We start from the raw sequence: 57,671 nt of genomic DNA, 5'->3' as shown, positions 1-57,671 counted from the left end.
TCATTGAAGATGCCCCCATTATAAAACAAGAGGTACGACATAAAATGTCATACCTCTCGTTTAAATCATTTTTTACCGGATGCCTTCGTTTTTATTGCAAATGAACAGGCTTATCTCTTCGCTTTGCGTATCGATAAATTTGACCGCCAAGGCGATTTTATTGTCCGGGTGAATGCGCGACCAGTAGAAGTCCGCCGTCTCCTCCAACGAATCGAATAACGGCGTCTCGAACGGCTCGCCTTCAAAGGGCTTCAAGATCCCGTTCTTCTCCGACGCGTAGGTATGGATGCAGTGGCCGATGCCCTTTTTGAAACGGCTGTAATGATAGAAGTGGCGCAAGCAAACGGAGGGATCATTCTCCGTTGTCTTCAATATGGATAAGCAGCAGCTACCCGATCTCGTATCCATGATGGCGGAAATGCGCGGCGTATAATGGGGCGCGTCCGGCTCGAACTCCCGCAGCATCAACGATTGCTCGAAGCTCCGGCCCGATTGTAATCCTTCATAAATCGTGTCCGTCTGATCGCCGTTCGTAACGATATGCACATGCTCGAAGTGCCGGATCGGATCATAAATAATAAGCGACGGGTCTTCCAGCTTCGCAGGGTCGAACGCCTTGTTCCGCACCATCCGGCCCTCGCGCACAAAAACACGGTTGCGGCTGTTGACGCTTCTCCCCATGATCCAATACACCTGAACATAATGCGATCTGGATGGAGTCATTCCGACGATAATCGTCCTCCCCGGATACGGGTTTTCAAATAAACGCTGCGGATAGGTTTCCATATGGTCATTCGCTCCTTTGTGAAAAAAATAAAGAGGCAAGGAGAACGCTTCTCCTTACCTCTGCCCAGGCGTACGGCTATAGCCCCTCATATGCTCCCTCATGGTTCCCCATGCTCCGCCAGTCACATACAGGCTTTCAATTCCTCCTCATCATATCCATTCTCCTCCAAATAATCAACCGCTTTTACAAATCAAGCTCCACCAGCGATTGCGCAAGCACCGGGTAATCGGTCACAATGCCGTCGATCTGAAACTTCAGCACTTCCTTCAAATTCCGCTCGCTGTTTACCGTCCATACCCAGACCTCCCGTCCGTCCGCATGCGCCCGCTCGACAAACGTCTTCGTAAGCATCACCTTTTCAATCGTATAAAAGTCCACATCCAGCTTTGAAAGGTCGCCCAGCGCAAAATAAAGAATTTGGCCGATTCTAATGTCCGGCTCCATCGCCCGAATCAGCTTCAGCGTGTCGCCGTCAAACGACTGAATGTAGACGTCCTGCTCCATCTCGAATTGCTGAACAAGCGTGACGACTTCCCGCACAAGCTCTTCGCCCGGCCCGTACGGCTTCAAATCAAGAAGCAGCTTAATGCGCCCCTTCGCTTCGGCGAGCGCCTCGCTTAACATCGGAATCCGAATATCCGCCAGATCGGCGTCCTGCCCGATCGAAAGCCTGCTCAGCTCGTCATAGGTAAGGTCGGACACGCTTTCCGGAATGCCCGCCATTCGTCTTAGGCTATAGTCATGATGCAGCACCGCGACTCCGTCCTTTGTCAGCTGAACATCCAGCTCGACGGACTGAACGCCTTTTTCGATAGCGGATGTGACAGACAGAAGCGAATTTTCCGGCACAGCCTCGGAATCGCCCCGATGGGCTGAGATCAGCACGCTCCACTTGGCATACACCAGGCTTTCATTCGATTTGAAGCCCACAAATAGCGCAAGACTCAAATAAATCGCGGCTGCAGCTCCGTACAGAAGCCGGGTTCTTCTTTGGTTTTTCATATATTCGGCCGCTTGGTTTTCCAGCCTTCCAAGCCAGCTTGGACGAATGTTCAGCCGGTCCGTCATCTTCACCCCTTTGTTATGGCCGAAATAATAGAAGAGGCGGGTCAAGAAGATGATATTCACCGGCATAATGAGCAGTGCGAACATGTACGTCAAAATGGTAGACAGCGTCAAAGAGTAATGGTTGGTAAACGCGAGGAGCACGTTAATATCGAGCCAAGACGGCAGGGCGGACAGCAGCGACAGCGTTCCGAAGCCCGTTCCGATGACGAGCGCATTCACCGCGAACAGCATGAAGAACAGCTGCAGCCGTCTCCCCCTCGTGAGGATGAGACTGCTCCTGATCGCCTCTGTAATGGTTTTGCCCTCCAGCGTAATAAAATGAAGAACGAAGATCCACCTCAGCACCGTATACAGCAGAAGAATTAGCAGCAGAACGTAGACGATCGTCATGGCTGCCGAAGCGTTTAATACTCTGCTCTGCAAAAAGATCGGCACATTAAATAACGCATAGAACGACTCGGAGAGCGGCGATTCGATAAACGGAATAAGCACCAGCAGAAAAAAGATCAGCTGCACAATACCGAATCCGAACAGCCGGGGCGTCTGGCGCAGCGTCGTCAGCACCGCATCCGAGATGGCGACCGATTTGCCGACGAGACGCTGCTGCACCATGATGACAAGGACGCACAGCTCGATAAAAAGCGCGAACGATGCGACCAAGCCGATCATGAGTAAGCCAAGCACCCCTTCGTAGGTGGAGCCGATTTGATAAACCTCGCCGTTCAGCAGCCTGCCCGAGCCGACAACGGTCAAAACACGGTTAAAAATGAACGTAATAACCGGAATGATGACAAAGCTGGTGACCAGCATGTACAAATATTCAAAAAACAGCAGCTTTTTATAGGAAGCCCGGAAATCGCGTATGCTTCTGCCCAGCAATTTAAGCATAATGATTCATCCTATTCTTACGTCATGATGATATATCCCATTATACCCTTTGGACAGGCAGATTGTTGCGTAATTGTATATTTTGCCGCTGCTTAACCAATAAAAAAGAAGCCGCAACCGCAGCTTCCCTCTGCTCCTATTGTTCGATAATCTCCGTATTCAGGTGCCGGCGGCGCATATGCACGCCATCGATAAACGCTCCTTCCGTCTGCGCGAGCCGTACGGCTGGGCCTTGGCGCGTCTCGACGCGAACCTGGTGCAGCGTTAGCCCCCTGACATGCTTAAAGTACATGCCTTCGCCGGCCATAACGAGGCGCTCCTTCACCATATCGGGCTCCCCGCCCGCCTCTTCCGGATCCTCCGTCATCTCGACGGTAATATGGCTTAGCTCCACGTCTTCGATCGGCATCTCGGGCAAGCCGTACAGGAAGCCCGCCGAAGCGAGCGCGTTGCGCGCAGTCAAGTTGCTGATCGAGATTCGCCGAATAACCGGCGTCCCATCGGATATCGGAACGGGCTCATGGCTGGTCAGCAGCGGATTGCTCTCGTCGATGCCGTGCCGGTAGAACGCGTTGATCACAATCGGACATAGCACATCGCGCATTTGTATGCCGTTAATATTTACGTCCTCCACCCCGCCGCCGCGGGCCCTGTTCGTCTTCATCCGGATGCCGCGGTCCGTGCCGATGAACAAGCAGTTCGATACGACAATGTGCCGGATCCCCCCGGCCGTCTCGCTGCCCATTACGATGCCTCCGTGTCCGTGCTTCATGACACAATTGGTGACCGTCACATATTCGGTCGGACGCCCGACGCGCCTGCCGTCCTCGTCAATGCCGGATTTCAAACATAAACAATCGTCGCCGACATCAAAGCGGCAGTTGGATACAAGCACGGCCGAGCAGGAGTCGATGTCAAGACCGTCGCCGTTCGGCGCATCAGACGGATTTATGAAAGCGACGCCTGTAATGCGCACGCCTTCGCAATAAACGAGATGCGTATTCCAGAACGGCGAATGCCGCAGCGTAACGCCTTCGATCGCAATGTCTCGGCAGTCGATCAGCTGCAAGAGAGGCGGCCGAAGGAATTGCGTGTCCCATTCGACAATATTGCTGCGTATCCTCTCCCGGAGCCCGCGGTTGAGCTCAAGCAGCTCCAGCCGGACGGAGGATTCCGGAACGGCGCCCTCGTAGCGGAGCTTACGGTACGCCTGCCACCAGGCGTCCCCTTGACCGTCAATGACACCGCCGCCTTTAATGGCTACCCGTTCAAGACCGCTTCCGAACAGCAGCGGCGAATAGCCATAGCATTCGTAGCCGGACCAGCGCGTCTTCTCCGCCGGATAGGCGTCGAATTCATTCTTGAATAAAATCGTCGCGCCTGTCTCGATTTCCAGCGTCATATGGCTGACGAGCTTGATCCTGCCCGTCAAGTACGTGCCGGCCGGCACATATACAGTGCCGCCCCCGCCTTCCGCGCAGGCCGCAATTGCATGAGAAAATGCTGAAGTGTTATCGAAAGCTCCGTCGCCGATTGCGCCGAATGCCGTTATATCATATTTAGCCATCCGCAGCCGCCTCCCCTTCTATCCTTTAATGGACCCGAGCAGCGCGCCTTTGGCAAAGTGTTTCTGCAGGAAGGGATAGACGGCCAATATCGGTATTGTCGCGACGACGATAACGGCCATCTTCACCGCTTGATCCGGAGGAGGCACCTCGCTGTCGAGGGACGCGTCGGCGTCCAGTCCGCTGGCCAAAATTACGATTTGGCGAAGCAGCACCTGTATCGGCCATTTGGCCGCGTCGTTCAAATATAAAATCGCGTTCAAATACGTGTTCCAGTACGTAACCGCATAGAACAGCGATATCGTGGCGATCGCCGGAAGCGACAGCGGCAGCACGATGCGGAATAAAATCCCGAAATCGTTGCAGCCGTCGATCTTCGCCGATTCTTCGAGTCCTTCGGGAATGTTCTGGAAAAAGTTTTTCAGAATGATGAGATTAAAAGCGTTGACCGCGATCGGCACGACCAGCGCGGCGTAAGAATCGATCAGCCCGACCTCCCGCACGACGAGAAAGGTCGGAATGAGACCGCCGTTGAACAGCATGGTGAACACGACCATGAACATGAGCACTCTGCGGCCGTCCAAATCCCGCCGCGCCAGCGCGTACCCAAGCAGCGCGGTAACGAGCATGCTGAATGCGGTGCCTACCAAGGTGACGACAACCGAAACGCTCATTGCGCGGAAAATCGTATTTGTTGAGAAGATGTATTGGTAAGCATCCAAACTATAAACGGTCGGAATAAGCACGAATTTTTTCGCGGCGATCTCGGCCGAGGTCGTGAACGAGCCTGCGACCACATGGACGAACGGGATAAATGCGATCAAAGCGATGATCGTCAGCAGCGCGTAATTTACGATATCGAACAGCCTGCTGGATAACGTCTTATCTTGAACCATAACGGGTAACTCCTCTCGCAGCGATTAATACACGCCGTCTTCCCCCATCCGTTTGGCCAGCCAGTTGGCTGCCATAACGAGGATGAGACCGATAAACGATTTGAAAAAGCCGATGGCGGTGCTGTAGCTGAACTGGCCTTGCTGCAGACCGGCCGTATAGACGTACGTGTCGATAATTTCTCCGACGCCGCGGTTCATCGAATTAAGCAGCAGATAGACATGCTCGAAGCCAAGCTCAAGCACATCGCCGATTTTCAAAATCAGCAGCACGATAATGACGCTTCGGATCGCGGGAAGCGTAATATGCCAAATCTGGCGGAACCTGCCCGCGCCGTCAATGCGAGCCGCTTCGTACAGCCCGGGATCAATCGCCGCAATGGCCGCCAAATAAATAATCGTCCCCCACCCGGCCTCGCGCCAAATGACCTGCAGGATATACATGGGCCGGAACCATTCAGAGCTCAGCAGGAAGTTAATCTTTTCCCCGCCGAAGTAAGCAATTAATTCATTGATAATACCGCCGTCCATCGTCAGCATCACATAGCTGATCGATACGATAATAACCCAGGACATAAAATGCGGAATGTATACTAAAGTCTGCACCGTCCGTTTAAAAACCGCGATCCGAACCTCGTTCAGCATTAAAGCAAGAATGATCGGTATCGGAAAGAAAAACAGCAAATTCATGCCGAACAGCACAAGCGTGTTCGTCAATATCATCAGAAAGTCAGGCTCGGTGAACAAACGCTTGAAGTGCTCGAGCCCTACCCACTCGCTGCCGCGAATGCCTTGATACGGCTTGAAATCCTGAAGCGAGATGACAAGCCCGTACATCGGCACATATTTGAACAATATGAAAAATAAAATACCCGGAAGCGCCATCAGATAGAGCAGCTTGTTTTTCCAAATGCGCTTTTTCAGCTCGCTGTGCCTGCGGGGCTTCGGCGGGATGAGCTCCAATACCTCCGCTCTTGCTTCTTGCATCTTCTCCACCCTCTCTATCTCCGGTTAGCCTTCGTCAGATGAACGCTTAGAGGAGGAAGAGACTGCCCGGGCGTGCAGCAGTCTCCTCCAAACCGGCTTATTGGTTTGCCTTGTACGCCGCTGTATATTCGTCGATGATTTTCTGACCGCCGCGCGACTTCCAATCCTCGATCGCCTTCTCGAATCCGGCTTTGTCGATGTCGCCGTAGATGTATTGGTACGTGGCGTCCGTAATGATCTTCTGCAGCTCCTGGCCTTTCTCCGTATAGGTGGCGGAATCAAGCGGCGCCGTCGGGTCATGAATCGCGACCGGTTCGTTCTCGATAATAAATTTCTCCGCGTCAATGCGCGCTTGAAGCTCGTGGTAGCCTGTATACTGGCCGTTTGTTTCCGGCTCCCCGATTACGCTGTCCTTGAAGCCCTTCACTTCGCGCTCGATCTTGTCTTTGTCGTCCATTTCTTTGGCTTTGCCGTCTACAACCGTGTAATGCGTGCCCTCGATTCCCCAATACATGAGGTTGGCTACTTCAGGCGTCATCATCTTGTCGAAGAACGCCAGCACCTTCTTCAGCTCGTCCTCCGTCTTGATGGCGCTTTTCGGGAACAATACGACGTTGTTATAGCCAGGAATCGCCCAAATGCCGAACTCGCCGCCCGGCTTCGTAATTTTGTTATGCGTCGCAACTTCAGCGGTCGGCACATTTTTCACCAGATTGTTATACAGACTGTTTACGTCTTGCATGGAGCCGATATACAGACCCGCTTCGCCGCTCTGGAACATATTCACTTGATCCGTTTTGCTCGTGGCGGCAAAATCTTTGTTCATGTAGCCCGCATCGCGAAGCCGCTTCATATAATCCATCGTCTCGATATATTCAGGGAACATAAATTCCGGCAAGAGCTGTCCGTCCTTCTCGCCCCAGTTGTTCGGCGTGCCGAAGGCCGAAGACAACGTCTTAAACGCGCCGTAGATCAGGTCGTTCCGGTCCGTCAAACCAACCGTGTTGTCTTGACCGTCCTTGTCCGGGTCGTCCTCCGTGAACGCCTTGGCCATCGCGAACAGATCCTCCGTTGTCTGAGGAGCCGAGAGACCGAGGTTATCCGCCCAGTCCTTGCGGTAGATCAAGCCTTGGCGGGCAAGCGGCCGGCCGATATATAACGAATAAATCTTGCCGTCAACCTTCGTGTTATTCAGAATCGACTCCTTCAATTTGCCCAGGTTTTCGAATTCGGAGAGGTACGGTCCGATCTCCCAGAATTGGCCGTCGCGAATCGCTTCTTTGAACTTAATGAACGTCGCCTGGTTTTTCAAATACGTAACCTGCGGCAGCGAGCCCGTCGCGAAGGAAGCGTTCAATTTCTCTTCGTACGTGTCGGCAGGGAAAAATTGATACGTCAGCTTCGTGTTCGTCAGCTTCTCAAGCTCCGTCTTAATCGTGTCCGGCGGCGTCTCCGCGATATTCAGCGGCAGCATGATCGTAATTTCCGTAGGCTCTTCGTTAGCCGGAGGCGCCTCTGACGGCTTCTCGCTTGCCGAGCCGCTGTCTGCGGACGGCGAAGGCTGGTTGTTGTTGCTGCCGGATTGATCGGAGCAAGCCGAGAGCACAAGCACGAATGCCAGCATCGCGCTCAGCACCAAAAGCATTGATTTCTTTCTCATCTTTGCATACCCCTCCATGAACAATTTGGTTTTGATTACGCTTTCAGCATAAAAGCAGGAACCGCGGTGCCGCTACAATCCTTGGAACAGTTCCGGCCGTTCCTGCTTGTCGCCTGAGATCATGATTATGAGGTGAGCTAAAGACACAAAAAACCGCGACGGCTCAGCGTCGCGGTTCGTTCGGCGGGGACAGGCTTTATTCCCCGAAATAGGCTTTCGTATATTCCTGAATCATCGCATCTCCGCCTTCTTCTCTCCAACGGCGTATTTCTTCCCGGAATTGTTCCTTGCCAATATGGCCCAGCATATAGTTGTAGGTCGCATCGGAAACGATCTTATACAAGGCTGCCCCCCGCTCGTCATACGTTGCCGATTCCAGATGGGCGACAGGATCTTTTACGATAAATTTTTCATTATCCTGGCTCAGCTGTTCCGCGAACTCCATAAGCGGTTCGCCTTCCGATACGCGCATGAGGTTCGGATTGCTTAAGTCCGCAATCATCAGGGCGTGGAGCGCGTTAACCTCGGTTACCCGCTTCTGGGACGATTCCTCGGGCAGCACAACCTTCCCGTCCTTGACGAGGTAGTGGCGTCCTTCAAATCCGTAACGCAGCATATTCGCCACGTCCTTCTCCATGGTGGAATCGAAAAATTGCAGAATGCGCCGCAGCTCCTCTTCCGTCGGAATCGCCTTTTTCGAGAACAAGTACAGCCCGTTATAATTGGGGATCGACCATACATGGTATCCGGTAGGGCCTTTGATTCGATTCACGACTGTAAATTCGGCCTCCGGGTTGATCTTCTGCGCTTCATCCGCCAGCCGCTGCACATCCGTCATGCTGCCGATGTAGACGCCGGCTTTGCCGCGGATGAGCAGGTCGCGCTGCATCTGCTTGCTGGTGACGGCGAAGTCCTGATTCATCAGCCCCTCTGCGTACAGCCTCTTCATAAAGTCCATTGTGTCAAAATAAGGCTGCGTCTCGAATTCCGGAATAAGCCGTTCTCCTTCAACGCCCCAATTATTCGGCGCGCCGAAATACGAGCTGAGCGTTTTGAACGCGCCATAGATCAGGTCGTTCCGATCTGTCAGCCCAATCGTGTCATGTTGGCCGTTCCGGTCCGGATCGTCTTGGGTGAAGCGCCGAATGACTTCGTACAGCTCCTCGATCGTGCCCGGCTCCTTCATCTGCAGCGCATCCAGCCAATCCTTGCGCAGAATGACGCCTTGACGGGAGGACGGCCTTTCCGTATACAATCCGTATATTTTCCCCTCGACCGCGGCTTGCTGCAAAATATCCGTATTCAGATGCTTCAAATTCGGATAGTCCTTCAAGTAAGGACCGATTTCCCAAAACGCGCCGGAGCGGATCGACGTTTTCAGAAAGACGTAATCCGTATTTTTCACAAACGTCACTTTTTTCATGGAATTCGTCGTCAGCGAGGTGTTCATTTTGTCGGTATAGATTTCGTTAGGCACCCAAACAATCTCCAGCTCGACGCCTGTCCTCCGCTCGATCTCCTGCACGACATCTTCATGAGGGGGGTGCGGGAAGTGGAGCGGAGCCATGATCGAAACGACCGGCTTCCTTGCTTCCGCCGACGCCGCGGGAGTCCCCGGGCCTTTGCTGCAAGCGGTAAGCAGCACAGCCAACAGCAAAACCCATATGATTGAAACATATCTAAATTTCGGATGACTGACATGATCGCGTTGTGATATCATAGGCTTCCCCCCACACGTGGTATTCCAGCGAATTCTGAGACCATGATTATCCGCTGAGAAGATGATTATTTCCGAATCATCGAATCTCTACTATGATGGAACTATCTATGGCTGCGAGGTGAGTATCCGAATGCGATCTGGTTCCTTTTTATACAAGCTTACGATATTTGGTTTCTTGCTAAGCACGCTTCCCGTTATCTTCATCGGCGTATTCGCGTATATCACTTCGTCGAACGAAATCGAGAATCGTGTCCACAACGGCAAGATGCAGCTGCTCATGCAGACGAGCGCCAACGTTGAGCAAATCCTTACGACCGTCAATCATACGCTCAACCAAGTGGTGAACTCCACGGTCATGCGTAAGGCGATGGAGCAGCCGTTAACTGTAAACGATTTCATGACGTATAACGACCTTAGCATGGAATTACGCAACATGCAATCGTTCGATACGAGGGTTGAAGATGTGATCCTCATCAATATGGAACATAACTGGATGATCAAAAACTCAGGCTTATACCGTTTCGATGATTACGAATACCGTGATCAGCTGACGGAGTTTCTGAAGCTTCCGGAGGACACCGTCTGGATGCTGGGCCAGACGAAGTGGTACTACAGCGAGGAGAGCGCCGGTAACATCGGCTGTCCGCATACGATATCGCTGGTGAAGAAGCTGCCTACCACCGGCCTCGACAAATACGCGCTCGCGATCGCCAACATCCCGACCTGCACGCTGAGCGAATTTCTGCAATATGAGCAGGAAGCCTTTGCGGATATGATGATTCTTGATGACCAGAACCGTATTCTGCTTCATCCGAATGAAGAGCTGATCGGCAGGCCGGTCGAAGAAGCCGGATTAACCGACGTAAGCCTGCTCTCCCGGGAATCCAGCCCGTTCACGGCCGTCATAGGCGGCAAAGATTATTCGATCAGCGTTCACGGCTCGGCCTTCAACGGCTGGAAATATGTGTCCGCCGTGTCCGTCGACAGCATCATGCAGGAGTCGCGCAAAATCGGCATGTATACGATTTACGTCTGCGCGCTTATGCTTGTCTTGTCCCTCCTGATAGCCTGGATCGGTTCGCGGCGCATGTATACCCCGATCCAGAAGCTGCTCCGGCAGATGAAGGAAAGCTTACCGGAAATCCCGGGCTTCAAGCCGGTTAATGAATTCCAGATGATCAGCGAACAGGTCCAGCATCTGTTCCAATCGAATTCCAAGCTGGAGAGCGAAGTCAGCCGGCACCTCCAGCAGGTGCAAGCCTTTTCCTTGATTCAAGCTTACCAGGGACAGATCAAGCCCGCCGAGCTTACGGACCGGCTGCTTCAATATGAATACAGACCGCTTCTGCAGTCCTGGCGCTCGATGGCCGTCATTACGCTGCAGATTGATACGCTCGACCCGGAAAGATTCGAACGAAACGATATCGATCTTCTGCTGTTCGCCGTTCAAAATGTGATCGAGGAGCTTATCGAGCCCAAGTCGCGCCTCGCTCCGGTTACGGTCGATCAGACGCTCGTGACGCTGCTCGGCAGCGCCGATGAGGACACCAGGCAGTTCACGGATCATGTCTACGAGCTGACGGAGCATCTGCAGAGCAACATCCAGCAGTACTTGCATCTGCAGGTCAGCATCGGCATATCGCTGCCGTTCCACTCGCTCGAGCATTTGCCGCTTGCCTACCGCGAAGGGCTGGAGGCGCTCAAGCAGCGCATTAAGCTTGGCGAAGGCATCATTATCCAATATGAGAAGCTGAACTCCGGCAAGCATTATTTGCTGCTGAATTATCCGAACCAGACGGAGGCCGACCTGCTCGACGCCATTAAGCTGTCGGATGCGGATAAATCCCGCGAGCAGCTGAAGCAGCTGCTTCAAGCGATCTTTTCGATGGAGCTTTCGCCTCAAGACTATCAGATTCCGCTTGCCCGCCTCCTGAACAACCTCATTATTGCAGTGCAGGAATCCGGCATCGGGATGAGCCGAATCCATGAGACGAATGAATCCCTATACGAGGAATTATTCGAGCTGCAAATCGCGCATGAAATCGAGGAATGGTTCTGGAGAAAGCTCGTTGAGCCGCTAGTCCGGATATTCCGCGACCGTCAGAACGAGCAGTACCATAATATCTCGGAGAAGATCATCGACCTGATTCAGCGCAAGTACGACACCGATCTTACGCTTGAGGAATGCGCCGCCATGCTGCACTACAATGCCAATTACTTGAGCAGCGTGTTCCGCAAGGAAACGAATTTGTCCTTCAGCGAATATTTGACGACTTACCGGTTCATGATGGCGAAGCGATGGCTCGCCGAAACCGACATGTCGATCAAGGATATCGCGTCGCGGCTGCAGTATAACAATCCGCAGAACTTCATCCGTTCCTTCCGCAAGCTGGAGGGCATGACTCCCGGACAATTCCGGAGCAAACATATCGGCGCTTAAGCGAATACGCGCATTTCCTGCATTTCTGCTGGAAGCAAAAGGCTGTCGCCCCTGTAGAGCGTTCTACGGAGATGACAGCCTCTATTGTGTCTCAATATAAGTTACGCGAAATCGAAGTAGGCTTTGGCGTTGTTATATGAAATGTTTTGTACGATGCCTCCCAGCAGCTCCGTATCTTCAGGCACTTCCCCGTTCTCGACCCACTCGGCGATCAGGTTGCATAAAATTCTGCGGAAATATTCATGGCGCGTATAGGAAAGGAAGCTCCGCGAATCCGTCAGCATACCGACGAAACGGCTAAGCAGGCCGACATCGGCCAACGTCTTCATCTGAGCGATCATGCCTTCCCTGGTGTCGTTAAACCACCAAGCCGAACCAAACTGCATCTTGCCGGCAACACCTCCTCCCTGGAAGCAGCCCATCATCGTTCCAATAACGGCGTTATGCGTCGGATTGAGCGAATAAAGAATCGTCTTCGGCAGCGCGTCCTCCGCGTCCATCGCGTCAAGCAGACGGGAGAGCGGCATCGCGATCAAAGTGTCGTTCATCGCGTCAAAGCCGGTGTCAGGGCCAAGCTTGCCGAACATGCGCGTATTGTTATTGCGCGCGGCGTTCATATGGTACTGCATTACCCAGCCGCGAGCCGCATACAGCTTTCCTAGGAAGACCAGCGTGCAGGTCTTATACTTCGTTTCCTCTTCCGCGCTGACGGCTTCGCCGCGGAGCGCTTTCGCGAAGATGGCTGCAGCTTCATCCTTCGTCGCAGAGGCGAATGGCACGTAATCCAGCGCATGGTCGGATACCCGACCGCCAACCGAATGGAAGAAATCGACTCTTGCTTCAAGCGCCGCCAGCAAGCCTTCATAGTCCTTGATCGGGGCGTCTGTTACGCGGCCTAGCGTTTGGATCCATTCTACGAATCCTTTCCGGTTAATCTCAAGCCCCTTGTCCGGGCGGAACGACGGCAGCACCTTCACCGGAAAGCTTTTGTCTTCCCGCAGCTTAATATGATACTCAAGCGAATCGACAGGATCGTCCGTCGTGCAGACGACCTCGACGTTCGACTTCACGATGAAGTCCCTTGCGCCAAAGCCAGATCCGGTCAGCTTAGCGTTCGCCTTCTCCCAAATAATCGGAGCGTTCGCTTCGCTGATGATTTCATCGATGCCGAAGTAACGGCGGAGCTCCAAATGCGACCACTGATGAACCGGATTGCCGATCGATACCTGCACGGTTTTGGCGAAGGCGAGGAACTTATCGTAATCGCCGGCGTCCCCCGTTACATGCGATTCTTCCACGCCGTTCGCGCGCATGAGCCGCCATTTGTAATGGTCGCCGTAGAGCCATACCTCCGTCAAATTTTTATAAGTCTTATTCTCGTAAATCTCCTTCGGACTTAGATGACAATGGTAATCGATGATAGGCATTTCCTTCGCATAATCGTGATACAACGTTTTCGCAGTCTTGCTGGATAATAAGAAGTTTTCGTCCATAAATGCCGCCATAGGATTGTACCGCCCTCCATCAAGGTTTTAGGTAAAGGAATTTGGAGCTTCAACTCATGAATAACAACGTTGTTATTTTAGTCATATCTCTATAATATGTTGAAATCCGTTTATCATCAATGCTATTTTTACAATATGCCATTATGATTTGGAAAACGTTATTATTCATGCAAATAGGTTAGGAGCAGCAACGATGACTGTTACAATCAAGGATATCGCCCGCCTCGCGGATGTCAGCTATTCAACCGTATCGAAAGCGCTGAACGACAGTCCGCTCGTCAAGCCGGAGACGAAAAAGCGCATTATCGAGCTAGCCGCCCAGCTTGGCTATCAGCCCAATCTCGCGGCAAAAAGCTTGGTCTCGCGGCGCAGCATGACGGTCGGCGTCATTCTGCCGTCGCTCGAACGCGTTGCCTTATCCGCGCTAGTCGGCCGTATTAACGATAAACTTGCCGAGCGGAGCTACGATGTCCTTCTCTCCACCCTTCCTCCCGCATCCGCCGTCCGCTTATTTCATCGGCTGCAGATGGACGGCATTGTCGTCTTCGAGGATATCGCTCCAGAGGCTAAGCATAATGAACCCGTTCCATCGGATATTCCCGTCCTCTCCATCGGCGTCTCCCAAGTGAACGGCGCCAAATATGCGATGGTAGACGCGAAGCGGAAGGAAGCGATTAAGGATGCGGTTCATTATTTGACAAGGCTGGGGCATCGCCGGATCGCTTATGTCGGAGACCACCGCGACTCGGACGACAAGCAGCAAGAGAAAGTCGCCGGCTTCCTGGAGGGCGCCTTCGAATGCGGGCTTTCCTCTGCTTCGGCCCTTGTCCTCGATTCAGGTGGAAATACCTGGAAGCATGGCTTCGATGCCGGACGCCGTCTGCTTTTAAACGAGCTGCCAACTGCCGTTATTACAGGCACCTTCGACTTAACCGCCGGTTTGCTGCGGGCTGTCCAGGACGGCGGACTCCATGTGCCGGACGATCTTTCGCTCGTCAGCTATGACAATGTCCCCCAGCTGGCGGAGCTGGATGTTCCCGTTACAGCGGTTGGGCCGCCCGTCGATCTGTACGCCGAACATATCGCCGATACTTTGCTTGCTATTATGAGCAGCGACGAAGCCGCGCGTCGTACGGTTTTGTTGGAGTCGAGAATTGAAGAACGGGACTCGTGCCGGAAAATATAACAATTCCAAATGAGAGATGAGAGAATGAAATCTCACTCGTGCCCGAATGAACTTCTCCTCTCGAAAATATAATGCTTGTAACGCTTTGTATCCCTTTTATTTATTGCCATTAAATATCCTAACAGCGTATGATGGAAAGAAAGATTATAACGGAAAGAGGGATCGCAATGTGGGAACGTAAGGAACTGAAGCAGCGGGCTAAAGATGTACTGCGCGTCACGTATTGGAAAGCGTTTCTAGTCAGTCTCATCTTCGCGTTTGTCGGCGGCGGCGGCGGTGGTTCTCCAAGCTTTAACTTTAACAGCGGAAGCTCCGGCTCGTCAGGCGGAAATCTCGATTGGACGGAATTTGCGCCTTTTCTTATCGCTTTTGGCGTCATCTTCCTTTTCGTTCTTCTATTCGCTCTTGCATTTCGTATCTTCCTTGGATTTCCGCTCGAGGTCGGTTCCATTCAATTTTTCACGCAAGCTTCAAACCGGCATGAAGGTAATTTGAATCATCTTGGGTTTGCATTCAACAGGAACAGATATTGGGCCATTGTGAAGGCGATGTTATGGAAGGGCTTTCTAAACTTCTTATGGTATCTGCTCCTCATTATTCCCGGCATCGTAAAGTCCTACGCTTACTTCATGGTGCCTTACATCTTAACGGATAACCCTAACATTGGAACAAAGCGGGCCGTTGACTTAAGCAATCAGATGACACGCGGTCATAAATTCCGTATGTTCGTTCTGGATTTAAGCTTTATCGGCTGGGTGCTTCTGGGTGTTCTGGCATGCGGGATCGGCGTCTTGTTCGTGCTCCCTTACATCAACGCCACGAAAGCGGAGCTGTACCTGGAGCTGCGGCATCAAGCCATTGTGAACGGGCTTACGACAGAAGAGGAGCTTCGGCTGACGCCTCCGCCTCCAGGCTATTATTAAAGCTAACTTCAAACCGCAAAAAATCGGCAGAGCCGGCATTCCGCATATGGGATTGTCGGCTTTTTTCCGCGGTTAAGTAATAATGCACACAATCTTCGTAGGAACGCCTATTCAGCGGAATGCGCCGCTAAATTATGCTTAAAGCAGGAGTTCATCCAATTAACCGAATGTGCGGAGCCGTGTGCCTTGTGACCAATATTTTAAAAATATTGGTTTTTCTTTTGGATGAAGCTCTGCGAAATAACGTAGGAGGTGACAAAGCGTAAACGCAGCTGTTGTTATGGGTAAAAATGAAAGCGCATTAATTTTCACAAAACAATAAGGAGGGTTTTTATGTTTGCGATGAACAAGCTGATCAGGCAAAATCCGTTCCTCGTCTGGATTTTTGCGGCTGCGATACTGCTGTCGCAGATTACGCTGTACCCTTCCCCCGCTTCAGCTGCGGGAGGGCCGAACTTAGCGCTTGGCAAGACCGTTACGGCCAGCGGCTATGCGGATGTATACGTCGCTGGCCGCGTGAATGACGGTAATCAAAGCACCTATTGGGAAAGCGTCAACAACGCGTTCCCGCAATGGATTCAAGTCGACCTCGGCTCTTCGGTCAGCATCGATCAGATTGTGCTGAAGCTGCCTGCCGGCTGGGAGGCGCGCACCCAAACTTTAGCCGTGCAGGGCAGCGCTAACGGATCGGCCTTCACAACGATTGTCGGCTCGGCGGGCTACACGTTCAATCCTTCAGCCGGCAATAACGCGGTCACGATTCATTTTGCGGCTACCAGCACTCGTTTTGTCAGACTCGCGTTTTCGGCTAACACCGGCTGGCCCGCAGGACAAATTTCCGAATTCGAAATATACGGCTCTTCGGTAGCCCCGACTCCGACCCCAACCGCTACTCCGACCCCGCCTCCTTCAGGTACTTACCAAGCGGAAAATGCGGCGCTTTCGGGAGGCGCCAAAGTGAACACGGACCATGCCGGCTTCTCGGGCTCAGGCTTCGTTGACGGCTATTGGACGCAAGGCGCCGCGACAACCTTTACGGTAAACGCGAACACCGCCGGCAATTATGACGTTGCGCTGAAATACGCGAATGCCATGGGCAGCTCACGAACGGTAAGCATCTACGTCAATGGCGCCAAAATTCGCCAGACCACGCTGAGCAGCTTAGCCAACTGGGACACTTGGAGCACGAAAACAGAGACGCTGACGCTAAATGCCGGCAATAACACGATTGCCTACAAATACGACCCCGGCGACTCCGGCAACGTCAACCTTGACCAGATTACCGTCACCTACACGAACTCGCCGACTCCTACTCCAACACCTACACCTACACCTACCGCTACTCCAACAGCGACGCCGACAGCTACTCCAACAGCGACACCGACAGCTTCGCCAACTTCGACGCCTCCTCCGGGCGGCAATATCGCCCTAGGCAAACCGATTACAGCCTCCTCCTTCGTCCACACGTTTGCAGCCGCTAACGGCAATGACGGCAGCGCGGCTACATACTGGGAAGGCGGCGGCAATCCGAGCCAGCTTACAGTCGACCTCGGCGCCAACCATCACCTCACCTCCATTGTGCTGAAGCTGAATCCATCCAATGAATGGAGCGCGCGCACGCAGACGATTCAAGTGCTCGGCAATACGCAGGATTCCGCGGCATTCAACAGCCTAGTCGCTTCGCAGTCTTATACCTTTAACCCGGCTTCAGGCAATACCGTAACAATCCCCGTAACGGCTACGGCGAAGCAAGTGCGGCTGAACATTACCGCCAACTCCGGCGCTCCCGCCGGCCAAGTCGCGGAGTTCGAAATTTACGGCACGCCGGCGCCGAATCCGGACTTAACGGTTACCTCCATGTCCTGGACTCCGGTTTCTCCGGTCGAGACCAATGCCATTACGCTGACCGCCACTGTCAAAAATAACGGAAATGCCTCTTCCCCGGCCACGGCAGTGAACTTCTATCTAAGCAATGAGCTCGCCGGAACCGCTTCCGTCAACGCGCTTGCAGCCGGCGCATCAGCAACGGTTACTTTGAATGCCGGTCCGAAGAACGCCGGTACCTATTCGGTAAGCGCCAAGGTCGACGAGAGCAACGCGATTATTGAGCAGAACGACGGCAACAACAGCTACACTCATCCTTCGTCACTGACGATATCGCCTGTATCCAGCTCCGATCTTGCGGCAACCGCGTCTTGGAACCCAAGCAATCCTAGCAGCGGCAATACCGTCTCGTTTGCCGTTCATTTGAGAAATCAAGGCAACATCGCCTCCGCAAGCGGCTCCCATGCGTTAACCGTTACGATTAAAAATGCGGCCGGCACAGCGATTCATACGATGAGCGGCAGCTTTAACGGCGCCTTGGCGGCTGGCGCGTCCACCACTGTCAACATAGGCACGTGGACGGCTGTGAACGGCAGCTATACCGTAACAACTACCGTTGCGGCGGACGCGAACGAGGTCAGCATCAAGCAAGCCAACAATACGAGCACCGCGAATCTATATTCCGGACGCGGCGCGAATATGCCGTTTACGATCCTGGAAGCTGAGCTGGCTTCCAACGCGACGAACGGCACAAGATTGGCTCCGAACTTCAAGCCTGGAGATTACGCTGGCGAAGCTTCCGGACGTTCCGCCGTCCATCTTGACGCGGCGGGCGAATACGTCGAATTTACGCTGACCGCGCCGGCTAACGCGTTTGTGCTCCGCAATGCGGTCGCGGAGAATACGACAGGTACGATCAGCATCTACGCAAACGGCGTCGATAAAGGCAACTTTACGGTTTCCTCCAAATTCTCTTATTTGTATGCGACGCCAAGCACGCTTGGAAGGCTGGGCTACGACAATCAGCCTGGCGCAGGCCTTACCGCATATTGGCTTTATGAGGATGCGCAGCTCATGCTCGACCAGGTCTATCCGGCCGGCACGAAGATCCGCATTCAGAAAGACTCTGGGGATGTGCCGTGGATCTATGTCGACATGCTGGAGACGGAGAATGTCGCGCCGCCCGCTTCCAACCCGGATTCAAGCAAATACGTTCAAGTTACCGCTTCCAAGTCGATCGAGCAGGCCTTGAATGAATTCCGGCAGGACTCCAGCAAAAAAGGGATCTTCATCCCTGCCGGCGAATGGACGATCAACAGCAAAATCTTCCTGTACGGACGCGCGACCGAGATTATCGGCGCCGGACCATGGCATACGAAATTGGTCGCTCCGCAGAACCAATCGAATACGGATGTCGGCTTCAATATCGGCTCTACTGCTAACGGCTCCACGATCAAAGACTTGTCGGCTTGGGGCAACTACATCTACCGCGTAGACGGTCCGGGCAAATTCATTGACGGCAACGGCATGCAGAACGTAACGGTTCAGAACGTCTGGGCGGAGCATTTCGTCTGCCTCTATTGGGGCGTCAACTCATCCTACAATACGTTCAAGGATAACCGGATCAAAAACACATTCGCCGACGGCATTAACATGACGAACGGCTCCTCCTATAACATCATCGACAACAACTACTCCAGAGGAGCCGGCGACGACGCCTTTGCCCTATTCAGCGCAATTGATTCAGGCGGTTCCTACAACGTAGGCAACAAGTATACGAACCTGACGGCGACGAACGTCAGACGCGCCGCCGCATTCGCCGTCTACGGCGGATCGGGCAACCTGTATCAAAATCTTTATGGCGCCGACACGCTGACTTACCCTGGACTGACGATCAGCAGCCTCAGCTTCGGCTACAACACGCTGGGCTTCGGCGATCAGGACACCGTCATCGACGGCGTTACGCTGGACCGGACGGGCGGCGATTTCTGGACCAGCGTCGGCGCGGACGATAAGATCAACGATTACCAGAACTTCGGCGCAATCTGGTTCTATGCCGGCGATCGGACGTTCAAAAATATTGTCGTGAAAAACGTAGACATTAACAATCCGGTCTACTTCGGTCTCATGTTCCAGACCAAATCGCCGGAGAACCTCCCAATGCAAAATGTTCGGATCGAAAACGTCAACATCAACAACCCGTCCCGTTACGGTATCAAGCTTGTCGTCAGCGCGGAGCAAGGCCAAGGGCCGGCCGTCGGCGAAGCCCGCTTCACGAACGTGAAGGTGAACAACCCCGGCATCCAAGCGATTTATGGCGAAGACAGAAGCCCGAACTTCGACGTAATCCGAGTATCCGGCAATAACTGGTGATCCAGCATCATTTTTAAGCATGAAAGCCGCCTGTTCGGGAAACCGGGCGGGCTGCTTTTTTGCGCCTTGCTCCTTCCGCGTTACCCAAGCGGCCTGGAAGAGTAGTATACTAGGAGTAAAATATTGGGCGAGGAGCGGAAACCGAGATGGAACCGAAATGGTTAGCATGGGCAAAACAGATCCAAGCGATCGCGCAGACAGGCTTGACCTACGCAAAGGACGTTTACGATATTGAACGGTATGAACTGTTAAGGCAGCTTAGCATCGACATTCTTTCGGAGTATACGGATATCGGCAAAGAAACAATTAAGCTGACTTTTGCCGGCGACACGGGCTATGCCACTCCGAAGGTCGATATTCGGGCCGTCGTCTTTCAAGACGATAAAATTCTTTTGGTCCGCGAAAAAATTGACGGGGCATGGGCGCTGCCAGGCGGCTGGGCGGATATCGGACTGTCCCCTTCCGAAATCGCGGTTAAAGAAGCAAAGGAAGAATCCGGCCTCGATGTGGAGCCCGTCCGGTTATTAGCCGTGCTGGACAAAAAATTCCACCATCATCCGCCTGAGCCGTACCACATCTATAAACTGTTTATCCAATGCAGAATCGTCGGCGGCCGAGCGGCAGGCGGAATGGAAACAAGCGAGGCAGGCTTCTTTGACAGAGACAATCTGCCCGAGCTCTCCGCGCAACGCAACACGACGGAGCAGCTGCGCATGATGTTCGAATTCCTCGATGATCCGGCCAAAGAGGTGCTCCTGGACTAATAAAACGCATAAAAATGGAGCCGTGCGGCATGGGCACGGCTCTTTATGTGATTAAGCATTAGAGCAGGGTTAGCCCGCGGCTCCAATATGCTCTACTTATTTTGCTGACTCTTCTTTCCTCCTCCCAGCTTCCAGCCGCCCATAGATATGGGTTGAAATTTGATAGATGACGGCGCATATGTACCCATAGCCCAGGAAAATAGGGGTATCGGGTGTCCCGTCAAAGATAGAGGCGGCTGCAATTAACGAGCCTAATAATGAGATCGCGAGGATTACGATTGATTCGAATAGGACATATACGCCCCTTCGTTTCACTTTCTTCTGTATAAGCTCGTTAATCGAAGCACAGGCGATTCCGCATACCAATACGGGAATAACCGTGAATAACCATGAATAAAGGATAAAGACCCATGAAAAATTGGCGATTACCGCTGTAAGTATAAATGGGCTTATAAAAATGGAAGTCAGACAAGAATAGAGAAAAACGATTGGTTTCATCTATAGTCCCCCTATCCTTATGAATAAGCGCCTATACCCAGAATCCTAATAATAGGAGATCGTTTTCCGAATAAGCCGCGATAAAATAAGCGCAGATGAGAATGGTGATGATCAGCGGTGAAATGACGATTATTGTTTTCGTTCGAACGGTCTTTGCAAAGTAGTAGTACAAGCCTAAATATACAAGCAGAATGACGAAGCCAAAATAAAAATAAAAAGGATTCGGGAAATTGTAATCCCGCAGCACCGCTCTTTCCTGCTCTTTGTAGAAGTCCGCAGAAATTTCTCCTTCAGCAAAAACATCTATTATGTTTTCTTCGTTAATTCCAAATCGTTCCATAAAATCATAATGTTCTCTTGTAAATCCAAGCAGTTCTCCAATCGATAAGGAAGCTTTCATTTGAGCCGCAATCATGACTGTACTAAATACAACAGGAATGATAAATAAACCATGGAACAGCAAAAAAAGAGCCTTTCGATTTAAAAATAGCCGCATCGAGTCACTTCCCCCTCATTTGCTTTAAGGCGATTACATTCGATTATCCAGTATTAAGCACATAATAGATATCGACCATCTCGTCGATCGTTTTTACTTCTCCGTTATCCCTATCATTCCATTTCCCCTCTATATAGACTTTCCGCAACCATCGTCTTACGACAAAACACGCTCTTTTTCCGCCTCCCCGATTCTAACATTATGACCCAGGAAATAATTGTCGAACAAACGGCGGGAAATGGTTGCATATACGGGAAGGGACCTACTAGACGCGAATGAAAAGGGGCTGTTTTAACGGGGCAATTTATATTGAAACGGCTCTAAAAGCGGCTGCCATTGCGCTGCATGGGGTCGGCGATATCATTGCGGCGGGCTGCGAGGGCAAAGCGGAGGATACGAAGCTCCAACCGGAAAATGAAAAAAGGAGACAGCCCCCTCACCTTGCAGGCTCGGGAACCGCCCCCTCCTTATTTCGGCGCGGCATCGGGAAGTTCAGCAGCAGAATGCCCGCGATAAAAATAACCGTTCCGGCAATTAAATAGCGCGTCATCGGCTCGTCGAAAAATAAATACGACCATAATAAAGTAAAGAGAACCATACTATTGCCGACAATCGCGACGATGGCGAACGGGACACGCTTAATCGCTTCCGCAAACCAGAAGAAGCTAAGACCTGTAATCACGCCTAACAGGACCAGGGCCAAGACAGCCCAGACGGTTACGGGACCAACTAGGCCAAGGCCATCCGTTTGCATGGGAATTGGAGTGATAACGACTAACGTGCTTACGAAAAATACCGATAAATTCATATTGCCGTTGTCCATCACTTTAAGCAGCATCCGCTGGCTTAATACATGAATCGCGGCGCCGATCCCGGCGAGCGTAAACAACAGCGACGTCAGTCCGCTGCCCTCCATAAGTTCGCTTACCGGCTTTCCGTTCCAGCCGACGACGAGGACCCCCGCGATGCACAGCAGCGCGGCAAGCCAGCCTCGCGGCGTTATCTTCTCCTTGAACATCAGCCATGCCGCCAACAACAACACGACGGTCTGAACCGGCTGCACCAGAATGTTGCCGTAGGAGTAGCCAAGCTTAATCGCGATATTCTCAAACGTATAATTGAGCGCCTTCCCGACCGCGCCAATCCATATCCACTTCAGCCCTATACGAAGCTGAATTTTGCCATCCCTGATAAATAAAATGATGCCAAGAAAAATGACACCGAAAAAAAACCGCGCAAATGTAATGACCGAGCTGTCCACCATGGTTGATGACGTCTTAACAAGCACGCCGACAAAGCTCCACGCGAGCGTCGCGAGCAGCAGAAGAAGATAACCCAAGTCCACTCCACTTCTTTCGTCATGTGATTGATGCAAAAAAAGAAATTGCCCTTCTCGAACAACTCGTACGATAAGGGCAAGCCTCAACTAATACTCCATTATTTGCCTAACTGCTCGCGCCACTTATACTTTGGCTCCCAGCCGAGCAGCTTCATCGCTTTTTCACTGTTCAGCAGCGCTTCATAGCCTTCAAGCGGTGCGCGGAAATCCGTCACTTCCGGATAACGCGCGGCCATCAGTTCGCGGCTTGGAATAGCCATGCTTGTTTCGTTCGATCCCAGGTTCAGCGCGACGGAACCGAGACCATCCGTTTCGATCGCAAGACGGCAAGCTTCCGCAGCGTCGCGGGTATCGATATAGCTCCATAAAATTCTCTCCCGCTCTTCAGGATTATGGATCCATGACGGGAAGCGCTCATACCATTCCGGCGGAATGACGTTGCCAAGCCGCAGCGACACAACCTGGATGCCGGATCTTCGATGGAACATATCCGCCGTCAGCTCGTTGACGACTTTCGACAAGCCATAGCTGTCTTGCGGCAGCTGCGGATGCTCTTCATCCATTGGCACGTATTGCGGACCGAACGGATGCACCGCGAAGCAGATGCCGTACGAGGATTCGCTTGAAGCGATTACGGCCTTCTTGATCCCGAGTCCCGCTGCCGCTTCCAACACGTTATAAGTCGCCATCACATTGTTGCGGAACGTCACCTCAGGCGGTACCATTCCCGCTCTTGGAATCGCCGCCATATGTACAACCGCGTCTGCCCCTGCCAGCGCGCCGTAGGTCTGGCCCAAATCTTGAAGATCGACAATAAGCGTCGGACAGAGCTCCTCTTCAGGATGACGAGTGTCCACGTTCAGAACCTCATAGCCATGCTCGACAAAATGCTTCACAACCCAGCGCCCCAGCATGCCGCTGCCGCCTGTTACGACTACTTTTTTCTTTTTATCCGTCAACGTGATCACTCCTTTTTCGCAAATACAACATTTAGATTATCAGACTTTGTTTAATGGGTAAACAATCAAATATTTGGTTTTACTCCAACTATTTTAATGGTATGGTCACAAATCCTTTCCGTTAGTCGTCTTGTTAGCAACAAAGCTGAAAGGATGATACGCATGAATCAAGACCGTAATAAGGAATGGGACGTTATCGTGGTTGGAGCCGGCATCGCGGGGTTAACCGCCTCCATTTATATGGCGCGGGAGGGACTGTCCGTATTGCTGCTCGACAAAGGGGGGAAAGCCGGCGGCCGCGCGGATTCGACTGAAATGGCGAATGCCCGCGTTAATCTTGGGCCTCATGCTCTCTATAAGAGCGCGCTTCCCATTCTGCGGGAGGTCGGCGTTTCGCTGACCGGCGCATCGCCTAAGCCGAATGGCACGTTTGTGTTTAAAGGGACCAACGGCCAGAACAAAGCCCTTCCGTTCGCTCAACTGTTTTTAGGCTCTTTTTTGAAATGGAACGAAAAAATGCAGCTTTTCCGCTTCTACTCCCGCCTGCGCAAGACGGATTCTTCCGCTTTGCGTTCGGTTAGCCTGCAAGCTTATCTAGATTCGCAAATTGCGAGTCCGCGCGTGCAGAGTCTCGTCCTAGCGCTCGTGCGCGTGTCTACCTACTGCCATGCGCCCCGCCTGCTTAGCGCAGGGGCCGCCATCGAGCAGCTGCAGCATGGTCAAGTTCTATACGTGGACGGCGGCTGGCAAAGCATCGTCAGCCAGCTAACCGAACAAGCGCTGCAGGCCGGCGTCTCGATCCGCGCGAGCTCGCCTGCCGCCGAAATAGCCGGCGCCTGGCCGCAAATGACCGTTTCGTTAAAAGACGGAACACAGCTTGCCGCCCGCAGCGTCTTGTCGACAGCAGGGCCGACGGAAACGCTCTCGCTCCTTCATCCCGCTCTGCCTTCTGCGGATGCCGCCCGCTATGAGCAGCTAATCCCCGTCCGGGCCGCCTGCTTGGATCTCGTTGTGAAAGGAATGCCGGATCCGAAAACCCGGTTTGCGCTTGGCGCCGATTTCCCTTGGTATTACTCCAACCACTCCGCCGTCGCTTCGTTCTCCGATGATCCGGAGCTTTCGGTCGTACACGCGATGAAATACTTACCGGTTGGAATGGAATCCGACCCGCAGCAGGATAAACGCGAGCTGGAAGGGTTCCTGGACCTTATTCAGCCCGGCTGGCGCAGCCATGTCGTCCAGCAGCGGTTCCTTCCGCGCCTGCTGGTCTCCCACGCCGCCGTAACCGCCGAAAGCGGCGGTTTTAAAGGCAGACCCGGGACTGCAGTCGAAGGCCGGCCCGGTCTTTACGCGGCAGGCGACTGGGCGGGGGACTCCGGGATGCTGGCAAACGCATCTTTAACAAGCGCGAAAGACGCCGCTCATTGTATAATAGCTCGTATACAAAAGGGAAAAGAAGGGATTCATCGTGGAGCTTGATTCCGTGTACCAAACGTACAGGCCGCTTCTTCTATCCATCGCGTATCGGATGCTGGGATCCGTTACGCATGCCGAAGACTTGGTGCAGGACGCTTTTTTAACCGTCCAGCAGCAGGAGCGTTCGAAGGAGAACCCGTCCGTTCGCAATCTGAAGGCTTATTTATGCAAAATCGTAACGAACCGCTGCCTCGATTATTTGAAATCCGCCCGCAAGAAGAGAGAGGTCTATGTCGGACCATGGCTTCCCGAGCCGCTGGTGCAGGACTATTCGGCTGCCGTAATTTCCGGCTCCAACGCGGGGCAGGATCCCATTCAGACGATTGAGCTGGAAGACACGATTTCGTACGCCTTCCTCGTCATGCTCGAGAGGCTGACGCCGATAGAGCGCGCGGTATTTATTTTGCGGGAGGCCTTCGATTACGATTACCGCGAGATTGCGGATTTTGTGAACCGGACGGAGATCGGCTGCCGCAAAATCTACAGCCGTCTAAAACGAAAAATTCAGGACGATGAGAAGGCTGCGGAACCGGCCGCTAACGAGCATGCCGACCAGCTGGTGATGCGTTTTCTCCATGCCGCCTCCACTGGCGACATGGAAGGACTATTTGCGATGCTGTCGGAAGATATCGTCTTGTACAGCGACGGAGGCGGCAAGGTGTTCGCCGCCATTAAGCCGATCGAAACAAGCAAGCGAGTCCTTGCGTTTATACAAGGACTCGCTTCGAAGGACGACGGCGCCGGCAGCGTACGGCTCGTGAAGGTGAACGGGCAGCTTGGTTTTGTGCTCAGCACGCCCTCGGAGCCGTTTCCGACTGTCGTCAGCCTTGCGTTTAAGGACGGCCTCGTTCACAAGATGTACCTCGTTCGGAATCCGGATAAGCTGACGCACCTGCGGCTGGGATAGCTCTTCACCTTCATTCTTTTCGGGCCATCATACTTCTTATCGTCTCGGCTGCGCCAATCGCGTATGGCGTTACGGGAACTGTGCCCATCAAGGCCATTTGATCCTTATGCTGCGTTTGCGTCGAAAGCTCATAACGGTCCAATAGACCGCTTATGCGCGTATCATAGCGATGGAGCAAACGCAGCTTCCAGCCGCCGATCGGTTCTAGAATAGGTTTTACGCCGATTGCTTCTCCAGCAGCCTGAAGAAGCTGCCTAAGCGATACCTCAGAGCCGCTTCGAATATTCCAGGTCTGGCCGTATGCGGATTCCCATGAGGCTAACTCCACGATACGGCCGGCGGCGTCGGGAAGATAAAGGTATTCGCGCGGAGCATCCAGACTTCCGAGAGTCGTCACTTTTTTTCCATGCGCAAGCTTCTTCAGCATATAATAAATAATCGTGTTTTTAACGGAGGCCCCGTAGAGCTCCGGGCTTTGAATCCTCAGCACGGAAGGCGGAGAGCCGGATGTGTCCGCCCAAGGATCCGCCTCTTCCGGCGGCTGGTAGATTCCATCGATCCTGACCACCTTCGCGCCGCTCCTTCTTGCCGCCTCCATTACAGTCTCCGTCAGCCGCCGCGCCTTTTCCGGCTCGTCATCATACCTCAAATGAGTCCCATAAAAAATCACATCCGCTCCTTCCGCGGCGTCAAACAGCTCTTGCGCGGTTCTCTTCCCCGGCTTAAAAACGGCTGTTACCTCCGTGCCTTGAGCCTCCAATCGCTTCATCAGTTCGCTCCCCAGAGCGCTCCCTGCCCTTACAACCATCGCTTTACGCATGATTAATTCCTCCATTTCGATAGGTGTATTTTATAGATCAGGCAAATTGCCGGACTTCGTGCCCACTCGGTATGGCGTCGTGACGCCTTCGTAATTCAGCATCATGCTCATCCCCATCGAAGCATGCTGCAGATTGTGGCAATGCGCCATCCATAAGCCCGGGTTATCCGCAATCAGATACAGTTCATAGCTCTCGTCATCTTGCGTTAGAATCGTGTCCAAGTAGACGGGGCTTCCCTTTAACGGCTCGCCGTTTTTGCTCAGCACCCGGAACCTATGGCCGTGAATATGGAACGGATGGTCTCCTCCGCCTTCATTCGTGACCGTTATTCGGATCTCCTCGCCTTCCTTCACAAGGATAGGCGGAATTTCGTGAAAGGATTGGCCGTTAATGGTATTAACGAATAAATTCTGGCCGAGCTTCAACTCAAAAGACTGGTCGAAGGAAATTTCCGCGATCGGATCATTTGCCAGCGGTGCTCCGTAGTCCGTCAGCGAAAACTGCCGTTCGCTTGCGACCCTGATCGGCTCGGCTCCTTGGCCCAACGAAATGTTAAAATGGTCATTCTGCTCGCTTCTGACCACTGCCTTCCCTTGTTCAGGCAGCTCGATCAGCAGATCAAATCGCTGGCCCGCCCCGATTTTAAAGCCCGTAGACTCGAGAATGCCCGGTTGATGAATCGCATGGCCGTCCAATGCGATAATCCGGTACGGCGCACCTTCGACGACCATCTTCTGCGTATCGTCGGTCGTATTCGTCAGTCTCAGTCTCACGGTATCCCCCGGATTGCCTGGAATGGCAAGCCCGCCCGTCTTGCCGTTAAGAATCCAGGTAGAACCTAGCTTCTGCATAAGAACGGCGACGTCTTGAGCCGCCGTATATTCGGCTTCCTTCGGCTCGACAATAAAGGAGCCGAGCAGTCCTTTCTCCGCTTGGATCGAGCTCATCTGATGGGAGTGGTACCAGTAGGATCCCGGCGAGGATGCGATGAACGTATACGTAAATTCCTCGCCCGGCTTCACCGCATCCTGCGTGACTCCCGCTACCCCGTCCTGCGAACAGGGAACAACTACGCCATGCCAATGAATCGTAACGCCCGCATCAATATCTTTATTGCGCAGCTTCACAACGACCCGTTCCCCCTCCGTGACGCGGATTTCCGGTCCGGGCGAAAGCCCGTTGAACGTCCAGGCCTTCACCTCTTCCCCATTGTCCAGCTTAATGGGCGTTTGGGCTGCCGTCATTTCGAACTCTCGAACCGGCGCATCGTCATCTTCCGCAGTCAAAGTCTCGCAGGATACACTCTGGGCCGATGATTGCGAATGCGCGGCATGCGCGGCGGAGCCCGCATGATGCATATGCTCCGCCATATTGATTTCCTCCGGCTTTTGAAGCCGGATTTGCCAGAAATAGACCGCAACCGTGGCACCGATTAAAATACAAAGCACAAGCAAGCTGCTCATTCCGATTTTGAGCTTTCGCCTCTGTTTCGTTTGCTGACCAGTCATTGAGGATTCACCCTTTCCTTCTTTGTTATTGGTTGATCAATCACTTTGTTCGAAACGGAAGGCCGTACAACCGCGATAACAATCAAAGCTCCCGCGACCGCAAATATTGCCGCCCCCAGGAATACCCAGCTGAAGCCGCCGGTCAGCGCCTGTAAGCTTTCTTTGCCGTCCGACAATAAACCGTCCGTTCGTGTTGCAGCCAGCGTCGCCAAAATCGCAATACCAACAGCGCCCCCCACTTGCTGGCTCGTATTCACGAGTCCGCTCGCCAAGCCGGCATCGCGGTCGTCCACGCCATGCACCGCCAATTCCGTCCCTGCGACAAAGGCTCCGCCTAAACCAACCCCAATGACGATTGTAGGTCCAAGCAAATCGGCGACGAAAGCAGCATCGCTCGGTGCCATCGACAACCAAATCAAACCGATCGCGAACAATCCAAGAGAAACCGCTAATGTCCAGCGTGTGCCGATCGATTTGATGAATCCCGGCACGATCCCCGCGATCACAACCAAAGCGCCGGCTAACGGCAGCTGCGTAAGGCCCGCTGTCATTGCGTTATAGTGCAGCACCTGCTGCATGTAGACCGAAAGCGCAAAGAACAGCCCTGTTACTGCGCCGCCGATCAGCAGCAGCGCCAGATTCCCGCCTAATACCGATTTGTTGCGGAAGATGCTGAACGGAACAAGAGGATCCTTCGACCGTTTCTCAATCATGACGAAAGCGGCGAGAAGAACGATAGCGGCAACCGTAAGCGACAAGACGACCGGACTGGTCCATCCCCCATGCTCCGCTTCGGAAAGAGCGGCAACCAGCGCAACGATTCCGCCTGTAACCGTAATCGCTCCTGGCAAGTCAATTGGTTTGCTTTCGCCTGGGGAATCTTTGCCCACTAAGGCCGGAATAGCTGCAATGACGAGCAAACCTACGGGAACATTCACAAAGAATACAGCCGGCCATCCGAAGGATGAAGTAAGAACGCCTCCAAGCAGAACGCCTGCGGCACTGCCGATTCCGGCTACGGCGCCCCAAATGCCAAGCGCCTTAGCGCGGTCCTGCGGCTCGGTGAACAGCTTCGTGACCAGCGCAAGCGCGGCCGGAGCCAGCAGAGCGGCCGATACGCCTTGGATGGCGCGCGCCGCCAACAGCCATGTCCCGGAGGCCGCAAGCCCTGCGGCAGCCGAAGTGATGACGAAACCAGCGACTCCCGCGATAAAAATGTTCCGATGACCGTACCGGTCCGCCAGCCTTCCGCCAAGCAAAAGCAGTCCTCCGAACGGCAGAACATAAGCCGTAATGACCCAGCTGAGCGCCGTCGTATTCATCTGAAGCTCTGTTCCCAACGTCGGAAGCGCAATATTAACGATTGAAGCGTCGAGCACCACCAGAAATTGCGCCAGGGCCAGCACGACGAGAGCCCACCATCTCAGCGCGCTTTTTGATTCGCCGGCCCGCGCGTTATGCGAAATTGTTTTCATTTTTTAACCTCTCCTTTAAAATTGTCTGTTATTGATTGACCAATTACTAATCAGGAAAAAAATTTTGTTATCTCTTTTTCATTAATTCCGGCATATCCATCGCCATTGCGACGTTACACAATAAACCTCTAGCCAAAAAATTCGACGTTCTCTCCGCCGCGTCCGCGATCCCTGCTTGCTCGAACGCCTTCTCCACAAGCTGCTTCACTTCGCCTAACCCTTTGCGCATCGCGTCCCGGATCGGCGCCTCTTGAATGGTCTGCGCTTGCATCTGCAGTAAAATTTCGCTTCGATGCGAGTGGGTAATCTCTTCATAGGCTCTAATTAAGCCGATCTCCAGCTCTGCCGGCTCAGCCCTTTCTATTACCTGCTGGAAAGCTTTCAAGATCCGCTGCCAGGATACCTCAAGAGCTTCGACAAGAAGGGATTCCTTCGTAAAGAAACGATACACATACGGCTGCGAGATAGCCGCTCGCTCTGCGACCTGGGCGGTGGTTGCGCGATAATAACCAATTTCTGCGAATACTTCGATGGCCGCGGACACGATTTCCACGCGGCGGTTAACGGAGGCTGTACCGCTTTTAGCCATGCTTCTAGCCACTCTCCTTTCTTTTTCATTATTATTGATTGACCAATCACTAACTTGATTTCACTATACACAATCTCCATTCGTTTTGCAACAACATTTTTTCCTTTTGCGAACCAAAATTATTGCAGCGTCAGAATGAGAGGCCCATCCTTTGTAATCGCGAGCGTGTGTTCATATTGCGCGGACCGCTTGCCGTCTAACGTTCTGGCCGTCCAGCCGTTATCGTCCATCTTGCTGCGCCATGTCCCTACATTGACCATAGGTTCGATCGTGATAACCATTCCCTCCTTCAGCCGGAGACCTTTCCCCGGAGTGCCGTAATGCAGAACCTGCGGTTCTTCATGAAGGGTAGGGCCGATGCCGTGACCGGTAAATTCCCGGACGACGGAAAAACCTTCCGCTTCCACATAGGTTTGAATGGCGTGCCCGATATCTCCCAATCGATTGCCGATAACCGCCTGCTCAATCCCTTTGTACAGGCTGTTCAATGTCACTTCCATCAGACGCTTCGATTCGTCCGAAATTTCGCCCACCGCATAGGTCCATGCGGAATCCGCCAATCCGCCGTTCAAGTTCACGACCATATCAATCGTAACAATGTCCCCGTTTTTCAGCGGCGTGCTGCGTGGAAAACCATGGCATATTTCATCGTTAATGGACGCGCATGTCGCATACTCGTAACCGTTGAATCCGATTTGTTCAGGTATCGCTCCATGCTTTCTCAAATAGTTATCGACAAATTGATTGATCTCCATCGTTGTGACGCCTGCCGCAATTCGTTTCGCGATTTCCCGGTGGCAGGATGCGAGCAGCTTGCCCGCTTCGTGCATCGCGCGTATTTCCTTCTCCGATTTTAGCGTAATCATGGTTCCATACTCTCCTTCCATTCAAAAGCAGCTCTAGAGCGAAAGGCTCTAAAGCTGCTCTTGTCTCCTGCTTCTATTCTGTTTGTTGTTGTTTCCGGCTTTCCTCTTCTTCTTGCTTCCACAGTTTGCCCGGCCAAAACGCATAGCGCCCTAACACCGCTGTAATTGCGGGAACAAGCAGCGGACGGACGACAAAGGTGTCCAGAAGAACCCCGATTGCCGTGACAATGCCGAATTGCACGAGCACTTGGATCGGCAGCGTCGCAAGCACCGCAAAGGTTCCGGCTAGAATAAGGCCGGCCGACGTGATGACGCTGCTTGTTTCGCTGACGCCGTTTGCGATCGCTTGGCGATGCGGCTGGGTGCGCCTGTTTTTCCATATGCTCGATATCATAAATATGTTGTAATCCTCTCCGAGTGCCACTAAGAAAACAAAAGCGTATAACGGGATGAGCCCCGAGATCGCCGGCATGTCCAGTCCATAGTGAATAAGGAGCCAGCCTGCTCCCAGAGCGGAGAAATAGGAAAGCAATACGGTAATTATAAGATAGATCATAGCCGTAATCGAGCGCAAATAAATCAAGAGCAGAACAGCGATCATAACAATGACTACAGGGATGATCAGCTTCATATCGCGGTCTGTCGTCATTTCGGTATCGTACAGCTTCGAAGTCTCCCCGCCAATCCAATAGTTGCCGGGATTGATTCCCGCATCGGTTAATGCCTCCGACACCTTCTGTTTCAGAACCGGCATCCATTCGATCGATTCCGCGTCGTAAGGATTGTTCGCAAGCACCAGATCATAAGATAAAATGCCCGCATCCTCCTGGCCCTGCCTTGGCTCAGCGACATGGTCCACGAGCGGCAGGCCGCTCAGCTTCTCCTGCAAATCCAGCTCTTTCCCTTCCGTATCGACAATAACCTGAACCGGAGCCAGCTCGCCAGGCGTGAAATGCTCGGACATGATCGTGAACCCTTCTCTCGACGGCATATCCTCCGGGAAGGATTCGAGCAGATTTTGCGTGTATTGAATTCTCGGCGAGAACAAGGCGAGCCCGCCTAGCAGAACGACGCTCAAAATGATGACCGTCCAAGGCTTGCCTACTACGAAGCGGCCAAGCTGCCGGTTGAATTTGCTGTGCGCTTGCCGTCTCCGCAGCTTCCTCCCTTTTTTCGCCTCCAAAGCGGCAAGCATGCCTTCCGTCCTCGGGATAAAAGGGAAAAAGGACACTCTGCCGAATATCGCGAGCAACGCCGGCAGCAACGTTAATGCGGCAATACCCATAATGAGAATCACCAGACTGAAAGGGACCGCAAACCGGTGGAAGGAGCCGTATCGGGCCAGCAGAAGCGCGCTCAAGCTCAATACAACCGTTATCGCGCTAACCAGTATGGCGCCGCCGGAATGCCGGACCGCCGACTGCAGCGCCTTATATTTATCCGCTTCCTCCAGCAAGTATTCCCTATATTTTGAAACTAAAAATAAACAATAATCCGTGCCCGCTCCGAACAACAGCACCGTCATGATGGAGACGGCCTGCGAATCCACTACGATGATGCCCTTCTCCGCCAATAGTCCGAGAATAGGTCCGGTCACGCCATAGGCAAATCCTACTCCGATCAGCGGCACAATAGCCAATATCGGCGAACGGTATAATAAAATTAACAAAATCAAGACCAGGAGAACCGTCGAAATAAGCAGCGTCACATCCGCTTTCGTAAACAGCGCCGCCGCATCCGTCGCGATGCCCGCGGGCCCCGTGAACCGGACATGCAGGCCGGCTTCGCCCGTATCTCTGTCGAACAGCTCCGCCGAGCCCCGCTCGATTAGGCGGCGCTTGAGCTCCTCCAGATTTTCCGTCAGCTCGTCTGTAGTGGCTGTTTTATCCATAAACACTGGCGTTACAATCGATGTCCCATCCTCAGAGGCGGACGCCTGCAAGGCTTGAACGGGAACGCCTCCGAGCGGCGGGATAAAGGATTGCGCCGACAACGGGTTTTGATCCAGATGCCGATACAGCTCCGATACGAGCTGATAGTCCTGATCGATCAGTCCCTCCCCGCGATACCATACAAGAAGCAGCGGCGTTCCCGTATCGTTCGGAAATTGCTCCTTGGCGATCTGCTCCGCCTGCACGGACATGACATTATCCGGCAAGTTCGCGGCGCCATTGTTGGTTACACTGTTGACGCTCGGAAGAACCGCGGAAAGAACGCCCGCGAGCAGAATCCATATCGCAAGCGTTGCCCACCTCCCTTTTCGGCTTGAAGCTGCCCCTACGGCCTGAACAAGAAAATCCCGCATCCTGTTTCCCCATTTCCTTTGGAATTGTTTTTTGTCTCTTTTTTATCTAAAATAATTATATATACCGGTTGGTTAATTTTCAAAGCGCGTTTTTTGCAAGGAGGAATCAAGATGGCCAAACAATCAGGCAAGCGGATGCCCGGCCGGCCGAAAGCGGCGGAAAACGGCAAGTCAACGAAGGAAGTCATCCTGCAGACGGCAATCGGCCTTTTTATTAATAACGGCTATCAGGTCGTCTCGATTGACGACATCGCCCATAACGCCCAGGTGACAAAAGCAAGCGTCTACTATTATTTCGAGTCAAAAGCGGAGCTGTTCAAAGAATCGATCGTCGCGTTAATGGTTCGGATACGGGAGCGGATTAACGAGATGTTAGGAGCGGACAAGCCCTTATATGAACGCCTTATGGATGTGACCGTCGCCCATTTGCGGGCAACGATGACGATTGACATGGACGGATTTATGAGGGAATCCCGGACGTCGCTGAGCGGCGATCAAGTTCATGAAATTAAAGCGGCCGAGGAAAATATGTTCGTCAGTATTGAACAAGCGTTTCTGGAAGCGATAGAAAAAGGGGAAATCCCGCGCATCCACGCAAAATTCGCGGCGCATTCCTATATTGCGTTAGTGAAAGTGGGGAATTATAGGCAAGCCGACGGCGCCTCCCTTTTCGCAGACGTTGAAGAGGCCGCCTCCAGCATTATGCGCGTATTCTGGAAGGGGTTCATCGGCGAGTAGAAAAAGCCCCCAGCTCTAAGGGAACCCATCCTCCTCCGTGGAATAATCTGTATAATAATTAAAATCATGGAGGAACTCAAGTGCAACCGAATTACGGACAACAAACCAAATGCGATACGATTCCGGTCGAATTTCCGCCTCAGTATCAACCCGGGCTGCCCGGCATCGAATCGGTTATGATCCCAAGGCCCCTTTCGGAGAAGCCCGGTCAAACCGGAAGCGGCAAGCTGCAAGGCAAGGTTGCCGTTATTACCGGCGGGGACAGCGGGATTGGCCGCGCAATCGCCTACTTATTCGCCAAAGAAGGCGCCGATATCGCCATCGTCTATCTTAATGAGCATGGGGACGCGGCGGAGACGCAGGAACGCATACGGCAGCTCGGGCGCAGATGTCTGGCGATAGCCGGAGATCTCGGTTATGAGCCCTTTTGCCGAGAGGCTGTCGCGCGGACAATAGCCGAATATGGCCGTATCGATATTTTGATCAATAATGCCGGGACACAGTTTTTTCATTACAACATAGAAGAAGTAACCGCCGAACAGCTTGAACGCACATTCCGAACGAATGTGTTCTCCTATTTCTATATGGCCAAATCCGTTGTTCCGTATTTAAGGCCGGGGAGCGCCATTATTAACACGAGCTCCATAGCGGCCGTCGAGGGCTATCCCGGTATCATCGATTATTCCTCCAGCAAAGGAGCCGTTACCTCTTTCACCCGCGCCTTAGCCGCATCTCTTATTGCCAGAGGAATCCGGGTCAATTCGGTTGCGCCGGGCAGAACCTGGACCCCTCTCATTCCATCAGCCTTTCCCCCTTCGATTTATACCACATACGGCTACAGCACTCCGATGAAACGGACCGCTCAGCCCGCGGAGCTCGCTCCCGCCTACCTCTTCTTGGCGACAGACGATTCTTCCTATGTGGTCGGGCAAACCCTTCATGTCGACGGCGGCGAATATTTTGGCCAATAGCAAGAGAAAAGGGTACCTCCAGGTACCCTAATCGTTTCGTATTAGCGCTTCGCCCTCCGCTCGTTTGAGTATCGCGTCGACCGTCTCCTCCGGCGTTAATCGAGACGTGTCCAGCCACATCCCGATAGCCGGCGTTTCGTGACGCAGCACATGGTCTAATTGGGCTACGCTCCATAAGCCGTATCCCTTTTTGTGACGGCCCGCCTCCCGTTCCGCAACGGTCTGCGCATCCGGGCACAATACGACGAGGTAGAAGGGACGGTTTTGGATAAGCGCTACAAAATCATTTAATACCCGGCCGACAATGACATCCTGAAGAACGACCGTATATCCTTCTTCCCCATACGTATCTGCAGCTTGGACAGCCAATCGATAGCGAAGCCGGAGCTGATCCAGCTCTTCCTCCGCGGCGTCAGGATGAACTTCTCTTCTGTCATTGACGATCATCCTTCGAAAGACGTCCCCCCGAAGATGCACTGACCTCTCAAACCGTTCGGCAAGCAGCTGCGCGACCGTCGATTTGCCGCTTGCCATAATGCCGGTAATGACAAATAATTTGGGCTCCCGCATGACGCTTCCCCTTTCGTTATTTAGACGCGCCGCTCATCAAACCGAGCCTTCGTCAGCACGTACATCCTCTCGCCGTTGCAATCCTCATCGTCGCCTGTCAGCCCTTCCAGAACGCGGTCGAACATAAAGCCCAGCTTCTCGAAGACTCTCAGGGACGCATGATTTCTCGGGTCCGCTTTCGCATATAACCGGTCCAGCCCGATCACGTCGAATGCGAAAGCCGTTAAAGCGGAAGCCGCTTCGGTCGCATAGCCTAGTCCCCAATAATCGCGCCCGATCATATAATACAATTCCTTATCCGGCTTGCTGAAATCAAGCGTTCCTACGCCGCACCAGCCGATGAACGCCCCCGTTGTTTGGCTTCGGATGGCGAACGAGTATTTGAATGGCTGTTGGAAAGGCGTGCTGTAGCTTTCCATCAGCCATTGGAACAAACCTTTGTATTCCTCGAACGGCAATACGCCCATATGCATATAAGTGAATAACTCCGAATCCTGCATGAATGTAAACGACTCCATCAAATCGCTTTCTATGTACGGGCGGATCACAAGGCGTTCAGTTTCTAGACGCATTGCGGCTAATTCCTTGATCATGTGCTGCTTCTCCTTCTCTTGTACGGACTGCATTACCAACTTATCGTAACGAGTATACCTACGGCCGACTGGAGAACTCAAGGTACAATTTTATTCTAACCGTTGTTTACGGATTCTGCGAAAAAAACGGCCACCCGTCGGGGATGGCCGTTTCCTTCTCCTATTATTCCGCTTTGTAGCGGCACAACACGATCATATCTTCAATCGCATCGGGGTTCAGCTGCTTCACGCCGCTCACGCTGGTTTTAACGAGCGAGGGGTCCAGCAAGCCGATCTTCGATTCGGCCGCTTCAAAGGTCCAAAGATTGGAGTCATTCACGTTGTCATACGTAACAACGGATCCGCCAATTGGAATCGATGCCTGCGGAACGCCGTCCATATAATTGGCGTCGCTGTGCAGGATGACGCTCTGGCCTGCCGTTGACCCCGCCGGATAGAATGTAAGCTCAAGCTCAGCCTTTCCATTCGGATAAGCGATTCCCTCTTTGAGCTGCAGAAACACTTGCAGGCGTTCAATTTTTAAGGTACGCCCTCTGTAACGGTAAGGGAAGCGTTCCGGATTGATAACGATTCGGCATGCTTGAGTCTGCGAAGCGGCTGGCGGATACATAAATTGACGCCACTCATTCGCGAACTCGTGTCTGAGGCTGAACATGCGGTGCAGTTCAGACTGCGCCGGGCCTTTCTCGGCAGGCGCCGCCACGCCCTGCGGCGGCATCGCCGGCAGCTGCGCAGCTTGAACGGCAGCCTTCCGGAGCAGGTCTCCGCCTTCGCGGGCCGTATACATGATCTTAAGAATAACATCGGAAATCGTATCGAAATCAAATCCGTTCGCTTCCTTAGGGAGCTCCAGCTGCCACTGCGAGATTACGCCGGCTCCTTCGAACGGCAAATACCGTTCGTCGCGGAAGGACAATTCAAACAAGCCGCTGTCGTTCTGCCCCGTGCTTGTGGCAATCGATTCTACCTGGGTAAAGTCCGTTAAGAAATCCTCATCCCGCTGCTCCGCATAACCCGCGGCCAGCTTGCTCGTTCTGATCTTGCTCGACTCCAGCGTTAGCCTTCCGTTCACGCCGGTATACGGGCCTGTTACGCATGGAATCGTAAGCGTAACGCCTTTGATCCGCCTCATATAATGACCCGGATGATCCATGTCGAACAGCGCCTCAGGCAAGGAGATGACGCATTTGCCGGTGGTCTTGAGCGCGAGCAAGGCGAGCGGATCCAAATGCAGCAGCGAGACTTGCTTCGTCAGCTCGTATTCCCTCGCATTCTGCTCCTGATACGCGAGCTCCAAATTTTTCAGGTCCAGGTACAGCCTCTCGCCGGAGAGCAGCCCTTTCTTCATGCTGTCCCAATGCCCGAACCGAATATAATTGGAGGTCGTAATGCCCCGCTCGAAACGGTAAGCCGCCTCCGCTTTTTTAGCAGCCTGATAGGCCAGCTGGTAAGCGTTGAAGAACAATCCCGAAATTTGAGAAACCATCCATTGATACAAGTCTTCATTCGTATATTTGTCTCTTAGGAAGCTTTCGACTTCCAGCGAGTTTTGAATTTGCAGCTCGTGATTGCTCAGTTCCCGCTCCGCGATCATAATTCGGATTTGCTGAGACGCGATTTGCTTCTCAATTTGCGCAAGCTCGCGGCTTGCAAGGTTCTCCTGCAGCTTCCAATCCTGAGACCGCCGCGCATACCCGCCCATTGTGGCGCTCATAGACGCGGACGTATTCGCAATGGAAGCAAGAAGATTCATCGAGCGGCTGAATGCCTCGACCGCCGCGCCGGCATTACTGCCGCCATATCTCGCTTTGACGACAGGCGAACCCGCCCAGCCGGATACCCCGAGGTCGATGTCAGGCAAAGCCCTCGCAATTGCCGCGGCAAGCTCGGCGACCTGCCCGAGCGTTTGATAATTCGCGGCCGTGCCCGTTAGAACCAGATGAGCTTTTTCGTACACATTCGTAAATTCAAGAGAACGGTAATGATCATACCGGTACTGCGTAACCGCTTTTGTCCTCTCGATTCCCTCCAATGCGTTCTTCGCCTCGTCGATCTGCATTTGTTTAATTTGGCGAATGAGCTGCAGCAAGGCCGGCTCATGCTTCGCCCGCAAGACGGACAACGCTTCGGAATCCTTCTTTTCAAGCGCGGATAATAATTGGCCGCCGAGAGACTTCACCTCTTGCACCAATTCCAGCGCCTTCGGAAGAAGATAACTGAAGCGGTAATGGCTTGGCGCCGCCTGCGAATCCGTTAGCACCGTACCGAGATCAAGCCCTGCCGATTTGGCCTTAACCGCAATGGCCGGATCAATCGGCGCTTCGAACAGGGACAGCGATCTCGCCACTCCGTCAATATTCAGACAGCTGCGGATCTTATTGAGCCGGTCCTCCACTTTGTCCCAATAAGAAAGCAACTTATCGTTCCTTGGAATGCCAAAGTATAACGAATGAATGACATTAAAGTTGGCGGCGCTAAAATGGTTTTCCGACGGGTAATCCTCAACAGCTGCATACGGGAAGCGGTTTTGCGCTTCTACGAGCACGTTCGAGAATTCATCCAGCTCCTGCTTAATCTCGCTGTAGCTTTTCGAAGGCGTTGTTGTAATCGGCGGCATGCTCTCCGGGCGTGGGCCGAGAATATGGTGAGCAAGAATATAAAGCTGCGTCGCCTCGTTAATCGACTCCATCGTATCCTGCGCGAACAACTGGTCGCCCCAGCTAAGCAGATTGTCGATGTATTTCATCACGACATTTTTTTGATAAGCGCTGATCCGCATCCGCGCAATACGGTGCGGCTCGAACGGATTTTGCCGCCACGCCGCGACTTGGTTTCTGAGCTTCTCCTTCTGCTCCAACGATCCCTCCGGATCGGCCAGCAGCAGCAGCAAATCCCAGATCTGCGCGTGAGCGTACGGATTATCCCGAAACGGCTTGAAGTTCCACGGCGTCGGGATATTATCGAAATCGTGAGACGTAGGGTTAAATATATAATGGAACCAGCGTTTCGCCTCTTCGAAGCGCTGCTCCTTGGACAACCGGTCCGCCACCATCAACGGCACATGGAAGAACAGCTCCCAGTTGTATACCCCGTACGCGCTGCCGTATTCGAAGTCCACGTTCTCTCTCGGATAAACCGGATAGACGTTAGCCGTTGGCTGGTAGTTCGTTTGGAAAGCCGTTGTATTTTCGGACGTTTGTATATATTTCGAAAAAAGACTGTCAATTCCCCCCATGTTGAGCGCGTGCATAAACGACATGATGAAGGGATGGTAGTGAGCAGTGAACTGCAGATTCGGATCCCCGTTCCCCCAATCCGCCCGATGCTCGGCCAGGTAGGTCCGCAGACTATCTTGATAGAAGAACGACGGCTTCCGATACTGATGCGCGTAGAAGAACCACATATCGTCGGGCCTCGCCGTAAGTCTGAAACCGCTCTGCGAGGTGCCTAAGAACGTCATCGAGCGTGAAGAGCTTGCGGGCTCTGCGCTGTAAAAATAGGTTAATGCTTGTTTGTCATTCAAGGAAGCTAACTGCATGCCAAGCTGACGAACAGAAACAGCGCTGCTGCGCGTATAAACCGAGTTGTCGTAGGCATACGTGAAATTTTCATTAATATCGAACCAAAGCAAGCCTAGATGCCGGTAGTGGTAATTCGTCACGTCCCAAGTCGTCTGGCTCAAGCCCAGCCCAATATCAAACCGGATCTTATCGCTAAAAGGAACGGCGCGGAAACCATACCATAGCTTTTCCTGCTGCTCATCTACACCGTACGTGATCTCCGGCAGATTGACCTGAAGCGTCGACATTTTTTTCTTGGACCACTTCTGCTTCCTATACTCGGACCAAGCCAGCTTTAAGGTGAAACGTTCCTTAGGGGTAGATCCCTGCTGGTCCTGCGTCGGAATATTGTTCCCCGGCGGCGCGGTCTTCTCGAAGACTGGCCAGAACAAATAAAGTCTGCGGTTAAACACGACCGGTATAAAGTGATTCCCTTGAATCTCCGCATCGAGCTTTACCCACGGCGACCAGATATTATCCTTTCTCGTGCGGTGATAATAAATATGCGGCACAGACTCCGTACGCCCAAAAACATGCAGCGTCCGCTCCGTGTCCGTAACGAGCTCATCCATCCCCATAATATCGAGATGAGCGACTTCGTCCATCATTTCCAAATAACCGCGCAGCGCGTTTTCCGCATTTTCCTCCGTCATCTCGTTTTGCAGCAGCTCGCTCTCCACTTTTTTGAAAAACGGCGTTTTATCGTCGCGCAGCTCCGGCTCGATCCAATTCTCGGGATACAGAAAGACTTTGCGGTTGGCTTCCCATAACCGGTAGTTTTTCATCCATTCCCATTTCTTCGCGTCGATTACGATCGGCGGCACTTCACTTTCCAGATTTAACAGGCATCGTTGAACGAACAATTGAACAGATGCGATCGCCTGTTTGATTCGGGAGGTCTTCATGCAAGCGCCCATCTCTACGTCAATCAGGAAATGATCATATAAGTCCGCTTCCGACGACGCGTTCATCTTGTTGATTTTGACATACGCGACCAGCGCGGCCCGTTGTTTCCTGCGCAGCTCATCCTCGATCACCGAAGCGCTTTGCTGCCAAGTCTGATCGTCAAGCCTTGCCTTGACGGTGCTTTTGACCGTTTTGGAAAGCTCTGCGGTTAGCTTAGACTGCATCCAGGCGCTTAGCTGCTCCACGGAAAGCCCGATTTGCTTCACCCTCGTCATCACGGACTCGATCATCAGCAAGCTCGGCGTTGCGAGCAGCGCCTGAAGATTGAGGTTCAAGCACGACGCGCCGCAGATGATCTCCAGGTCCTTGCGGTCCCAGCCTGTGAGCGAGGACAGCTTATCTAAGCCTGTCGATAACGTAGCCCCCGTTCTTCTGGCCTCCTGGAACAGGTCGAACCATGTCTGCTGGGTAGGAATGAGCGATTGCTTCAACCGCGCATATTCCGCCAAACGGAGCCATTGCTGGAACCATGTTCGAATCTGAGCCGCAGCCGGCTTTCCGGCAGCCGTGAAGCTATTCCAATCGAGCTGACCAAAAACATCCTTGTTTGCGACAATCAGCTGCACTTCTTGATCGTTTAATTGGAAGTTCTGCAGAAGTTGGGCAACCTTGTCGAGCTTCCGGATCGAAAGCGCAAAAGCAAGCCCTTCCGGCTGCTCAAAGTCCCGAATCATACGAAGCTGGGTATCGGCGCCGGACGAATGCAGTTCACTTTCAATGAACCAGGCCGTTAACGGCACGGTAATTTGAAAAGCTTCGCTTAGCGCATGGATGATTAGCAACCGTTTCTGCTCGTTCTGCTCCTCTTCCGAAACCTGCGAATCGCTTACGATTTGCTCAAAGCCCGCCGTCAGCTTCTTCCGTAAGCCGGCAATGAGCTGATCCACTCGGTTAACGGTTGCCGGCTTGGCATCATTAAAGTAGAGATACTTGATCGTATCCCATGGGAACGAGCTGTCTTTCAAGGTTTGGAGCAGATCGATAAATTTCAAGGTGTTGGTTGGCGCGGCAAAAGGATTCAGATTAAATAGCAGTTTGTACGCAATCAAATCGGAAATCGAGCATTTTAACGCCCGGGCCAAAAATACGTAGCGGTACAAGGTCGTCACATTTAACAAATTCAGCTTTGCCGAGGAAACCGGCAGGTTCGCGTCCTCCAGAATCGCGAGCAGCTCCGCTTCGGTGATGCGAAGCGCGGCTTGCAGAATGGGCTTTTTGGAATAGAGCAGCAAATCTTTGCCTGCCAGTTCATTATGATCCGCTGTTAATTCGAAATCCGCGTCCGGCGGGTTGAACAAGGATTTGTTCAAATAAATCGAGTGATAGTGAGACGGATTGCCTTCCGTGTCCATCCGGAACCATAAAGAGAGAAGCTCGGAGACGGTATAGCTGCCCTGAAGCTTTTGCTGCAGTTTCTTCATCTCAACATAGCTGACAAGGAACATGGTTGGCGTATTGCCGAACCGCAGCAACAGCTTATCTAGCTCCTGCATGGAAATGCCCAGCTTGCGCCATAGGCGGATAAAACGATGCATTCTTCCGAGCGGGGCGTAATTGAGCTGCTCAAGCCCGATTAAGTTCCTGTCGTTCATATTGTTTTCATTGCCATAGACAACAAGCTTCACTTCCGGAGCCAGCGGGTCCGGATTGATATACCGAAGCGAGAGCAGCTCCAGAAGCTCTTCATAGCTTAAATCCGTTTTTCTTAAGAAATACGGCACATATTGAAGATTCACTTCGGGCGAAATTCTCATTTTGAAGTTATGAGCTTCGGGTTCAGCGCCATTTACAAATTTGTACGACCAAGTCAGTCCGAAACGCGGTGTGGTTGAAGTATCGGCGTAGGCTATCCGAAACGAATAAGACTTCCCTTCCTCGAAAAAGAACGGATAAGCGCTCGTGTGCATAGCTAACCGGTGCGGTGTCCACGCATCAATAATGAGCTCGTCGTCAATCCATAGCCTGACGCTTCCTTCCGTAGACGTCTGGAACGTATAATAATCGGTCTTATTCGGAACGATCAGCCCTTCCCACTGAACCGCGAACCCTCTTGGAACCGGAAGCTTTTCACCAGACCAGTAGAACGTCGGGGTCGCGTCATACCGATAATTAATGGCGCTTCCCATCGATTGATCCGAATAATAGGTCGCGGAAAGTCCCGGCGCGTACATCGTGTACCCGAAGTACTCCAAAGGGTGAAGACCCTCGCCGTCAAGCCAAATCTTCACGTCCTTTGACGACATCCCGACATACTCCCCCGCACGATCGACTGCGAGAGAGCTGTTAGGGAACAACTCCATCAGATCGTAACGGGATGTATGCAATTGCTTCAAATAAGCGCGGATGCTCTCAAGATGCCGGTCGAACGGAAGCTCGAACGGAAAGATGGCATCCTTCAGCAAGGCATAGGCTTGATTAAAAATATCTTCCGAAAACCCGTCATTATATTCGCGGTTCACATCCAGCGCCTCAGAAGTAATCGCCTCGGACGTATTGTTCTCGACGGGACGCCCTAACACAATATAGCTTTCTAAAACTTCGTTCACCAGATCGATATAAGGCAGCGTGGTATTCGTGTTTTCACACGTCAGCTTCAAGCGCTCGATATCCGGACGGCGGGCGAGCAGCACTTCGATCGGCCGTTTGCTGGCGTATGGCGATGCTTCCTTCGGATTCAGGAATTGCAGCAAATCGACCAAATAAGCGGCTGGACTGTAGACGGAACGGCATTCCTCGCATTCGCAAATATCCAGGCGGCCAAAGAGCGAGGCCCAATCCGGCAAATTACCGGCGGCTAGCGCGCTCGCGCTCTGTTCTTCCTTCTCCCGCATAATCGCAGGAGTTGCATCCTGAACGGCCTGACGCATCGATGTGATCAAGTGCGTCATCGTTGCAGTCAGATGCTCCGCGTTGGCGTAAATTTGTTGCGCCTGCGCTTCGCCCAGCGTGTCCTTGAACTTCTGCACGAACGCCGGCTGGCTTACGCTGCTGATCTGGTAGGCGGAGTCGTACCCCTCTTGAATTAATGCGCTGAAATGGGCAAAACGAGGAGCGACCTGCGCGACTCTCTGGAAAGCTTTGAGACGGCTCGTTAGCTCTTCTTGCTCGGCGGCATCCGGAGTCATCTTCAGCGATTTGCGCTCCTTGAACAGATCGTCAATTACAGACGTCTTAAGATCGAAGTCCTCCGCCTGCTCGAAAAAGTCGGCCAGACGGTCCAGGACAGAAGGCCCTTGCTTCAGCCTGTTCACGCCCTGCTGCTTTAGCCGATAACTAATAAAGGCGTTCGTATACTGCTTTTCAATCCGGTACAGCAGCTGATCGGCGATGAACGCCAATTGCTCTTCTTTCGATTGCTCTCCCGGAGCAGCCGGAAGCTCGAGGCCATGGGACACGCATCCTTCCAGAAACGACACCCAATCGGAAGCCTCCTGCCTGACTAGCGTCTGAATGAACGTTTCTCCATCTCGCTTAAGCTTCCTTATTTCCTGAAGAAGAATGGACTTGTTATCCGTCCAGTCCTTGAGCAGCGACACAAAGATGATTTCGTCGGCGGAGTTATAATCGCGCGCGGCAGCCTTTAGCTGCTCCCGCTCTCTTTTTTTGAGCGCCGACACAACCCCCTCGAGCTCTTTCTCCGCCAGAGCCGGAATAAGCTGTTGATTCGCGGCTTCTTGCAGCGCTCTTGTCAATTCTTCAGCGCGGTAAGAGGCGACCTGGTCCGCGTTTCCCGCGAATCCCATCCGCAGCAATCCGAAGAAGCATGCGGCAGAAACCTTTTTTACTTCCTGATGCGACTTATAAGCCGCAGCCCATTGCGTCACTTGGAAGGTCGAATACGGAGTAGTCCCTACCAAATATTCGATTTCGCGCTCTTTCAGCTCATGAGGCTTTAATTTTTTTAGAAGAGGCAGCAGAGCCTCCTCCATTTGCTCCCATTCGCTTTTCTCGACGACACCCGTCGCCGTTAAATGAATCGTCTCTAATGCGCCGGCATTAAATACGGTAGGGGAAGCGGCCAAAGGCCGGCCGCTGTCTCCCGCTCGCACTTGGAGATGAATAGGCTCCTCCGCCGACTTAGCGTAGACAATCTGGTAGTTTCCTTGCTCATCCGAAACTGCCGTTCCCAGCAGAACCTCGTCTTGGAATTGAAGATGAAACGCCTGCACCGTAACTTTGGCAAACGGTTTTTGATTGCATTGCACTTGCCCGTAAACCTTATATTGGACTTGATCCGACATCCCTGACACTCCCATCATTTTAAGAAAAGATTGTAATAAGCGTCCGCAGCCTTATCCATCATCGATTTCTGTACATCCTTCACCGCTTGCGGCACCAGCGAAGATTTTTGCATGCCGCCGTAAATATCCCCTACGCTCGTTCCGAGCGCTTTATCCATTTTCTCAACCGGGGTCTGCTCGCCCTTTATGGCCGCTCGGAAGGATTCCGCCGCAAGTCCGACCCCAACGCCTGCCGCTGTGGTCGCGCCAAGCACGGCTAATGCTCCGCCTCCGGCCGCAATGGTTCCGGAGCTGACGAGGCCGGTAGCTCCCGTTAAGCCGAGATTCGCCACGCCTTCCGCAATATCTACGCTGCCCAGCGCTTTATCGCCTGCGCGGATTTGCTGCACGCCTTTGCCGATCTGCACGGCGGATATTCCCACATTCAGCATCGTCAAGGCTCCGCCTACGGTGGTGTGTCCGCCTCTCGCGCCGCCGGCTCCGCTTGGCAAGCGGGGAAGCCCGCCTTTCTTTTTGTCCGTCAGATGGAAGGCAGCCGCCTTAATATCCGTGCCTCGTTTAAGGTTGAATTTATCTACAGTTTCCGTCAGCAGCTGCTGGAACTCCTTCACCTGCTTCTCCGTACCCCGAATCACGTAGAGCAAATCCTCCTTCAAAGGCGCCCCGGTCAGCGTATTGAAGTTCCCCCTGGCTTGCATTTGCTTCATATGCTTGACGACCTGCTTGAGATTGGAATTGATCTTGTATCTCGCTGCGGCTTGCCGAATGCCTTTGCCGTACTTATACGTCTGGGAGTAGAGATTCAAAGCTTTGACTTCCAGAGAACCGACGACATGATGTCCTTTCATCAGCCAAAAATCAAGCCGCCCCCCGCCCTTGCCGGCTTTTACGACCTCCTGAATGCCGCCGAAGCCGTCCATCTCTTTCAAGGCCGTCTCCACAAACTTCTCGACATACGTGCCGAACCGGTGATTTTGCGCGACAACCTTGCCCGGATCGGCCGCCATTCCCGTCGGATCGTTCAGCTTCACGGGATTGCCCCGCACGTAGGCATACAGGTTGGTTCCATCCACGAACCCGGCAGGGTCGCAGCTGAGCCAACGCCCGAGCCATGGAGCATAATATCTCGCGCCATGATCGTAGAAGCCGGTCTCTTCATCCCGTTCTTTGCCCGTGAACCGGTAGCGTTTGAAAGGCACCTCCACCGCGTTTCTGACGGACTGGTACGCGGTTCCTCCGTATGGATAATACTCCTCGTACGAAATGAGCTGCGCCGATTCATCCAGCTCCAGCGCGGCGGAGTCCAGATGATTGCTGAGCTGGTAGCGCATCAGCCGCGCTGCCGTGCCGTCATCGCCAATCGTTCTCGTTTCCAGCAAAGCGATGCGCCTATGCTCATCATTCAGATGCAGCGACTCCCGCTCCAGCTCGACCGTTGATCCGTCACCCGCGAATTCCCGGTATATTTCAAGCTCGCCGAGATAATAGCGCTCCTTCATTTTGGCGCCGTTCAGCCGCTCGATGACTTTGCGTACCCGCTTTCCACCCGCGTCGTATTGGTAGTAGGCCGTTCCGCCTCCTCCCAGATTCACCCGCTCCAGCCGGTCCTGCGCATTCCAGACCATCTCGGCCAAATGCGGCATTTTCGTCATATTCCCGCGGCTATCGTACGTATAAGAATCAGCCACGGCTCCGACCGTTGTCCGGCTTAACCGGTTGCTATAGCGTTCTTCTTCCAATAGGCTGGCTTCCGCATACTGGTAGCTCCGCGTCCAATTGCCTTGACTTGCTTTATGCGCCAGCTCCAGCAGATTGCCTGCCTCGTCATAGCGATAAGTTTCCGTATAAGTCCTCATCGCCTGACCGTCCATTGGGTGCAGAAGCCTGGTCCGGCCGGCATCGTTATAGGTCGTCTCCGGAGCGGCAGCCTGCCCTATATGCTCCCTGCCTCCAGCCATGCAAAGCCGGTAAAGCGCATCATACTGGTATTCCGTTTTCGGATGAACAATCTGGTTGTTGAAGAAGATCGTTTGCTGCGCTTGATCTAGGATGGAGGTGATATTGCCGACGGGGTCATACGTGTATCGAATATCTTGCAAGACCGCTTGATCCGACCCGCGCAAAGACTTCAGACGCGATAGCCGGAAGGTCAGCGAATCATACAGGTAGGCGGTTGTTACGCCGTTCCCGTACTCGATCGTCTCCCTTTGTCCTTTGGCGTCGTACGTGATGTTGTGAATAATCGGAGTGACTTCTGCGGATTGATGGTGTCGTAATGTCACTTGGGTCATTAAACTAAGCGGATTGTATGACGCTTCAATGACACTTTCGTCCGGGGGTATAACTTGGATGATCCGTTCAAGCGCATCGTAACGGGTTCGCGTTCGAAAAGCTTCTTCCTCCAGCAAGGAATCGGCGAGCTTATAGACAGCAGAGAGCTCCAATACCTCATTGATGCCGGACAATAGCGGGGCTAGCGAAGACCAATCGGCTTCTTGCCTATAATCGCTCGCGAACCGTCGTCTCGCCTCCACGGGTTTGGACCTGAAGTCGTAAGACAGCTGCTCCACCATGCCCGCTCCATCAAAGTGCATAAAGGGACGGGTCCGTAAATTGCGGCTGACCGCCTCCGGATGCCATTCTCCATACACGATCAGCTCGGCCATCCGCTCTTCCAGGCCGCTCTTCCGGACATATTTGGCGATCGGACGATGTACGGCATCGTAAGTATGCCTTACCCCATCGCCGTCTTCGCTCCATTGCCGTACCGGCTTTCCCATCGCGTCCTGAAGCAGCCAGCGAATCCCTGCTTCCATGCTCATTTGCTTCATGGGATGACTGAGCATATTGTAATCGGTTCGCATGGCGGTTCGCCCGCTGGCATCTATCGTTCGCAGCAGGTTCCCCTCAATGTCGTGCTCCGCGCGCGTCCGGTACAGCTGCCGCTCTCCCTGCGGGTCGATTCCGTTATCAACGATGGTAAGGAAGGTTCTTCCCAGGCTGTCTAGATACGTTGTCGAAGGAGTCGACGCGTGCTGTGCCGCCATACGGGCGGCGCGCTGCTGGTCTGGAGAAGCGGCATCGGTACAATTGGACGCATACCAGGTTGGAGAGTATAGCCCTTCATCAAGTCCCCGGAATATGCCTCCCACATCCGGATCGTCGACAGGAGACACGGAAGGATCTGGTAATACGTCAGGGTATCGCGGATCATAGGCTTGCGTTGGATGCAGAGTATCGTTCACATCCCACGTTTCCTGCTTCCAAGCGCTAAACACCGCTTTTTCGTAGGTATGATTCGGATGGATCGTTACAATGACCCGGCCCAAAGGATCGTAAATCAACGTCTGGCTTACGCCTGCCGGATTCACCTCATATTGGTGATGGCCGCTGAAATAAGGCTCGAACTTGCGGACAGGCTTTCCTTTATTGTTAAATTCCGTCCATCCGCTGGAGAGCCAGCGTTCATCCGTCAGCGCCCCAGTCCCATCCTCATTGCCGCTGAATTGTTTCGTTTGGATCTCTCTGCCGAAGCCGTCGGAGTATACGAATTTGTACTGGAGCCCGCTTTCGCCGTCTGGGGGCAGCTCATGGATATGCGTTTCGCGGGTAATGGTGAATACGGCATTAGGCAGCGGGTTTTCCAGATGCTTGGTTCTTTCGTATTGAAAGGGATCGTAGATGATACGGCTCGTCGCCTGCAGCAGAAGCCCTCTTGCGGCAAGCAGCGGCTGCTGGAACGCGTCGCTCAGCGTGTCCTCGTCCAGGTTCGCCTCGAACCCGAACAGGGAATCGCCGATCCTTTCGGTTTCCTTGCCCATTACCGCCGATCCAACCATCATCCCCAGCGTGTCGAAAATCGCGGCGGAACGGTTGCCGTTCGGATCAGTCATCAAGATCGGCTGCATTACCCGATAGTCGTATACAGCGGTGCTTATATTTTGATAAGGATCGATTGTCTGGACGGTTAACAAATGATAGGGATCATATTCAATAAAGCTGGTATGGCCGAAAGGATCGGTAAAGCCGGAAGGCTGATAGAAGCTACCTGCCGCATTCGAAGGAAAAACCATCCGTCCGGAAGGTATCCACCATTGCTTCCTTTCCGGCTCGTAAAGATATCCGCCTTCCTCTTCCAGCATTGCAGCGTGAACGCGGTCTCCGTAAATCTGTGCCGCCCACTCATCCGTAAAAGCAAGCTTGCAGCTCTCATAAGGGAGAGCCAACGATTCCAATTGTCCCCAGGGGAGCGCGCCCGATAAATCGTTGCGCTGGTAGCGCGTCCGAACCTGCTCGATACACCTTTTGCTCAGCTGGTCGTCCGGAGCTGCGCCGTACGAGATCTCATCCGCCTCAACATAAGCTTCCGCCACTTCCTCAACCGTGAAGCGCGAGCCATTGCCAGGGAGAGCTCCGCTAAGCTCGAAGGTCGCGGCCAGGTAAGAGAGCGGCGTATGGTATCGATCCGGTTGTTCCACAGCATTGGTATATTGGTGATCCGTAACGATAATCCGGCATTTCTGCTGCTCCGCCTGCTCCTCGGCGCTCAGGGCAGCGTCCCGCAGTCTGCGGCCATAGCTCACCTGCGCGTTTTTCAGAACATTGCCGTAGGCGTCAACTTCCCACGTTATTTCGTGTTGGATGCGCGGATCCATCGGAATGCGTTCATAGTGATAAACGAGCTTTTCTCTCGGATGAACCATAAATACCGCGTGCTTCCGATTGGCCATCGGATGCAGCAGCTCGACCGCTGCATTCTGCTCCTCCACCGTATACGGATAAATCTCGTTCGGCTGCCTATCCAGCGCATAAATTTCCTTCCGCAGCATTGTGCCTTTCAGCGCCCTGCACGCCTCTCTCGTTTCGAGAGCCGTCAACCCTTCGGGAAGCGCCGTATCTTGAAGCAGCATCGTCTCGAAGGCGGCATCGGTTAATCCAGGCTCCCGGAAATATTCGCGCTTGTAGCGCTCCGACAGCTGGATTTGATCGACATAGGCGCCGGTGTGATACCAGGATTTGGTCAGCACGGGCGGCGTATAAGCATCCCATCCTTCGCTTCCTTGCTTCTCCTCCGCGTCCAGCTGTTCAACTCTTCCGAATCCGCGGAATTCCCGCTCCACTCCGTCGTAATATCCATGATGATAGGTGTAGCTCGACCGCAATCGCGTTTTTCGAATATGATCGTAAACTTCCATTTTCTTCACGACATACACGGGGAATGGCAGACGGGTTGCCCAAGGCGTTTGATTGGCGCGATCCTGCAAGTAGAAGCTGGTCGACGAAGCATACTCCACCCGTGTCTCCGCACCGATGTGATTGCTGAGCGATGTCAGAAGATGCGGCTTCTGCCCCCGCAAAGGATTCATATACCGAATGTCTTCCTGGTCCGGGAGCCTCCACACCAAGCAGGATGTTCCCGTTCCGAGCAAATCGACGATCTCTACATGCGCGTTTGGCTCAATCGCTGGCAAGCGCTCCGGCTCGCTCCAGCCGTTGCCCGACTGGTTAAACCAGATGCGCGTCTCGCCGCTGCCCAGATAGATCAGGTCCGTTAGCCCAGACCCATCTAAGTCCGCAAGATGGAGCGACTTCGGCGTAAACAGCTCGGGATGATCGAACCAAGGCGCATTTTCCATCGTCATTTTGGGTCCAAAGCGCCCATACCCGAGGTTCGGCCAATAACATACTTCGCCGTTCCGAATACGAACGATATCCGTTAGCCCGTCTCCGCTCATATCCGACAGAAAGACCGATTCCTCCGCGCCGGAGAACAGCAGAGCAGGACCTTGCTCCTCATTCGGCCAGGCCTGGAGCCTTTCAAGGGGAGAAAACCCTTTTACCGCTTGCGAATAGGCGCAATAAAACAAATCATTTTGCGTAAGCAGCAGGTCCGCGTGCCCATCCCCATTCAAATCGATAAAACGTAAGTTCGGATCGTTCCAGTCGAGCTGGAGGTTCGCTTCGAAAGGGGCGAACGGCTCCCAGTCTCCATCATTTGTGCGCTCATAATATCCCGATAGCTGCGGATGAAGCTGTACCCAATAGCACTTGCCGTCCCCAGCCAAATCCATAAACTGCTGCTTGGCTTGTTTGATTCCGATGAGCGAGGGCTGTGTGCCGAGCTGCTCGGCCGGGCCAAACCGCCCCTCGCCTAAATTACGCTGATAATACCAATGCTCCGCCTGATTCGTTAATATTCCGCTTAACCCTTCGCTTTCCAGATCAACCCATTGGCCTTCGATATGTACCTGTTCAGGCGCCGGCAGACGATGAATCGTACAATCCAGCGTCGTCGACGAATAGGTAAAGGTCAGCGGCGGCATCGATTTTTTCCGATACAGCCCGTCTTCGCCGCGCCGGTAACCGTTTTGCGTAATGGCGGTCAAATAGGAGGCAACCGCGTTTTCTTCGTACTGCAAATCATAGGACCGCACCAGATACGGCTCTGCTTCCAGCTCCTCGAACTGGTGAAAAAGCAGAATTCTTCTGCACAGCCGCTGCGTTCTTTGCTCGAATCCGGCGCGGTACTGACTGAAAGGATCCCGGCGGTATAACCAAGGGCTCCGTTCCTCTACCGAAGGCTGCTGCTCATCATGCTCGCCATAATCGAACACGACCCGGAACAGCCAGGAATCGCGCTGAAAGGGCGTCCGGTTGCCGTAGCGGATTTGCTTGACGTGCCTCTGGCTCATCGCGCGCCCGCATCTTGCTTCGGGAACCCCCTCCTCGTTTTCCTGCTTATATGCAAAGGAGATGACATTTCCCTTCTCATCGAAGCTTTCCGTCAGCAGCCACTGAAAAATACGCCCGGGACAGCCGGCGTCCGCGATACAACTCGTATCGCCATCCCCATAAATACTCGTGACGTTATCTTTCGAGATCGATCTCCAATGAATGCGGCCGGTTCCCGCATGGTCCCAGCGCTCGATTCTTGCATGCAGTCCTTCTATGCGCGGGCGATAGCGTCTGACCCAATAATCGCCGTTCCGGCTCGGTTCCCCTACCGGCACTAAATCTTCCGCTCCCGATATTAAGAAGGTGTCCGAATCCTCCGAATCCTGGTATCGGGGCAAGCCTTTATCCGTTTTCCGGACAATAGACGGAATAACCATACTCCACCCCAGACCGAACAGGCCGTTTCCTTGCCCGGAATCATAGCTAAGCGATAGATTAGGGGTCGAATTCCCGCGGGCCTCGGTGACCGAGATTGGGATTTGAAAGGAAAATGTACCCGTCGCGGCATTGACTGCGGCTTTCTCCCCCAGTCCCCGGATAGCGCCTCCGCCCTTTGGAAAGCTGATGCTCGGCAAGGGACTTTTCCAGTCCTCTTGCTTGCTTTTTACCGGTTCATTTTTGCTCATTCCTCAATGATTCTCCCCCCATACAACCTTAAGTGCCCACTTCCACATCGTTTTTTTCGCTCCTTTTCCATTGGCGATTTGTATGGACGAACGGATTCTCGCCAACCCCATATCGAAGTATATAGCGTCCTACCAGTCCTTGGGAAGGATGAAATTTTTTCACCTCCCGGCTAAATATTTCAACCTTCCCTTTCATACCGACATGTTATTTCACGCGGAATAGGTGCGCGGAGCTGGCATTTCCGTTTGCGAACGAGGCGTCAGCCGCCCCGTCCATATGCAGAAGCCCATGCCGACATAAGCGAGACCCCAGAACAACGCGAAGTATACGTTATCCTCCACCGGGAGGAACTGGCTAAGAAGCATTGCGATAAATAAGATGGGCACAAACCGCGGGAATACCTTCGCCCGGAACGTTACAATGACGAATAAAATCGTGCCGAGGATCATGCCGGCCATATTGGCTATTCGCGTCAAAGCCACAATCGGGCCATCCGGCATCGGAGAGCCGGGCTCTATTACAAATACGGTGAACACCAGCGCAGTTGTCAGAATGTTGCCGACCGTCATGCCAAGAACACTGATGAAACCAAGCGCCCCCGTCTCCCGCTGCGCCAAAAAACCGGCGATTGTGCCTGCCGACATGAGGATGCACGCCGCATACCCGAAGGATAGCTCCTGCACACTGTCGGTCCCCCAAATGATCGCGGCAGGCGTCATGCCCATTCTTGCAATTCCAGCCAGCAGACAGATCATTCCCAGCCATTTTACAACTCGTAAATCACTCATTTTCATTCTCCTTTTTCGGTTGGATTGTGGTATGCCTCTATCCTACCTTTGCGGGAATCACGGGTAACAGAGTATGGAATACCTGAATTGCCGGGATGCGCCCGTTCCCGAATTCGGGAAATTGATCAATGGGGGACGGGAATTCGCAGCGGACTCATATTCAAAACATAGCAAGGCCGCTATAATAGGAGCATGGAAAAAATTAGACTCTATCAGCTGCTTGTCGGACTATTTTTTATCGTAACGGCGTCTGTCTATATTAGCTGCATTCCCATCTACTACGATACGATGGTGACCGAATGCATTATGAACGGGTGCGGAAACGTCGTTCCTCCGCTCATCCTTGGGAAGCTTACGTTATCGGAGACCGCCCTGCTTCTTCTATTGGTCGATTGCTCCTTTACGCTCGTATTCTATTTAGCTGCCCTTATTCTTCTTTGGAAGGGCGCAAAGGCGCCGGTGGGACTGCTTGCCGCGCTAGCCATGATCGCTTTCGGCACTTCCTTCCCTTCGCTCGTCAGCATCGGGTCGGCGGACGGACAGTTCTCTTTCTACTGGTTTTTGATCGCATCGGCTGTCGGCTGGATTGCGATATCATTGTTCTGCCTGCTCTTTCCGAACGGCTCCTTCGTGCCCGCTTGGTCAAAATATCCCATGGCGCTGATCGTCGTCGTCAACACCGCAAACATTTTTTATGAAGGGAATATTTGGCGGGAGCTTGGTTTGCCTCGACCCATTCAGTTTTTATGGTTCATTCTGACAACCGCACTGTTAATTTACGCCCAAATACATCGCTTCCGGCGCATCTCTTCTCCCGAGCAGCGCCAGCAGACCAAATGGGTCGTGTATGGCGTAGCCGTCTGCTTTATTGGATTCATGGTCATCAGCATGATGTTTGACCCCGTTTTCTATAAAGATGACGCAGCCGCTTATGTGGTATTAAATGCCGCCTTGCATCTCAGTCTATCGGCTCTTCCTGTTACGCTCACTCTCGCCGTTCTCAGACGAAGGCTATGGGACATTAACCCCCTTGTAAACCGGACGATTGTGTACGGCGCGATGACCGTCTTTATTATTCTGCTGTACAGCGCAGCTGTGCTCTATCTCGGAAGATTGTTTACAACCTGGAATCATTACGTCGTCTCCCTTCTGGCGACAGCGCTCGTCGCCGCCCTGTTCGCTCCGTTAAAGGAATGGCTGCAGCGGCAGGTCAACAGGCTGATGAAGGGACGCCATGACGACCCGTACGCCGTGCTGCTGGAGCTAGGCAGCCAGATGATCCAGCCGCTTGCGCCGGATGCGATGCTGACTGCCATTGCCCGCCAAGTTCAAGGCGCGCTGCGTCTGCCTTATGTCAGCATCGCCAAAAGCGTAGAAGGACAAGAAACGGTTCTGGCCGAAGCCGGCGAACGAAAAGAAGGACTGGAGCTGCAAGCCCTCCCCATTGTGTATCAGGGGCAATCGGTCGGCACGTTGTATGCGGCTGCCCGTTCCGCAGGCGAAGCCTTCTCGTCGGAGGACCATAAATTTCTGGAGGTGCTGCTTCAGCAGGCCGGACCGATCGTGAATAACGCCGACATGCTGCAGGCAATGAGACGGCTGGCCGAGGATTTGCAGGAATCGCGCGAGAAGCTTGTCCTTGCCCGGGAAGAAGAACGCAGGAGGATCCGCAACAATCTTCATGACGATCTAGCGCCAAGATTGGCGGCGCTCGCGATTAACGTGGCCGTTGCGCGCAAATTCGTCGACAAGGAGCCCGCCGTTGCGGTCGCCAAGATGGATGAGCTTGGCCAAGTGATTCGTACGACCGTGCAAGACATTCGCTCGCTCGTAAACGATCTGCGGCCGCCAGCGCTGGATGAGCTCGGGCTAATCGGCGCCATCCGCTCGCGGATGGACGAGATGGCGAAGCCTTCCGGGCTAACCGCAGACGGCTTAGCGGCGGCAAGGCTGCAGATGCAGATCGACGCTCCGGCATCTTTGCCGCCATTAAGCGCAGCCGTGGAGGTTGCCGTCTACCGGATCGTGACGGAATCGATGGTAAATGTCTTAAAGCACGCCAACGCATCCGTCTGCCGGGTTAAATTGGCTGTGACGGAGGATAACCGGCTGCTGGCGGAAGTGACAGACGATGGCATAGGTGTCGGTGCGGCGCAGCGTCCGGCTGTAATCGGGAACCCCGGCGGCATTGGGCTCATCTCTATGCGCGAGCGGGCTGCAGAAATCGGCGGGGAATGCGTCATTGAACAGCAGAATGCCGGCGGAACGCGGGTGCGCGCATGGCTTCCGTTGTCACCCCACACTTTAGGAGGATAAGACCGATGAGAATATTGATAGCCGAGGACCACCCGATGTTTCGCAGCGGCGTTCGCAGCTTGCTCGCGACAACAGACGACCTGGAGGTTGTCGGGGAAGCGTCGGATGGCATCGAGGCGGTGAAGTTGGCGGGCGAGCTGCTCCCCGACCTCATCATTATGGATATACGCATGCCTGGATTGAACGGCATCGAGGCGACCGCGCAGATTAAAGAGCGGTTTCCCGCTATTGAAATACTAATCCTAACCATGTATCAGGACGATCAGTCGGTTTTCACAGCTATGCGAGTCGGCGCCAAGGGTTATGTGCTAAAGGATGCGGATGAGGAGGAGCTGCTGCAGTCGATCCGTATGGTGGGAAGCGGAAGCGCCGTATTCAGCACGGGAATAGCGGAGCGAATGATGCAATTTTTCGCCTCGCAAGTCTCTCAAGTGAAAGCCGATGCCTCCAACGAAATGTCGGAAGAGCACGGGCTCGGCAGGCACGGATTGCTGCGGGACCCGGCCTTTGCCGAGTTAACCCGGCGCGAAGCGGAGATTTTGGAACGGATCGCGGTCGGGGATACGAACGCTCAGATCGCCGAACGGCTGCATATCAGCGCCAAGACCGTTGCGAATAACGTATCGAACATTCTTAATAAGCTCCAAGTCATGACCCGTCACGAAGCTCGGAAGCTGGTCGAGCAGTCGCGGCATAACTAGCACTTAGTCGATACGAGCGTGCCAATTGCCTAGACGCAGCTTGAATGGCTAGAATTCACCCCGCAAAAAATGGGCCTTTCCGTGTGGAATAGCCCATTTTTGATTTCATTGATTTTTCGTTGTCACAAACTACCTGTCACTCGGAAGCTGGCACGCGATCGATTCGACCTCCATCGCTACCTGGGAATCCGGCTCGGAAAGACTGCGTAACGGAACGTCCATTTCCTGCTCCGGCTGGTCAAGAGGATAAATTCTTGCCGTCTCGTTGTCCTCGTTCACATGCTGAATATAAACCTGCTTCCCGTTATACTCCACGTTAGCCATGACCGGCGATGTGGCAATTTCCTGTGCCCGTTGAATATTCAATCCATTTCCTCCTTTGCCGTAACGTCATTTCATTGTTTGCGCGGGAGGAGCGTTCTATTCAAAGCGACTTCCCGAAAGCTTCAGCGCTCCGGTCAAATAAACGCAGGTAATGGTCTTTGTAGCCGTACAGCAAATAAGCTGTAGCAAGGCTAAGGATGCATGCAAGCAGAAGCAAAGAATGATCGACGAACAAATGAAGCAGCAAAATATTGCCGGTTATAGGCGTCAACACCGCTAGCGCCAGCGGAACGAATCGATTGATTAAAAGCAGCGCCCCGCAAATCACCTCAATCGATTTCTCGGCGATGAGAAGATAATCCATTTCGAGCAAGGCCATTGCCTGCGGACTGGTCGCAATAAACGGCTCAAGCTCAAAAATAACAAAATAACCATTGATTCCAGCCAGCAGAAAAATAGCTCCTAACAAAATCCGGCTCATATGCGCGACTAATACTTTCACTCTGCGCCCCCCTATGCTGTATTCTTCGCTTCTAGTTTAACAAGGTTAGAAAACAAAAAACATTATCCGAACGGATAATATCATGTCAAACAAACTTGACATCCAAACGTTATCCGGTTATCTTATGTATAACAAACTTTACTTTGTGTAAAGAATAATATACTGGAGGACAAGGCTATGACCTTTCAAGAGAAAAAAAGCATCGTTTCCCTGTTCA

General features: G+C 53.1%; 37 protein-coding genes and 1 riboswitch (1 of these 38 only partly in view). Of the genes, 12 read left to right on the top strand and 25 right to left on the bottom strand.

Annotated elements, in window-relative coordinates:
• Positions 1-72: 72 nt before the first annotated feature.
• The 7 genes from D3P08_RS01960 to D3P08_RS01930 form a co-directional block, all read right to left on the bottom strand.
• Positions 73-786: an IMP cyclohydrolase gene (locus D3P08_RS01960; protein WP_119597999.1), complete on the bottom strand. Its 714-nt coding sequence runs from the start codon at positions 784-786 to the stop codon at positions 73-75.
• Between the two features lie 55 nt (positions 787-841).
• Positions 842-922: riboswitch (ZMP/ZTP riboswitch) on the bottom strand.
• A 48-nt stretch (positions 923-970) separates the two neighbouring features.
• A complete protein-coding gene (locus D3P08_RS01955; protein ID WP_119597730.1) occupies positions 971-2,743 on the bottom strand; it encodes a glycerophosphodiester phosphodiesterase in 1,773 nt (590 codons plus the stop codon).
• 136 nt (positions 2,744-2,879) lie between these two features.
• Positions 2,880-4,310: a glycoside hydrolase family 28 protein gene (locus D3P08_RS01950; RefSeq protein ID WP_119597729.1), complete on the bottom strand. Its 1,431-nt coding sequence runs from the start codon at positions 4,308-4,310 to the stop codon at positions 2,880-2,882.
• An 18-nt stretch (positions 4,311-4,328) separates the two neighbouring features.
• Entirely contained in the window at positions 4,329-5,204 is an 876-nt protein-coding gene (locus tag D3P08_RS01945; RefSeq protein WP_119597728.1) for a carbohydrate ABC transporter permease, read from the bottom strand.
• Positions 5,205-5,228: 24 nt separating this feature from the next.
• Positions 5,229-6,188, bottom strand: a complete 960-nt coding sequence (locus D3P08_RS01940; protein WP_119597727.1) for an ABC transporter permease — start codon at positions 6,186-6,188, stop codon at positions 5,229-5,231.
• A 97-nt stretch (positions 6,189-6,285) separates the two neighbouring features.
• The gene (locus tag D3P08_RS01935; RefSeq protein WP_119597726.1) at positions 6,286-7,848 is read right to left on the bottom strand and encodes an extracellular solute-binding protein; all 1,563 of its coding nucleotides are present in this window, start codon (positions 7,846-7,848) and stop codon (positions 6,286-6,288) included.
• A gap of 196 nt (positions 7,849-8,044) precedes the next feature.
• Complete coding sequence (locus tag D3P08_RS01930) at positions 8,045-9,568, bottom strand: extracellular solute-binding protein (protein ID WP_119597725.1); 1,524 nt, start codon at positions 9,566-9,568, stop codon at positions 8,045-8,047.
• Positions 9,569-9,698: 130 nt separating this feature from the next.
• Here D3P08_RS01930 and D3P08_RS01925 point away from each other — a divergent pair, with 130 nt between their 5' ends.
• Entirely contained in the window at positions 9,699-12,008 is a 2,310-nt protein-coding gene (locus tag D3P08_RS01925) for a helix-turn-helix domain-containing protein (RefSeq protein ID WP_119597724.1), read from the top strand.
• Between the two features lie 101 nt (positions 12,009-12,109).
• Here the strand turns inward: D3P08_RS01925 and uxaC are convergent, their stop codons facing one another.
• On the bottom strand, positions 12,110-13,513 hold the full coding sequence (gene uxaC, locus D3P08_RS01920; RefSeq protein ID WP_119597723.1) for a glucuronate isomerase: 1,404 nt from the start codon (positions 13,511-13,513) through the stop codon (positions 12,110-12,112).
• A 193-nt stretch (positions 13,514-13,706) separates the two neighbouring features.
• Between uxaC and D3P08_RS01915 the strand changes: the two genes are divergently transcribed.
• The 4 genes from D3P08_RS01915 to D3P08_RS01900 all read left to right on the top strand — a co-directional run bounded on the left by D3P08_RS01915 (position 13,707) and on the right by D3P08_RS01900 (position 20,583).
• Positions 13,707-14,699 carry a LacI family DNA-binding transcriptional regulator gene (locus D3P08_RS01915; RefSeq protein WP_119597722.1) on the top strand — a complete coding sequence of 331 codons (993 nt, stop codon included), beginning with the start codon at positions 13,707-13,709 and terminating at the stop codon, positions 14,697-14,699.
• 167 nt (positions 14,700-14,866) lie between these two features.
• Positions 14,867-15,622 (top strand): DUF975 family protein, encoded by a 756-nt coding sequence (locus D3P08_RS01910; protein ID WP_119597721.1) that lies wholly within the window; start codon positions 14,867-14,869, stop codon positions 15,620-15,622.
• Between the two features lie 333 nt (positions 15,623-15,955).
• On the top strand, positions 15,956-19,819 hold the full coding sequence (locus D3P08_RS01905) for a CARDB domain-containing protein (RefSeq protein WP_119597720.1): 3,864 nt from the start codon (positions 15,956-15,958) through the stop codon (positions 19,817-19,819).
• A 146-nt stretch (positions 19,820-19,965) separates the two neighbouring features.
• A complete protein-coding gene (locus tag D3P08_RS01900) occupies positions 19,966-20,583 on the top strand; it encodes an NUDIX hydrolase (protein WP_119597719.1) in 618 nt (205 codons plus the stop codon).
• Between the two features lie 96 nt (positions 20,584-20,679).
• On the opposite strand, the gene D3P08_RS01895 is transcribed toward D3P08_RS01900, so the two are convergent.
• The 4 genes from D3P08_RS01895 to D3P08_RS01880 all read right to left on the bottom strand — a co-directional run bounded on the left by D3P08_RS01895 (position 20,680) and on the right by D3P08_RS01880 (position 23,875).
• On the bottom strand, positions 20,680-21,081 hold the full coding sequence (locus D3P08_RS01895) for a hypothetical protein (protein ID WP_119597718.1): 402 nt from the start codon (positions 21,079-21,081) through the stop codon (positions 20,680-20,682).
• Between the two features lie 31 nt (positions 21,082-21,112).
• Positions 21,113-21,577 (bottom strand): hypothetical protein, encoded by a 465-nt coding sequence (locus D3P08_RS01890; protein ID WP_119597717.1) that lies wholly within the window; start codon positions 21,575-21,577, stop codon positions 21,113-21,115.
• A 436-nt stretch (positions 21,578-22,013) separates the two neighbouring features.
• Positions 22,014-22,916 (bottom strand): DMT family transporter, encoded by a 903-nt coding sequence (locus tag D3P08_RS01885; protein ID WP_119597716.1) that lies wholly within the window; start codon positions 22,914-22,916, stop codon positions 22,014-22,016.
• Between the two features lie 98 nt (positions 22,917-23,014).
• The gene (locus D3P08_RS01880; protein ID WP_276311103.1) at positions 23,015-23,875 is read right to left on the bottom strand and encodes an NAD-dependent epimerase/dehydratase family protein; all 861 of its coding nucleotides are present in this window, start codon (positions 23,873-23,875) and stop codon (positions 23,015-23,017) included.
• Between the two features lie 162 nt (positions 23,876-24,037).
• Between D3P08_RS01880 and D3P08_RS01875 the strand changes: the two genes are divergently transcribed.
• The gene (locus D3P08_RS01875; RefSeq protein WP_162848334.1) at positions 24,038-25,354 is read left to right on the top strand and encodes a phytoene desaturase family protein; all 1,317 of its coding nucleotides are present in this window, start codon (positions 24,038-24,040) and stop codon (positions 25,352-25,354) included.
• Entirely contained in the window at positions 25,344-26,258 is a 915-nt protein-coding gene (locus D3P08_RS01870) for an RNA polymerase sigma-70 factor (protein ID WP_119597714.1), read from the top strand. Before D3P08_RS01875 ends, D3P08_RS01870 begins: the two co-directional genes overlap by 11 nt.
• A 10-nt stretch (positions 26,259-26,268) precedes the next feature.
• Here the strand turns inward: D3P08_RS01870 and D3P08_RS01865 are convergent, their stop codons facing one another.
• The 6 genes from D3P08_RS01865 to D3P08_RS01840 form a co-directional block, all read right to left on the bottom strand.
• Positions 26,269-27,078, bottom strand: coding sequence for a Rossmann-fold NAD(P)-binding domain-containing protein (locus tag D3P08_RS01865; RefSeq protein ID WP_119597713.1), 810 nt, complete (start codon positions 27,076-27,078; stop codon positions 26,269-26,271).
• 30 nt (positions 27,079-27,108) lie between these two features.
• On the bottom strand, positions 27,109-28,587 hold the full coding sequence (locus D3P08_RS01860) for a multicopper oxidase family protein (protein ID WP_119597712.1): 1,479 nt from the start codon (positions 28,585-28,587) through the stop codon (positions 27,109-27,111).
• Positions 28,584-30,062: a DHA2 family efflux MFS transporter permease subunit gene (locus tag D3P08_RS01855; protein ID WP_119597711.1), complete on the bottom strand. Its 1,479-nt coding sequence runs from the start codon at positions 30,060-30,062 to the stop codon at positions 28,584-28,586. The genes D3P08_RS01860 and D3P08_RS01855 overlap by 4 nt, the downstream gene beginning before the upstream one ends.
• A 67-nt stretch (positions 30,063-30,129) precedes the next feature.
• Positions 30,130-30,651, bottom strand: a complete 522-nt coding sequence (locus D3P08_RS01850; RefSeq protein ID WP_119597710.1) for a TetR/AcrR family transcriptional regulator — start codon at positions 30,649-30,651, stop codon at positions 30,130-30,132.
• 119 nt (positions 30,652-30,770) lie between these two features.
• Positions 30,771-31,517, bottom strand: a complete 747-nt coding sequence (map, locus tag D3P08_RS01845) for a type I methionyl aminopeptidase (protein WP_119597709.1) — start codon at positions 31,515-31,517, stop codon at positions 30,771-30,773.
• Between the two features lie 73 nt (positions 31,518-31,590).
• Positions 31,591-33,822 carry an MMPL family transporter gene (locus D3P08_RS01840; protein WP_119597708.1) on the bottom strand — a complete coding sequence of 744 codons (2,232 nt, stop codon included), beginning with the start codon at positions 33,820-33,822 and terminating at the stop codon, positions 31,591-31,593.
• Between the two features lie 111 nt (positions 33,823-33,933).
• Between D3P08_RS01840 and D3P08_RS01835 the strand changes: the two genes are divergently transcribed.
• Both D3P08_RS01835 and D3P08_RS01830 read left to right on the top strand, forming a co-directional pair.
• Complete coding sequence (locus tag D3P08_RS01835; RefSeq protein WP_119597707.1) at positions 33,934-34,560, top strand: TetR/AcrR family transcriptional regulator; 627 nt, start codon at positions 33,934-33,936, stop codon at positions 34,558-34,560.
• An 80-nt stretch (positions 34,561-34,640) separates the two neighbouring features.
• Entirely contained in the window at positions 34,641-35,531 is an 891-nt protein-coding gene (locus tag D3P08_RS01830) for an SDR family oxidoreductase (RefSeq protein WP_240647198.1), read from the top strand.
• A gap of 27 nt (positions 35,532-35,558) precedes the next feature.
• Here the strand turns inward: D3P08_RS01830 and D3P08_RS01825 are convergent, their stop codons facing one another.
• The 5 genes from D3P08_RS01825 to D3P08_RS01805 all read right to left on the bottom strand — a co-directional run bounded on the left by D3P08_RS01825 (position 35,559) and on the right by D3P08_RS01805 (position 53,611).
• The gene (locus D3P08_RS01825; protein ID WP_119597706.1) at positions 35,559-36,101 is read right to left on the bottom strand and encodes an AAA family ATPase; all 543 of its coding nucleotides are present in this window, start codon (positions 36,099-36,101) and stop codon (positions 35,559-35,561) included.
• Positions 36,102-36,121: 20 nt separating this feature from the next.
• Positions 36,122-36,694, bottom strand: coding sequence for a GNAT family N-acetyltransferase (locus D3P08_RS01820; protein ID WP_119597705.1), 573 nt, complete (start codon positions 36,692-36,694; stop codon positions 36,122-36,124).
• A gap of 163 nt (positions 36,695-36,857) precedes the next feature.
• A complete protein-coding gene (locus D3P08_RS01815) occupies positions 36,858-45,461 on the bottom strand; it encodes a Tc toxin subunit A-related protein (RefSeq protein WP_162848333.1) in 8,604 nt (2,867 codons plus the stop codon).
• Between the two features lie 14 nt (positions 45,462-45,475).
• On the bottom strand, positions 45,476-52,822 hold the full coding sequence (locus D3P08_RS01810; protein WP_119597703.1) for a SpvB/TcaC N-terminal domain-containing protein: 7,347 nt from the start codon (positions 52,820-52,822) through the stop codon (positions 45,476-45,478).
• 210 nt (positions 52,823-53,032) lie between these two features.
• Entirely contained in the window at positions 53,033-53,611 is a 579-nt protein-coding gene (locus tag D3P08_RS01805; protein WP_119597702.1) for a hypothetical protein, read from the bottom strand.
• A 192-nt stretch (positions 53,612-53,803) separates the two neighbouring features.
• Between D3P08_RS01805 and D3P08_RS01800 the strand changes: the two genes are divergently transcribed.
• Together D3P08_RS01800 and D3P08_RS01795 are read left to right on the top strand one after the other, a co-directional pair.
• Positions 53,804-55,927, top strand: a complete 2,124-nt coding sequence (locus D3P08_RS01800; protein WP_119597701.1) for a GAF domain-containing sensor histidine kinase — start codon at positions 53,804-53,806, stop codon at positions 55,925-55,927.
• A gap of 5 nt (positions 55,928-55,932) precedes the next feature.
• Positions 55,933-56,628 carry a response regulator transcription factor gene (locus D3P08_RS01795; protein ID WP_119597700.1) on the top strand — a complete coding sequence of 232 codons (696 nt, stop codon included), beginning with the start codon at positions 55,933-55,935 and terminating at the stop codon, positions 56,626-56,628.
• A 129-nt stretch (positions 56,629-56,757) separates the two neighbouring features.
• Here D3P08_RS01795 and D3P08_RS01790 read toward each other — a convergent pair whose 3' ends face one another.
• Positions 56,758-56,994, bottom strand: a complete 237-nt coding sequence (locus tag D3P08_RS01790; RefSeq protein WP_119597699.1) for a small acid-soluble spore protein H — start codon at positions 56,992-56,994, stop codon at positions 56,758-56,760.
• Between the two features lie 58 nt (positions 56,995-57,052).
• Complete coding sequence (locus D3P08_RS01785) at positions 57,053-57,454, bottom strand: DoxX family membrane protein (protein ID WP_240647197.1); 402 nt, start codon at positions 57,452-57,454, stop codon at positions 57,053-57,055.
• A 177-nt stretch (positions 57,455-57,631) separates the two neighbouring features.
• On the opposite strand from D3P08_RS01785, the gene D3P08_RS01780 reads away from it, so the two are divergent.
• On the top strand, positions 57,632-57,671 hold the beginning of the coding sequence (locus D3P08_RS01780; protein ID WP_119597698.1) for a hypothetical protein. 407 nt of this gene lie beyond the right edge of the window; the window shows 40 of its 447 coding nt (coding positions 1-40); the start codon lies at positions 57,632-57,634; its stop codon lies off the right edge, out of view.

It is taken from the genome of Paenibacillus nanensis, from assembly GCF_003583765.1.
GTDB lineage: Bacteria > Bacillota > Bacilli > Paenibacillales > Paenibacillaceae > Pristimantibacillus > Pristimantibacillus nanensis.
Note: the sequence above shows the minus strand (reverse complement) of the source record. Positions and strands in the feature narration are given on the sequence as shown.

Bases quoted from the DNA above. Each gene is read 5' to 3' on its own strand.
- D3P08_RS01890 (WP_119597717.1), bottom strand. From the start codon at position 21,577: ATGCGGCTATTTTTAAATCGAAAGGCTCTTTTTTTGCTGTTCCATGGT.
- D3P08_RS01900 (WP_119597719.1), top strand. From the start codon at position 19,966: ATGGAACCGAAATGGTTAGCATGGGCAAAACAGATCCAAGCGATCGCG.
- D3P08_RS01930 (WP_119597725.1), bottom strand. From the start codon at position 9,568: ATGATATCACAACGCGATCATGTCAGTCATCCGAAATTTAGATATGTT.
- D3P08_RS01840 (WP_119597708.1), bottom strand. From the start codon at position 33,822: ATGCGGGATTTTCTTGTTCAGGCCGTAGGGGCAGCTTCAAGCCGAAAA.
- D3P08_RS01815 (WP_162848333.1), bottom strand. From the start codon at position 45,461: ATGTCGGATCAAGTCCAATATAAGGTTTACGGGCAAGTGCAATGCAAT.
- D3P08_RS01855 (WP_119597711.1), bottom strand. From the start codon at position 30,062: ATGAAAACAATTTCGCATAACGCGCGGGCCGGCGAATCAAAAAGCGCG.
- D3P08_RS01820 (WP_119597705.1), bottom strand. From the start codon at position 36,694: ATGATCAAGGAATTAGCCGCAATGCGTCTAGAAACTGAACGCCTTGTG.
- D3P08_RS01825 (WP_119597706.1), bottom strand. From the start codon at position 36,101: ATGCGGGAGCCCAAATTATTTGTCATTACCGGCATTATGGCAAGCGGC.
- D3P08_RS01905 (WP_119597720.1), top strand. From the start codon at position 15,956: ATGTTTGCGATGAACAAGCTGATCAGGCAAAATCCGTTCCTCGTCTGG.
- D3P08_RS01805 (WP_119597702.1), bottom strand. From the start codon at position 53,611: ATGAGTGATTTACGAGTTGTAAAATGGCTGGGAATGATCTGTCTGCTG.
- D3P08_RS01850 (WP_119597710.1), bottom strand. From the start codon at position 30,651: ATGGCTAAAAGCGGTACAGCCTCCGTTAACCGCCGCGTGGAAATCGTG.
- D3P08_RS01955 (WP_119597730.1), bottom strand. From the start codon at position 2,743: ATGCTTAAATTGCTGGGCAGAAGCATACGCGATTTCCGGGCTTCCTAT.
- D3P08_RS01940 (WP_119597727.1), bottom strand. From the start codon at position 6,188: ATGCAAGAAGCAAGAGCGGAGGTATTGGAGCTCATCCCGCCGAAGCCC.
- D3P08_RS01915 (WP_119597722.1), top strand. From the start codon at position 13,707: ATGACTGTTACAATCAAGGATATCGCCCGCCTCGCGGATGTCAGCTAT.
- D3P08_RS01860 (WP_119597712.1), bottom strand. From the start codon at position 28,587: ATGACTGGTCAGCAAACGAAACAGAGGCGAAAGCTCAAAATCGGAATG.
- D3P08_RS01795 (WP_119597700.1), top strand. From the start codon at position 55,933: ATGAGAATATTGATAGCCGAGGACCACCCGATGTTTCGCAGCGGCGTT.
- D3P08_RS01895 (WP_119597718.1), bottom strand. From the start codon at position 21,081: ATGAAACCAATCGTTTTTCTCTATTCTTGTCTGACTTCCATTTTTATA.
- D3P08_RS01800 (WP_119597701.1), top strand. From the start codon at position 53,804: ATGGAAAAAATTAGACTCTATCAGCTGCTTGTCGGACTATTTTTTATC.
- D3P08_RS01925 (WP_119597724.1), top strand. From the start codon at position 9,699: ATGCGATCTGGTTCCTTTTTATACAAGCTTACGATATTTGGTTTCTTG.
- map (WP_119597709.1), bottom strand. From the start codon at position 31,517: ATGATTACGCTAAAATCGGAGAAGGAAATACGCGCGATGCACGAAGCG.
- uxaC (WP_119597723.1), bottom strand. From the start codon at position 13,513: ATGGCGGCATTTATGGACGAAAACTTCTTATTATCCAGCAAGACTGCG.
- D3P08_RS01950 (WP_119597729.1), bottom strand. From the start codon at position 4,310: ATGGCTAAATATGATATAACGGCATTCGGCGCAATCGGCGACGGAGCT.
- D3P08_RS01935 (WP_119597726.1), bottom strand. From the start codon at position 7,848: ATGAGAAAGAAATCAATGCTTTTGGTGCTGAGCGCGATGCTGGCATTC.
- D3P08_RS01910 (WP_119597721.1), top strand. From the start codon at position 14,867: ATGTGGGAACGTAAGGAACTGAAGCAGCGGGCTAAAGATGTACTGCGC.
- D3P08_RS01875 (WP_162848334.1), top strand. From the start codon at position 24,038: ATGAATCAAGACCGTAATAAGGAATGGGACGTTATCGTGGTTGGAGCC.
- D3P08_RS01810 (WP_119597703.1), bottom strand. From the start codon at position 52,822: ATGAGCAAAAATGAACCGGTAAAAAGCAAGCAAGAGGACTGGAAAAGT.
- D3P08_RS01945 (WP_119597728.1), bottom strand. From the start codon at position 5,204: ATGGTTCAAGATAAGACGTTATCCAGCAGGCTGTTCGATATCGTAAAT.
- D3P08_RS01865 (WP_119597713.1), bottom strand. From the start codon at position 27,078: ATGCGTAAAGCGATGGTTGTAAGGGCAGGGAGCGCTCTGGGGAGCGAA.
- D3P08_RS01960 (WP_119597999.1), bottom strand. From the start codon at position 786: ATGGAAACCTATCCGCAGCGTTTATTTGAAAACCCGTATCCGGGGAGG.
- D3P08_RS01835 (WP_119597707.1), top strand. From the start codon at position 33,934: ATGGCCAAACAATCAGGCAAGCGGATGCCCGGCCGGCCGAAAGCGGCG.